The 57,671-nt window shown below is 45.9% G+C and carries 50 protein-coding genes, 1 tRNA gene and 3 pseudogenes (2 of these 54 only partly in view); 39 read left to right on the forward strand and 15 right to left on the reverse strand.

The window, feature by feature from the left end:
• Nucleotides 1-68: the end of an immunoglobulin-like domain-containing protein gene (locus tag MKZ13_RS09965; protein ID WP_339183690.1), read on the forward strand. 8,218 nt of this gene lie to the left of the window's left edge; the window shows 68 of its 8,286 coding nt (coding positions 8,219-8,286); its start codon lies beyond the left edge, outside the window; the stop codon is at nt 66-68.
• 144 nt (nt 69-212) lie between these two features.
• Here MKZ13_RS09965 and MKZ13_RS09970 read toward each other — a convergent pair whose 3' ends face one another.
• From MKZ13_RS09970 to MKZ13_RS09980, 3 genes and pseudogenes are all read right to left on the reverse strand, one after another.
• Nucleotides 213-1,121, reverse strand: a complete 909-nt coding sequence (locus tag MKZ13_RS09970; protein ID WP_339183692.1) for an FAD:protein FMN transferase — start codon at nt 1,119-1,121, stop codon at nt 213-215.
• Nucleotides 1,122-1,160: 39 nt separating this feature from the next.
• Entirely contained in the window at nt 1,161-1,817 is a 657-nt protein-coding gene (locus MKZ13_RS09975; protein WP_339185375.1) for a LysR family transcriptional regulator substrate-binding protein, read from the reverse strand.
• Nucleotides 1,818-1,904: 87 nt separating this feature from the next.
• Nucleotides 1,905-2,090 (reverse strand): annotated as a pseudogene (locus MKZ13_RS09980) (LysR family transcriptional regulator); the annotation flags it as partial.
• 180 nt (nt 2,091-2,270) lie between these two features.
• On the opposite strand from MKZ13_RS09980, the gene MKZ13_RS09985 reads away from it, so the two are divergent.
• Together MKZ13_RS09985 and MKZ13_RS09990 are read left to right on the forward strand one after the other, a co-directional pair.
• Nucleotides 2,271-2,885, forward strand: coding sequence for an NADPH-dependent FMN reductase (locus MKZ13_RS09985; RefSeq protein ID WP_339183694.1), 615 nt, complete (start codon nt 2,271-2,273; stop codon nt 2,883-2,885).
• A 13-nt stretch (nt 2,886-2,898) separates the two neighbouring features.
• The gene (locus MKZ13_RS09990; protein WP_339183696.1) at nt 2,899-5,349 is read left to right on the forward strand and encodes a flavocytochrome c; all 2,451 of its coding nucleotides are present in this window, start codon (nt 2,899-2,901) and stop codon (nt 5,347-5,349) included.
• A 116-nt stretch (nt 5,350-5,465) separates the two neighbouring features.
• Here the strand turns inward: MKZ13_RS09990 and MKZ13_RS09995 are convergent, their stop codons facing one another.
• Nucleotides 5,466-6,881 carry a PLP-dependent aminotransferase family protein gene (locus MKZ13_RS09995; protein WP_339183698.1) on the reverse strand — a complete coding sequence of 472 codons (1,416 nt, stop codon included), beginning with the start codon at nt 6,879-6,881 and terminating at the stop codon, nt 5,466-5,468.
• A 152-nt stretch (nt 6,882-7,033) separates the two neighbouring features.
• Here MKZ13_RS09995 and MKZ13_RS10000 point away from each other — a divergent pair, with 152 nt between their 5' ends.
• The 6 genes from MKZ13_RS10000 (at nt 7,034) to MKZ13_RS10025 (ending at nt 15,259) form a co-directional block, all read left to right on the forward strand.
• Nucleotides 7,034-8,083 (forward strand): LLM class oxidoreductase, encoded by a 1,050-nt coding sequence (locus MKZ13_RS10000; RefSeq protein ID WP_339183700.1) that lies wholly within the window; start codon nt 7,034-7,036, stop codon nt 8,081-8,083.
• Between the two features lie 449 nt (nt 8,084-8,532).
• Nucleotides 8,533-9,342: a lysophospholipase gene (locus tag MKZ13_RS10005; RefSeq protein WP_339183702.1), complete on the forward strand. Its 810-nt coding sequence runs from the start codon at nt 8,533-8,535 to the stop codon at nt 9,340-9,342.
• A gap of 44 nt (nt 9,343-9,386) precedes the next feature.
• Nucleotides 9,387-9,908 carry a MarR family winged helix-turn-helix transcriptional regulator gene (locus MKZ13_RS10010; protein WP_339183704.1) on the forward strand — a complete coding sequence of 174 codons (522 nt, stop codon included), beginning with the start codon at nt 9,387-9,389 and terminating at the stop codon, nt 9,906-9,908.
• Nucleotides 9,909-10,021: 113 nt separating this feature from the next.
• Nucleotides 10,022-11,371 (forward strand): FAD-binding oxidoreductase, encoded by a 1,350-nt coding sequence (locus MKZ13_RS10015; RefSeq protein WP_237176111.1) that lies wholly within the window; start codon nt 10,022-10,024, stop codon nt 11,369-11,371.
• A 183-nt stretch (nt 11,372-11,554) separates the two neighbouring features.
• Nucleotides 11,555-14,245, forward strand: coding sequence for a LuxR C-terminal-related transcriptional regulator (locus MKZ13_RS10020; protein ID WP_339183708.1), 2,691 nt, complete (start codon nt 11,555-11,557; stop codon nt 14,243-14,245).
• A gap of 93 nt (nt 14,246-14,338) precedes the next feature.
• A complete protein-coding gene (locus tag MKZ13_RS10025; RefSeq protein ID WP_339183710.1) occupies nt 14,339-15,259 on the forward strand; it encodes an NAD(P)-dependent alcohol dehydrogenase in 921 nt (306 codons plus the stop codon).
• A gap of 109 nt (nt 15,260-15,368) precedes the next feature.
• On the opposite strand, the gene MKZ13_RS10030 is transcribed toward MKZ13_RS10025, so the two are convergent.
• From MKZ13_RS10030 to MKZ13_RS10040, 3 genes are all read right to left on the reverse strand, one after another.
• The gene (locus MKZ13_RS10030) at nt 15,369-15,665 is read right to left on the reverse strand and encodes a putative quinol monooxygenase (protein WP_221823222.1); all 297 of its coding nucleotides are present in this window, start codon (nt 15,663-15,665) and stop codon (nt 15,369-15,371) included.
• 97 nt (nt 15,666-15,762) lie between these two features.
• Nucleotides 15,763-16,413: a nitroreductase family protein gene (locus tag MKZ13_RS10035; protein ID WP_076209073.1), complete on the reverse strand. Its 651-nt coding sequence runs from the start codon at nt 16,411-16,413 to the stop codon at nt 15,763-15,765.
• A 27-nt stretch (nt 16,414-16,440) separates the two neighbouring features.
• A complete protein-coding gene (locus tag MKZ13_RS10040; protein ID WP_076209072.1) occupies nt 16,441-16,860 on the reverse strand; it encodes a MarR family transcriptional regulator in 420 nt (139 codons plus the stop codon).
• 442 nt (nt 16,861-17,302) lie between these two features.
• Here MKZ13_RS10040 and MKZ13_RS10045 point away from each other — a divergent pair, with 442 nt between their 5' ends.
• The 15 genes and pseudogenes from MKZ13_RS10045 (at nt 17,303) to MKZ13_RS10115 (ending at nt 37,785) form a co-directional block, all read left to right on the forward strand.
• Nucleotides 17,303-19,300 carry an AraC family transcriptional regulator gene (locus tag MKZ13_RS10045; protein ID WP_339183713.1) on the forward strand — a complete coding sequence of 666 codons (1,998 nt, stop codon included), beginning with the start codon at nt 17,303-17,305 and terminating at the stop codon, nt 19,298-19,300.
• 51 nt (nt 19,301-19,351) lie between these two features.
• Nucleotides 19,352-20,953: a helix-turn-helix domain-containing protein gene (locus MKZ13_RS10050; protein WP_339183715.1), complete on the forward strand. Its 1,602-nt coding sequence runs from the start codon at nt 19,352-19,354 to the stop codon at nt 20,951-20,953.
• Nucleotides 20,954-21,061: 108 nt separating this feature from the next.
• Nucleotides 21,062-22,033, forward strand: coding sequence for an ABC transporter substrate-binding protein (locus MKZ13_RS10055; protein WP_339183717.1), 972 nt, complete (start codon nt 21,062-21,064; stop codon nt 22,031-22,033).
• Entirely contained in the window at nt 22,034-22,846 is an 813-nt protein-coding gene (locus tag MKZ13_RS10060; RefSeq protein ID WP_339183719.1) for a hypothetical protein, read from the forward strand.
• A 239-nt stretch (nt 22,847-23,085) separates the two neighbouring features.
• Complete coding sequence (locus MKZ13_RS10065; protein ID WP_339183721.1) at nt 23,086-23,607, forward strand: TetR/AcrR family transcriptional regulator; 522 nt, start codon at nt 23,086-23,088, stop codon at nt 23,605-23,607.
• A 119-nt stretch (nt 23,608-23,726) separates the two neighbouring features.
• Nucleotides 23,727-24,686, forward strand: a complete 960-nt coding sequence (locus MKZ13_RS10070) for an NAD-dependent epimerase/dehydratase family protein (RefSeq protein ID WP_221823245.1) — start codon at nt 23,727-23,729, stop codon at nt 24,684-24,686.
• A 350-nt stretch (nt 24,687-25,036) separates the two neighbouring features.
• Nucleotides 25,037-26,890: pseudogene (locus MKZ13_RS10075) on the forward strand (hypothetical protein); the annotation flags it as partial.
• Nucleotides 26,891-27,020: 130 nt separating this feature from the next.
• Nucleotides 27,021-29,984: a collagen-like protein gene (locus MKZ13_RS10080; protein WP_339183724.1), complete on the forward strand. Its 2,964-nt coding sequence runs from the start codon at nt 27,021-27,023 to the stop codon at nt 29,982-29,984.
• A gap of 113 nt (nt 29,985-30,097) precedes the next feature.
• Nucleotides 30,098-30,337: a DUF896 domain-containing protein gene (locus MKZ13_RS10085; RefSeq protein ID WP_036670038.1), complete on the forward strand. Its 240-nt coding sequence runs from the start codon at nt 30,098-30,100 to the stop codon at nt 30,335-30,337.
• 335 nt (nt 30,338-30,672) lie between these two features.
• A complete protein-coding gene (locus MKZ13_RS10090) occupies nt 30,673-32,103 on the forward strand; it encodes an NAD(P)-binding domain-containing protein (RefSeq protein WP_339183727.1) in 1,431 nt (476 codons plus the stop codon).
• 134 nt (nt 32,104-32,237) lie between these two features.
• Nucleotides 32,238-32,723, forward strand: coding sequence for a hypothetical protein (locus MKZ13_RS10095; RefSeq protein WP_237176101.1), 486 nt, complete (start codon nt 32,238-32,240; stop codon nt 32,721-32,723).
• A gap of 355 nt (nt 32,724-33,078) precedes the next feature.
• Nucleotides 33,079-33,825 carry a DeoR/GlpR family DNA-binding transcription regulator gene (locus MKZ13_RS10100; RefSeq protein WP_017689448.1) on the forward strand — a complete coding sequence of 249 codons (747 nt, stop codon included), beginning with the start codon at nt 33,079-33,081 and terminating at the stop codon, nt 33,823-33,825.
• Between the two features lie 2 nt (nt 33,826-33,827).
• Nucleotides 33,828-34,739, forward strand: a complete 912-nt coding sequence (gene pfkB, locus MKZ13_RS10105; protein ID WP_339183730.1) for a 1-phosphofructokinase — start codon at nt 33,828-33,830, stop codon at nt 34,737-34,739.
• Nucleotides 34,740-34,829: 90 nt separating this feature from the next.
• Nucleotides 34,830-36,797 (forward strand): PTS fructose transporter subunit IIABC, encoded by a 1,968-nt coding sequence (locus MKZ13_RS10110; RefSeq protein WP_221823272.1) that lies wholly within the window; start codon nt 34,830-34,832, stop codon nt 36,795-36,797.
• Between the two features lie 199 nt (nt 36,798-36,996).
• Nucleotides 36,997-37,785 carry a class I SAM-dependent methyltransferase gene (locus MKZ13_RS10115; protein ID WP_221823274.1) on the forward strand — a complete coding sequence of 263 codons (789 nt, stop codon included), beginning with the start codon at nt 36,997-36,999 and terminating at the stop codon, nt 37,783-37,785.
• Between the two features lie 142 nt (nt 37,786-37,927).
• On the opposite strand, the gene MKZ13_RS10120 is transcribed toward MKZ13_RS10115, so the two are convergent.
• From MKZ13_RS10120 to MKZ13_RS10130, 3 genes are all read right to left on the reverse strand, one after another.
• Nucleotides 37,928-39,067, reverse strand: a complete 1,140-nt coding sequence (locus MKZ13_RS10120; RefSeq protein WP_074094414.1) for a zinc-dependent alcohol dehydrogenase — start codon at nt 39,065-39,067, stop codon at nt 37,928-37,930.
• A gap of 79 nt (nt 39,068-39,146) precedes the next feature.
• Complete coding sequence (locus tag MKZ13_RS10125) at nt 39,147-40,310, reverse strand: oxalate decarboxylase family bicupin (RefSeq protein WP_339183733.1); 1,164 nt, start codon at nt 40,308-40,310, stop codon at nt 39,147-39,149.
• A gap of 137 nt (nt 40,311-40,447) precedes the next feature.
• Entirely contained in the window at nt 40,448-41,296 is an 849-nt protein-coding gene (locus tag MKZ13_RS10130; protein ID WP_221823278.1) for an SDR family NAD(P)-dependent oxidoreductase, read from the reverse strand.
• Between the two features lie 168 nt (nt 41,297-41,464).
• Here MKZ13_RS10130 and MKZ13_RS10135 point away from each other — a divergent pair, with 168 nt between their 5' ends.
• On the forward strand, nt 41,465-41,902 hold the full coding sequence (locus MKZ13_RS10135; protein WP_339185376.1) for a MerR family transcriptional regulator: 438 nt from the start codon (nt 41,465-41,467) through the stop codon (nt 41,900-41,902).
• A 64-nt stretch (nt 41,903-41,966) separates the two neighbouring features.
• Here MKZ13_RS10135 and MKZ13_RS10140 read toward each other — a convergent pair whose 3' ends face one another.
• Complete coding sequence (locus tag MKZ13_RS10140; protein ID WP_339183736.1) at nt 41,967-42,902, reverse strand: AraC family transcriptional regulator; 936 nt, start codon at nt 42,900-42,902, stop codon at nt 41,967-41,969.
• 159 nt (nt 42,903-43,061) lie between these two features.
• On the opposite strand from MKZ13_RS10140, the gene MKZ13_RS10145 reads away from it, so the two are divergent.
• The 5 genes from MKZ13_RS10145 to MKZ13_RS10165 all read left to right on the forward strand — a co-directional run bounded on the left by MKZ13_RS10145 (nt 43,062) and on the right by MKZ13_RS10165 (nt 47,740).
• The gene (locus MKZ13_RS10145) at nt 43,062-43,337 is read left to right on the forward strand and encodes an Atu4866 domain-containing protein (protein ID WP_221823284.1); all 276 of its coding nucleotides are present in this window, start codon (nt 43,062-43,064) and stop codon (nt 43,335-43,337) included.
• A 24-nt stretch (nt 43,338-43,361) separates the two neighbouring features.
• Nucleotides 43,362-44,099 (forward strand): SDR family oxidoreductase, encoded by a 738-nt coding sequence (locus MKZ13_RS10150; protein WP_221823286.1) that lies wholly within the window; start codon nt 43,362-43,364, stop codon nt 44,097-44,099.
• A 59-nt stretch (nt 44,100-44,158) separates the two neighbouring features.
• Nucleotides 44,159-45,061 (forward strand): LysR family transcriptional regulator, encoded by a 903-nt coding sequence (locus MKZ13_RS10155; protein ID WP_076209057.1) that lies wholly within the window; start codon nt 44,159-44,161, stop codon nt 45,059-45,061.
• A gap of 160 nt (nt 45,062-45,221) precedes the next feature.
• On the forward strand, nt 45,222-45,959 hold the full coding sequence (locus tag MKZ13_RS10160; protein ID WP_221823288.1) for a fused MFS/spermidine synthase: 738 nt from the start codon (nt 45,222-45,224) through the stop codon (nt 45,957-45,959).
• A 269-nt stretch (nt 45,960-46,228) separates the two neighbouring features.
• Entirely contained in the window at nt 46,229-47,740 is a 1,512-nt protein-coding gene (locus MKZ13_RS10165; protein WP_313771486.1) for a sensor domain-containing diguanylate cyclase, read from the forward strand.
• Nucleotides 47,741-47,790: 50 nt separating this feature from the next.
• Here the strand turns inward: MKZ13_RS10165 and MKZ13_RS10170 are convergent, their stop codons facing one another.
• Both MKZ13_RS10170 and MKZ13_RS10175 read right to left on the reverse strand, forming a co-directional pair.
• On the reverse strand, nt 47,791-48,153 hold the full coding sequence (locus MKZ13_RS10170; RefSeq protein WP_017689435.1) for a helix-turn-helix domain-containing protein: 363 nt from the start codon (nt 48,151-48,153) through the stop codon (nt 47,791-47,793).
• A 223-nt stretch (nt 48,154-48,376) separates the two neighbouring features.
• Nucleotides 48,377-49,369 (reverse strand): Gfo/Idh/MocA family oxidoreductase, encoded by a 993-nt coding sequence (locus MKZ13_RS10175; protein ID WP_339183743.1) that lies wholly within the window; start codon nt 49,367-49,369, stop codon nt 48,377-48,379.
• 223 nt (nt 49,370-49,592) lie between these two features.
• Here MKZ13_RS10175 and MKZ13_RS10180 point away from each other — a divergent pair.
• Nucleotides 49,593-49,677: transfer RNA gene (locus MKZ13_RS10180), tRNA-Leu, on the forward strand.
• A 105-nt stretch (nt 49,678-49,782) separates the two neighbouring features.
• Here the strand turns inward: MKZ13_RS10180 and MKZ13_RS10185 are convergent.
• Nucleotides 49,783-49,968 (reverse strand): hypothetical protein, encoded by a 186-nt coding sequence (locus tag MKZ13_RS10185; protein ID WP_036609735.1) that lies wholly within the window; start codon nt 49,966-49,968, stop codon nt 49,783-49,785.
• Nucleotides 49,969-50,126: 158 nt separating this feature from the next.
• Here MKZ13_RS10185 and MKZ13_RS10190 point away from each other — a divergent pair, with 158 nt between their 5' ends.
• On the forward strand, nt 50,127-51,281 hold the full coding sequence (locus tag MKZ13_RS10190; RefSeq protein WP_221823296.1) for a sn-glycerol-1-phosphate dehydrogenase: 1,155 nt from the start codon (nt 50,127-50,129) through the stop codon (nt 51,279-51,281).
• 222 nt (nt 51,282-51,503) lie between these two features.
• On the opposite strand, the gene MKZ13_RS10195 is transcribed toward MKZ13_RS10190, so the two are convergent.
• Nucleotides 51,504-52,100, reverse strand: a complete 597-nt coding sequence (locus MKZ13_RS10195) for a helix-turn-helix transcriptional regulator (protein ID WP_017689431.1) — start codon at nt 52,098-52,100, stop codon at nt 51,504-51,506.
• Nucleotides 52,101-52,515: 415 nt separating this feature from the next.
• Between MKZ13_RS10195 and MKZ13_RS10200 the strand changes: the two are divergent.
• From MKZ13_RS10200 to MKZ13_RS10230, 7 genes and pseudogenes are all read left to right on the forward strand, one after another.
• Nucleotides 52,516-52,932: pseudogene (locus MKZ13_RS10200) on the forward strand (phage holin family protein); the annotation flags it as partial.
• Nucleotides 52,933-53,217: 285 nt separating this feature from the next.
• Nucleotides 53,218-53,505 (forward strand): Dabb family protein, encoded by a 288-nt coding sequence (locus tag MKZ13_RS10205; protein WP_017689429.1) that lies wholly within the window; start codon nt 53,218-53,220, stop codon nt 53,503-53,505.
• A 173-nt stretch (nt 53,506-53,678) separates the two neighbouring features.
• Nucleotides 53,679-54,140 (forward strand): HepT-like ribonuclease domain-containing protein, encoded by a 462-nt coding sequence (locus MKZ13_RS10210; RefSeq protein WP_076318399.1) that lies wholly within the window; start codon nt 53,679-53,681, stop codon nt 54,138-54,140.
• A 10-nt stretch (nt 54,141-54,150) separates the two neighbouring features.
• Nucleotides 54,151-55,065, forward strand: a complete 915-nt coding sequence (locus tag MKZ13_RS10215) for a DUF4261 domain-containing protein (RefSeq protein ID WP_221823300.1) — start codon at nt 54,151-54,153, stop codon at nt 55,063-55,065.
• 185 nt (nt 55,066-55,250) lie between these two features.
• A complete protein-coding gene (locus MKZ13_RS10220) occupies nt 55,251-55,628 on the forward strand; it encodes a YtxH domain-containing protein (protein ID WP_211081786.1) in 378 nt (125 codons plus the stop codon).
• 219 nt (nt 55,629-55,847) lie between these two features.
• Entirely contained in the window at nt 55,848-56,657 is an 810-nt protein-coding gene (racE, locus tag MKZ13_RS10225; protein WP_313771487.1) for a glutamate racemase, read from the forward strand.
• 235 nt (nt 56,658-56,892) lie between these two features.
• Nucleotides 56,893-57,671, forward strand: the 5' portion of a protein-coding gene (locus tag MKZ13_RS10230) for a M14 family metallopeptidase (protein WP_339185377.1). Its footprint extends 427 nt past the window's final position; only the first 779 of its 1,206 coding nucleotides appear in the window; it begins with the start codon at nt 56,893-56,895; its stop codon lies beyond the right edge, outside the window.

Consider the following 57,671-nt stretch of genomic DNA (forward strand, 5'->3'; position numbering starts at 1 on the left):
CACCGAAGAAGAATGCTAGCCGTGCAGAAGCAGCAGTGATGATCTATAATTTGTTGGGTTTGATGTAGACACGTTAAGTATAAGGCAGTTGCTATTGATTCACTCAGATAATAAAGTTGGGCGGAAGAACTTGTTCCGTCCACTTTATTGTCTGTTTAATCAGTGAGCAGGAAAAGCCGTTAGATCCTGGCTTAAAGAAGTAGTTGTTAACTTTACCTTAATACGGGCTCAATTCTTCCTCTAAGATTATCGGTATAGGCCAGATTTCCATCCGTCGTGATTACGGCAGCCTCGATATCCTTCATTTTATTAACTTTATGAATAATGGAGACCGCATCTAACCCAAACAATTCTGTTGTATATATATCGCAGTCGAGCGATCGATCCGCAATAATCGTTAAAGAAGCGATATTACTTTCTATTGGATAGCCTGTTCTGCTGTTAAATATATGATGGTAATGACTCCCTTCCTTCTCTAAAACTCTCTCGTATATTCCTGATGTAACGACGGATTGCTCCCTTATGCTAACGAGTGCTGCTGCATTTCCTCTAGGTAAAAAGGGATTTTGGATTCCAACTTTCCAGTGACTGGACCCGGTGGGAGAATCGCCATGAACCAGAACATTGCCGCCCATATCGACCATAGCTGATGCGGCTCCGTTTTTCTTGAAAAATGACATAACTTGATCAGCAAAATAACCTTTAGCAATCGCTCCAAGGTCGATTTCCATGCCCTTTTTGGATAAATGAACCGTTTGCTGCTCATCGTCAAGCTGTATATGCTCCGGATTCAAGAGCTCAAGCACCGCTTTAATCTCGGTATCCTCCGGCACATGTGCCTCGCGGAAACCAATTCTCCACAATTTGATCAAAGGCCCTATCGCAATATTTAAAAATGAATCTTTATTCAGGCTGTGTTCTTTGCCTATCTTAATAAGATCATACAGTTCCTTGTCTACTCTAAGCGGATGTGATGCGGCTTCTTTTTTTAACATGGCAAGCTGCGATTGCTCACTGTTGGCACTAAACACTTGTTCATAATGGACAAGCATATTCACGGCTTCCTCGGTAAGCTTTTCAGCATCTGTCCCCTCGATATAGAGGGATATGTTCGTTCCCATAAGCGGTACCGTTGTCGTAAAAGGTTTCATGATAGCCTCCTATATTGCACATTGTTGTCCGTGATTGAGAAAAGTATGGATGAGGTCATGATCCACGCTATTCAGCTTTTTTGCTCCATGATGGGCTATAAAATAATCCAGACTCATCTTCTCTAGAGGGATTGGATAGATGTTGTATTCCGAAGGGCACTCCTTGATATGGATGCTCTCAGGCACAAAGGTCAGACCTAAATTATGCTTTGCAAGCTTGAGTACAGTGTAGATTTCATTGCTTTCCATAACGATATTAGGCTGTACCTTGTAGACACTGAGCAATTGATCAATCTGTTTTCGGATTGCCGAACCCTTGGACGTTAGAATAAGCTTTTGATTCAAAATGGTGCTGATCTCAATCGTGCCCTCCGGGATGACTGCAACATTCTCTTGATATAATTCGCAGCAACGCGGAATGATGGCCTGGTAACTGTGTCTGCCCCAGTTAAACGAGTTCAGGTTAGGGGAGATACTGCTTGAATTTTGCCCGATCCAGAAGTCCAACTCATTATTTTGGAGACGTTTCTCATTTTTTTCAGGTAAGTCCTCGACAAGATTAATTTTATAAGCAGGATGAAGATCCAGAAAATCTGGTAGAAAAAGGGGCGTTAAGTACACACCGAGGCTTGGAAGAATGCCGATCCGTAACACTTTATTGTCCATATCCGATACATATGAGATTTCCCTAATAAGCTTGGCGTAGCTGTTTTCGAGTGAAGTTAAGTATTGATAATATATTTTCCCCTGCTCGGTTAATCTGTACGGAAGTTTGTTGCGAGTGATTAGCTCACAGCCCAACTTAATTTCGATTTTTTTGATAATCTTTGTGAGGTAGGGCTGAGATATGTAAAGGGATTGTGCGGCCCTGCTATAGTTGCTGTATTTTAATAGGCTGTCAATGTAACACAAGATATCTTGAGATTCTAACTTAGACATGTCCCTCACCCTTTGTGAAAAAAGTAACAAACTTTGAATTTGAGGTGATTATAACAAATTAGTTATCAAACTGCAATGAATAACTATTAGATCATTTGAGCTTTGATATGTTAGAGTTAGGCCGAAAGATCGAGCCTGACAGTTACGAACATCATCTCGAATGACAGAGAGGGGATTACGATGAACTATTTAGCTATCGTGGGCACGAATTCGGATGTGTCAACGAACCGGACGCTACTTCAATTTATGCAAAAGCATTTTGCTAGTGAAGCCCAGATTGACTTGTTTGAAATTAAGGATATGCCTGCCTTTATTGAAAAAGATGAATTAGAGGATGCTGAAGTTGATATTCCTGTGAGAGTACAAGACTTATTAGATCAAATCTCTAAAGCGAAAGGTGTCATAATCGCTACTCCCGAGTATGACCATGCGATCCCTGCCGTCCTGAAAAGTGCGCTGGAATGGATCAGTTATACCACTCAAACCTTGAAAGACAAACCTGTTCTGATTGTGGGTGCTTCACATGGTGCGCTCGGTTCTTCCAGGGCACAAGCGCATCTTAGACAAATCCTGGACTCACCTGAGCTTGGTGCGAGAATGATGCCTAGCAGCGAGTTTCTTTTGGGAAAATCACAGAGTGCATTTGATAGCAGTGGTAATCTCATTAACGCTGACAAAGTAGCGGAGCTTGTCGAAATCTTCAATGAGTTTGTTTTGTTTACGGAGATCACTACGGAACTGTTATCCAAAAGGACGTTGAAGAAAAAAACGAAAAAATTTTCCTGGCAAGAGTAGGGGGCTAATCACAATGAAAATCATAGCGATCGTTGGCACAAATGCAAAGAAATCGTATAATCGCAAGCTGCTTCAATTCATACAAAAGCATTTTGAGTCCAGAGCAGCCATTGAAATCCTCGATATTACAGATGTTCCGATGTTTAATCAGTCCGATAACCAAACAAACAGTGCAATTATACAATCGTTTAATGAAAAAATTATGGCAAGTGATGGTGTCATTATTGCGACTCCAGAATATAACCATTCCATCCCTTCATCCCTTAAAAGCCTGTTGGAATGGTTGAGCTTTGAAATCCATCCGCTGGCTGGCAAACCCGTGATGATCATAGGTGCGTCACAGGGAACACAAGGTTCCTCGCGTGCACAACTGCATCTTCGTCAAATCCTGGATGCACCAGGTGTCGAAGCTAACGTGATGCCAGGGTATGAATTTTTGCTTGGCAGCGCACATAAAGCATTTGACGAATCAGGCAACCTGTACAATGAAGGAACGATCGATTTCCTGGAAACATGTTTCCTGCGGTTCCTTCGGTTTGCCAAAATTTCAAATCAGCTGAACGAAGAAGAAGAATTTACTTATAATCCCGGTGTGTATGAGATCAATGCCATAGGTCACAGTGGCAATCTGCCGATGAAGGTATCCTTTAGTGAAAATAGAATTGAAAGCATCGATATCGATTCGAAGGGTGAAACCGAAGGCATCGCCGATGTTGTTTTTGTAAGAATTCCGAATAAAATCATTGAGGGACAGACGCTGAATGTAGATGCTCTCTCAGGTGCTTCTGAAACCAGTAATGCTGTCATCAATGGTGTAGCCAAAGCGGTTAAGCTTGCCGGAGTGAACCCTGACATTCTGAAAAGACGTCCAAAACCTGCTAGCAGCCAGATGAAAGATGACGAAGAATACACTTGCGATGTGGTCGTAGTAGGTGGAGGTGGCGCCGGATTAAGTGCGGCTGCTACAGTTTTACAGTATGGGGCAAGTGCGATTGTGCTTGAGAAATATCCGGCTGTTGGGGGAAACACGATTCGTTCAGGTGGACCTGTCAATGCTGCAGATCCTGTATGGCAACAACAGTTCACTGAGAATCCAGGGGAAAGACAGACAATTGAGAATTTATTGAGTACGGATGAGAGCCTGGTCCACCCGGAATATATCGATGATTTCCATGCACTCAAAGAAGAGTTTACTGCGTATCAGGAAAAGTTCGGCACAGAAAAGGCTTATTTATTCGACTCCCCACTTCTTCACAGAATGCAAACGTATTTTGGGGGCAAACGAACGGATCTGAATGGAAACACGATCTATGGACAATACGATCTGGTCAAAGTACTTACAGACCGTGCCTTGGAAAGTGTAACGTGGCTTGAGGATATCGGGGTTGAATATGATAAGAGTATCGTATTTGCTCCAGTGGGTGCTCTTTGGCGCCGCGGCCATAAACCTGTCAAAAGTTATGGCTCTGCCTTTATCATTGCACTTAGCAAATATGTAGAAGAGCATTCAGGAAAAATGATTACAGATAGCCCGGTCAAACAATTGATCATCGAAGATGGAAAAATAACAGGTGTTATCGCAACAGGTGTCAATGGTCAGAAAATAACCATTCATGCCAAAGCCGTTGTGCTTGCCAGCGGCGGTTTTGGTGCAAATACACAGATGCTCAAGGAATATAACACGTACTGGAGCCATATTGACGATGATATCAAAACAACAAATTCCTATGCGATGACTGGTGATGGAATATCGCTTGGTAAGAGTGCAGGAGCAGCGCTGACAGGCATGGGCTTCACTCAAATGATGCCTGTAGCTGACCCGGATACGGGCGAGCTGTTCAGTGGACTGCAAGTACCACCTGAAAACTTTGTCATTGTTAATAAAAAGGGAGAACGTTTTGTTAATGAATTCTCTGGACGAGATGTCTTAACAAAAGCGGCTATCGAGCAGGGAAGTTTATTTTACCTGATTGCGGATGATGAGATCAAGAAAACCGCAGCGAACACAAGCCAGGAAAAGATAGACCTTCAAGTCGAAGCAGGTACCTTGTTCAGAGCCGATACGTTAGAAGAGCTGGCCGTGAAAATCAATATGGAACCTGAAGTTCTTAGAAATACGATTGATAAGTATAACTCATATGTGGATGCGGGGTTTGATCCGGAGTTCCATAAGGATACGTTTAGCTTAAAAGTTGAGAAGTCTCCATTCTATGCTACGCCTAGAAAACCGGCGGTTCACCATACAATGGGTGGTATCAAGATCGATACCCACACTCGCGTATTGGATGAAAACGGTCAGCCGATTGCACATCTGTATGCCGCTGGGGAAGTTGCAGGAGGTATACATGCAGGCAACCGTTTAGGCGGTAATGCCTTGACGGATATCTTTACTTTTGGACGAATCGCTGGTAAGACTGCTGTTGATGAAATGAATGATGTAGAGAACATCAAAAAAGAAATGTAGATCACTCCAGATTCCATATGAAAAGACCCGCTTAACACAAGGATTTCCAAGTGTTTTGCGGGTTTTTTTCGATGTGAAAATGGTTTGGTTGTGTGGTCGTAGTCACACGAATGTTCTCAGACCCCAAACCAAGCCCGGTGAAGGGCATATACGCCTTCTGTAATATCCTCAATACTCAATCCACCAAAACCAATCTGAACCATGGATTGCTCCGCTTGAGCTGGTTGCGCCCAAAAGGGGGATACCGGGTAGACCTGAACACCTTCTTTCTCAGCAGTAGCAATCAGCTTGTGTTCATCCATTCCGTTATGTACTCGCAACAAAATATGAAGTCCTGCATCCTCACCAATGATGGTAACTTGAGCACCCATCATCTTTTGAAGCATTGAGATGAGTGTGAATTGCTTCTGTCGATATACCTTCCTCATCTTGCGAATGTGGGCTTCCCAATGTCCATTACTCATAAACAGTTCTAAGGTGTTCTGCTGAAAATGAGAGACCGTTTGATCATATAATCGGTAGTCTTGTTTACGGTGTAGCTCTAACATGGTCTGTGGTAGAACCATATACGCAATACGTAATGAAGGCAGAAGGCACTTTGAAAATGTCCCCAGGTAAACGGTTCGCTGTTGAGTATCCAGGCTTTGCAGGGAAGGTATCGGTTTGCCGACATATCTGAACTCACTATCATAATCGTCCTCAATAATGATCCCATTCTGGTCTGTTGCCCATTTCAGTAATTGCATTCTCTTGGCGAGCGGCATGACCATTCCATAGGGGAACTGATGTGACGGTGTAATGTAGACGATGCGGGAATTGCTTTCGTATAACTTGCGGATATGAAGCCCATCGACTTCCAGCGGAATAGGGTGAATGTTTAGACCTTTATGTTGAAAAACCGTCCGAACACCGTCATATCCCGGGTCTTCCATCGCGATCCCATGACTAACGTCACCTATTAATCCAGATAACACACCGAGCAAGTACTGAACACCAGCTCCAATTATAATTTGATCAGGTGAACAATTTACTCCCCTAGAGCTGTGCAGGTAATTTGCAATTTCCGATCGCAGCCCCGGTTCTCCGAGCGGATCACCATAAGAAAACAACTTCATTTGGTTCTGGAGCAAGCTCTGATTGGATAACTTGCGCCAAGTGGCAAATGGAAAATGCTCAGCATCTACGTCACCATAACGAAAATTGTATCGAATCTCGGGGCTATCCTGAATACTGTTTTCCAACCAATTTGTACTCACTACGTGGGATAGGGGCAATGCTTCCAGCTTCAAATCCATGATGTATAAGCCACTCCTTGGCCTGCTCTGGACATAACCCTCAGCCAATAATTGTTGATACGCCATATCCACTGTATTACGGCTAATGTGGAGGTGGCTGGACAGTGAGCGAATAGAGGGAAGTCGAGTATGGGCTGGTAACTTTCCGTTCAAAATATCTTTCTTAATATAGTGATAAAGCTGAGCGTATAACGGATCTCCAGACTCTCTGTTCAACAATAATGTCAAATCAATCATGCTAATCCTCCTCGTTGCCAGAACTGACCCTGTTATTTTGTTGAGAGTTGTCACTACTTATGGGGTCAATCGATTGTTACAATTATATCAGTTCCAGTCGAATTAAAAAGATATCAGTCTACTGGATTACTATTGTTGTAGGAGGAGAAGGAATGAACAAACCTATAGATGTTATGGAACGAATAGAAAATCCGTCAACACAAGCGTTGCACAACTTCAATCAACACCCTGGTTTCCGCCGCATGTTTGCCCCGGACCAGTTGACAATCGGGCTGTTTTTACCACTTAAATTTTATAAAGGTCATATGGATGTTCTAAAAGGTCAAGCTGACCTCGTGGAAAGCATTGATCAACGAAATTTTGCAGCCGTATGGGTGCGAGATGTTCCTTTATTTGATCCTGCCTTTGGAGATGCTGGACAAGTATTTGATCCATTTATCTATCTTGCCTATCTTGCTGCAAGAACCCAAAACGTCTCCCTGGTAACAGGAAGCGCGATCTTCACACTTCGCCATCCGATTGATTTAGCCAAGGCAGCTGCATCCATTGATGTACTTTCGGGCGGACGACTTGTGCTAGGGATTGCTTCCGGCGACCGACCTGCTGAGTTTCCGGCTTATGGGGTAGATGGGGAGCATCGTGATGTGCGATTCCGGGAGACTGTGGAGTTTTTTCGTGAGCTTATACAGGATAGAACTGGCGCAATTCAATCTTCTCTTGGTCAATTGAAAGGGCTTGAATTGCTCCCGAAGCCCGTAGCTGATGGCATTCCGCTCGTTGTGACGGGCTCAAGCAGGCAGTCTTTAGATTGGATTGCAGAGCACAGTGATGGTTGGCTCACTTATCCCGAAGCAACGGCAAACGAATCCGGTCCTCAAATGCTTGGTCATAAGATTAATGCTTGGCGTGAAAAAATACCTGGTGGCATGTTCAAGCCGCATATGACGAACGAATGGATTGATCTTGTCGAAGATCCCAATTATCCTCGAACACCGCTTCGTGGCGGGTACATATTGCGGACAGGACGAGCAGGTCTGATTCAGCTATTGGAGGAATGGAGAGCAGTTGGCGTCAATCATGCTGCACTCGGTATTCATTTTTCGAGTCGACCTTCTGCTGAGGTGATTCAGGAGTTGGCAGAGGAAGTATTGCCACTCTTTCCCACGCATGTGGGTCCGAAGCCGTTGTTTACAGGGTGGTAGAACATGAAATTGGTGCCTGATGACACAGATAGCTTTTCTCCGCATTTCTGTTAACGATCTGGAGAGTATCGATCCGCTGACAGCGATGAGGTCAGGGGTTCGATACTCTAGATACCATAAAGGAAAAAGACGTCATCATGTAACATATGATGGCGTTTTTTTGCCTCTATGTAAACGCTTTAATTAAATATAGACAAGGGATGCCGTCGGTGATAATATTGTTTCTATAAGAAACAATATTATTCTTATGGAATACAATATGTTTCTTTATCTATTCCCGATTTGAAGCTTTTGATCTTGCAAGTAACAAGAGAAAAGGACCAAAAAAGTCGTCCTCCACATTCTATTGGGTATTATGAGCACCTCATTCTTAAGTATACGAATAACGCCCTGTGCTAAAGAATTTAATTGTTTGGTGCTTGAGCGTAACGAGAGGATTGGGAAATATTATGAGTATAATTGAAACAACAATTGAATCTTTTGACGGTACTCGGCTATATTCTAGTAAAAATTTAGTTAGTGATGCAAAAGCCTCTGTCGTTATTGTTCACGGACTAGCTGAGCATGCAGGGCGCTACGATTATTTGACAGAGAAGCTGAATCAGCGTGGGTTTAGCGTGTATCGGTTTGACCATCGTGGTCATGCCAGATCCGATGGACAGCGTACGTTCTATAAAGAATTTGATCATCTTATTGAAGATGTTCATGTCATTGTGGAGGTGGCATTGCAAGAGAGTGGCGATCTTCCGCTGTTTGTGATCGGGCATAGTATGGGCGGTTTTGCAACCTCGTCCTTTGGAACGAAATATCCAGGCAAGGTCAGAGGCATCGTACTATCCGGAGCTCTCACTCGTTACAATACAAAAGTTGCCGGAGAATTGCCAATGGATCTTCCTGCAGGCACGTATTTCCCAAATGAGCTGGGCAGCGGGGTATGCAGTGATCCCGCAGTTGTATCCGCTTACGCGAATGACCCACTGGTTGAAAAGCAGATCTCTGTAGATTTATTTAATAGTCTGGGAAATGGCGTAGCATGGCTGAAGGAGAATCCCAAGCAGTTTACAGATCCCGTGCTTGTACTGCATGGGGCCAATGATGGACTGGTCAGCGAAAAGGATTCCCGTGACTTTTACGGCGATATTGCTTCCACGGATAAAACACTCAAAATTTATGCTCATCTGATGCATGAGATATTTAATGAACCGACTCGTGATGATGTTATTGAAGAAGCAATTACATGGATTGAAAAACGAATCTGATTTCAGTAGAGTAAGAGAGAATCTGAATATGAAAGGGATTACTCATGAAATTAGATTGGATGGGCGACCATCGGGAACTGATTGAGAAAATTATCAAATACGGTAATGCGTACTCGAACACGTACAAGTTGCAACGAAGTTATGGAACAGACATGATGTTCTCGGCTTCACAGATTCAGACGCTGGAATACATTCTGGAAGCCGAGGACAAGGAAGAGAAGATGTCGGAAATGGCCGCACGCCTGGGCGTAAGCCGCAGTACATTTTCCAAAAACGTGAAGAATCTGACGGAAAAAGGCCTGCTCGAAAAATTTCATTTAAGCGGTAACCGCAAAGACATATACGTCAAACCTTCGCCGAAAGGTCGCGAGGTATATGCGAAGTATACCGAATTTGTAAGGGAGCTTTGCTTTGATGAGATTTTCAAGTATGCAGATCAGATTTCAGAAGCGGATAAGCAAAACTTTGTTCGCATCATGGATCTGTTTGCCGACGTGCTCGTCTGGTATGGTGAAAAAGAACAGGAAGCGCGCAAGTTAATCAGAATTGATCCCTCTGAAACATGAACCTTGAAAATTAAGGGCACCAGCCCATTCCCTCCGCGAATGTCCGTCATACAGTATAAAGTGCTTGATGCAGCAGAGGCTGTAGGACAATTATTCAGCAGGGAGTGGGATGTGTGAAATCATCAACAAAGCTTACCGGACGGGTTATTTATAAAGGAGATCCGGGATACGAAGCGGCGCGCAAGAACTGGGACCCGCATACCGATAAATATCCTAAAGTTTTTGTTTTTGCCCAACGGACGAAAGATGTATCCAACGCTATCCGATGGGCTCGTGAAAATAATGTACCGATCAGGCCGCGGAGCGGCAGACATGCGCTTGAAGTAAACCTTTCACAAGTTAATGGTGGAATTGTCATTGATGTAAGTGATCTGAATTCCATCAAACTTGATAAAAAAAATGGAACCGTTGTTGTGGGTACGGGTAACCGAGTAGGGAGAATTGCGAATACCCTTGCCAAGCAAGGTTTCATAGCTCCTTTTGGTGACAGCCCTACTGTAGGGATCGGTGGAATTACGTTAGGTGGGGGAATTGGGCCACTCCAGCGTACCATCGGTCTCATCAGTGATAACCTGCTTGAGGTAGAGATGGTGGACGCCAAAGGAAAAGTCATTCGGGCCAATAAAAATCGTAATGCGGATCTCTTTTGGGCCTCGCGGGGAGGGGGCGGTGGTAACTTCGGAGTATACACCCGTTACAAATTCAAAGTGCGCCGGGCTCCAGCGAAGGCGACTGTATTTAAAATCACCTGGCCATGGGCTCAATTCGAAAAGGTGCTCAAAGTATGGCAGAGGTGGGCTCCCTCTGTGGATACAAGACTGGGCAGCGAGTTGTCCATCGGACCGAAAAAGGGTGGCAATGTCGTCATGGAGGGGCTGTTCCTAGGGTCAAAAACAGAGGCACTCCGTCTATTGCAGCCGATTACGAGTGTTGGCACACCGACAAGTTCCATTGTTCGTTTGTTACCTTACACGGAAGTTGTGAAGTTCTTATTACAACCTGATCCGACCGAGACTCAACGGTATAGCAACCAGTTCTCGTCCGGTTTTGGACGAAAACCATTCCCCGACAAAGCCATCAAATCTATGCGCGCATTTTTGGAAAACTTGGAAGAGGGGCCAGGCGGGTTCTATTTCCTCAACTGGGGCGGAGCAGTAAGTCGCAAATCACCTAGATCAACCGCCTTCTTCTGGCGCAAAGAGAAGTTCTATGTGGAATGGACCAGTACGTGGCTCAAACCATCCCATGCCGCTAAAAATATTGCACTCGCTCGTAATACTCGCAAGAAATTGCAACCATACATTGTGGGTTCCTATATCAACGTTCCAGACCAAGGGATCAAAAATTCCGGTCCAGTGTACTATGGAGCCAACTATGCCAGACTGCGGAGAGTCAAAGCCAAGTATGACCCGAAAAATGTGTTTAACAATCCGCAAAGCATTACTCCTGCTCGGATAGTGTAAGGTAGAGCCATTCATTTTTACTAGCAGCTAGTGTTAATCAGAAGTTAAATTCATCTATGTATTACTAATAATAAAGACACGTCTTTTATGGCGTGTCTTATTGATATTTATGGTAGTATAGATGCCAAAACGATATATGAAACGATACAGTTGCTGTTCGACCCTTGAATGGAGGTATGGCTCATGTATGCACCGATCTTATCTACGAAATTAACCATTCCAGTTCAGCGCTCCCATGTAGTGGATCGTCCCCGCCTGTATGTCCGTTTCGGCGAGGGGATGCACGCTAAACTCATACTGGTCTCTGCTCCTGCAGGATCAGGAAAAACACTACTAGTCAATCAATGGGTTAAGTTTTCTTCAATAGATACAGCTTGGCTTTCGCTGGAAGAAGCGGATAACGATCCTTCACGTTTTTTGACATATCTATGTGCTTCGTTACAGACGATTGTCCCCAAGCTTGCTGAAGGAATCATGGGATTAGTTCAATCTTCCGAACCGCCACCTATTGAGACCATTATTACATACCTTCTTAATGAAGTTTCTGAAATAACCGATCATTTTGTACTTGTTCTGGATGATTATCATCTCATGACTTCAGAAGTGATCCATCAAGCGCTTGTCTACTTACTGAGGCACATGCCCCCGCATATGCATATCGTCATGACTACGCGTCAGCAACCCAAGTTACCTTTGGCTCGACTGCGGGCAAAGGGGGAATTGATTGAAATACGTGGTAGTGATCTGCGGTTTACTTCTGCCGAATGTAGTGAGTTTTTGGATCGGGTCATGGGATTGAAACTTTCAGAGGAACATGCTGCTCTCCTTGAAAAACGAACAGAAGGCTGGGTTGCCGGGTTGCAGTTAGCGGCCTTATCCATGCAGGGTTCTTCTGATCCAAATCACTTTATGGAAACGTTCAGTGGCAGAGACCCATTTGTACTGGACTATCTAATGGAAGAAATATTACAAGGGCTAACCGAACAAGTACAGAACTTTTTGTTGAAAACGTGCATGTTGGATCGATTATGCGGTTCATTGTGTGATGCGATCTTGGATATAGATGAACCCAAGGAACATGAATCCGTTGATTTTACTGGACAGGACATGTTGGAGTGGCTGGAGCAAGCCAATCTATTCATCGTTCCCTTGGACAATGAGAGGCGATGGTATCGTTACCATCATCTGTTTGCAGATTTATTGCGTAAAAGAGTACACCAGAATTCAAATTATGCCGGCACAGCGGAGACCGATCTGTCTATTACTGAGATACATAAGCGAGCGAGTATCTGGTATGAGAAGCATCAAATGGAGCTGGAGGCTTTCAATCATGCTGTAGCTGCGGCAGATACTCATCGGGCATCGGATCTGTTGGAAGGTAAAGGTATGCCACTTCTTTTTCGCGGGGGTGCTGTTCCTGCCTTGCAATGGTTGAGGTCTCTATCCTCAGCAGAAATGGATTCAATACCTTCCCTATGGGTGATGCATGCGGCTGCGTTATTAGTGTCAGGACATATGATAGACGTCGAACCCAAATTGCAGTCTGCTGAACAAGTGTTACAAAATACCGAACCTGAAAAGGCCAATTCTGATCTCATCGGACATATCGCTTCAATCCGAGCCACGCTGGCTGTCAGCCGGCACGATGCGGATGCGATTATTACGGAGTCACTTCGAGCACTCAAATATTTGCATCCTCATAATCTCCCTATTCGTGCAGCAACAGCCTGGACATTAGGATATGCATACCAGCTTCAGGGAAGACGTGTGGAAGCCGAATTGTCCTACGAGGAATCATTAGCGAATAGTACCAGGATCGGACATCATATTATCACGATGATGGCGACACTGGGCGTGGGGAATATGCAGGAATCCAACAATCAGCTACACCTGGCGGCTGAAGCCTATCAGCAGGTGGTACATATGGCAGGTAAGCCCCCGCTACCCATTGCATGTGAAGCCTATTTGGGTCTGGCGCGAGTTCATTATGAATGGAATAACCTTGATGTGTCGATGTTGCACGCTCAACAGAGTGTGCAGTTGGCACATCAATTTGTCCAAACGGACAGGGTTGTTGCAAGTGAGTTATGGCTCGCCCGAGTGACGCTTGCGAAGGCGGATCTTCATCAAGCCGCTATCATGTTAGATAGAATCAACGAAAAGGCCCAACGGTTAAATTTTACAAAGGCGATCCCTGATATTACTGCTGCATACGTTCTTGTGTTCCTTCGTCAGGGCGATCTGAAAAAGGCAATACGATTATCATGGGACAGAAATCATGCGCTTAGTCAGACCAGAGTATTGCTGAAGCAGGGGAACACCTTGGGAGCACTTGGTATGATGGAATCCTGTCTTCACTTGGCCATAACCAAAGGCTTCAAGGATGAACAGCTCAAGGCAACAATCCTTCTGGCGGTTATCCATGAGGAACATGGAAATAGAACACAAGCTATCGAGCTCCTGACTGAGGCCATGATGATGGCAGAGCCGGCAGGCTTCATTCGTGTATTTGTAGACGAAGGTGTTGTCGTGCACAGTCTTTTGAAGAGTATGAGAGCACGCGGTGACTCACATTTATATCTGCTTCAATTACTGGCTGCATTTGATAAAGCTGAGGATAACAGAATAGAAATGATTTCGGAAGAGACAGAGGTATATCCGTACGTTTCTGAACTGCGAATTGATCCGTTAAGTGTGAGAGAGCTCGAAGTATTACATCTGATTGCGCAGGGAAGATCCAATCGGGAGATTAGTGAGATACTTCATATTGCACTGCCTACCGTGAAAGGACATAACCGGATTATTTTTGACAAAATGCAGGTGAAGCGACGAACCGAAGCCGTGGCAAAAGCACGTGAATGGAAACTCCTGTAACGGATGTATCTTTGAAACAATACTTTAGTATCTAGGGACCGAACCCACTTCCCGATATACTCATGGCAAACAGGAACATGTGGGGGGAAAGATATGAGAGCTATCATATGTACGAAGTATGGGTCACCAGATGTGTTGCAGCTTAAAGACATAGCGAAGCCATCACCCAAAGATCATGAGATTCAGATTAAAATACACGCAACAACTGTAACATCCGGGGACTGCAGAGTTCGTGGTTCCAATGTTCCGTTTCTGTACTGGGTACCGATGCGTCTTTTTTTGGGATTCCGAAAACCTCGAAATTCGGTCCTGGGCGTAGAGTTGGCAGGAGAAGTTACGGCGATTGGTAAGGAAGTAAAGCAATTTAAGTTAGGTGATCAGGTGTATGCCATCAATGGATTGTCTTTTGGTGCCCATGCTCAGTATATATGCCTCTCTGAAGAGGATCCAGTCGCTCTGAAACCGCTCAACGCAACGTATGAGGAAGCAGCAGCAATTCCGTTTGGTGGAACTACGGCCTTATATTTTCTGCGCAAAGGAAACATTAAACGGGGAATGAAGGTGCTCATCTATGGAGCTTCGGGAGCCGTAGGAACTGCTGCTGTACAGCTTGCGAAATATTTTGGAGCAGAAGTGACGGGGGTATGCAGTACAACGAATGTGGAATTCGCGAAGTCACTTGGTGCCGAGCATGTTATCGATTATATGAAGGAAGACTTTACAAAAACAAGTCAGCGGTATGATCTGATATTGGATGCAGTTGGCAAAATCTCGAAAGGTCAGTGTCGGCATCTATTGGCACCCAACGGCACATATGTCACTGTTGATGGGCAAGGCATCGCAAGGGTTACTGCGAAGGATCTGATGCTTCTTAAAGAGTTGATGGAGGCTGGTAAGATACAAGCGGTGATTGACAGACGTTATGCCTTGGAGCAAATTCAGGAAGCTTATCGTTATGTGGAAACAGGGCGAAAGAGGGGAAATGTCGTGATTGCGGTCAAACATGAGAACTAATTGGCAGTGTGTCGAACTTACTTTTCAAAGGAATGAAAAAGCCACCCTCGGTCATATGACCAAGAGCGGCTTTTTCACATGTTAGATACGCATGGCAGTTAATGAGCTATTATGCTTTAACTTGTTCTCCAGCAAATACTTCAACGTTCATTGGAGCGGCCATGAATGCTGCTGCTTGTTGAACAAAAGCTTGGAAATGCGCGCTTGTGTTGTGGGAAGCAGTAGCAGCTTCATCTTTCCACAGCTCGATCATCGTGTATTGTTGTTCGCGTTCTGTGCTTTTTGCCAAATCGTAGCTGATGTTACCTTCTTCTTGACGTGTTGCAGCAATCAGTTCTTTTGCAGATGCGAGGAATGCTTGCTCTTGGTCCGGTTTAATTTGCAGATGAGCGTGAATGATAATCATAATGTATAACCTCCATATGGTGTTTGTTTGGAATGTGTTAAGAATATATGCTTATTGACCCATTTAATCGAGACTTACAGGGAAACCGTCCCTGATATTATGCCCAAGTTGTGATGGTTTCTACAGGCAGACGGTAGGAAGGGTGACCTTCTTTGGCCGATTTACCGATCGAGATCAGCATAACGGGTTGATAACGCTCTTTGTCCATGCCAAATGCTTCTGCAATTTGATCTTTCTCATAACCACCAATTGGGTTGGTGTCATAACCATGAGCACGAGCAGCAAGCATCAATTGCATGGAAGCAAGGCCAGCATCGATCAGGTTAACGTCGCGAAGATCGGAAGCAGCCATCTTTTCGTAATAAGGCATTACAGTTTTGAGCTGCATATCCTTAATGTCTTGTGGCATATAACCAAGTTCTACAGCTTTACCAAAAATCTCATCCATGTATTCAACGTTGTTCATATCAATAAATACGCCAATAACAGCGGCAGAAGTCAACACTTGATTTTGATTAAATCTCGCAAGTGGAGCAAGCTTTTCTTTACCTTCAGCCGTATCAACAACCAGAAAACGCCAAGGCTGCAAATTGATCGAAGATGGTGCACGGGAAGCTTCGGACAGAATTTCTGTCATCTCTTCACGGCTGATTTTCACTTCAGGATCGTAAAGTTTAACAGAACGGCGACCGTAGGTAATTTCGTTAAAATCATTGGTTTTTTGGAATTTGCTTTGAATTGTACTCATGCATGGATCTCTCCTCTATATATGGGTTTAGAAATTGTTGTGCATACGTTCCAGAAGATCGGCGAGTGACTGAACTTCGTCTTCACTGAAATCCTGTAAAATCTGGTTGATAAAATTGGTCTTCTCTGCTTTGTAACCTTCAATCTGTTTCCGACCGTGGTCCGTCAAACGAACAAAAGTGACCCGATTATCTTCGGGGTTCTTGCGTCTTGTAACCATCAGGTCCGCCTCAAGCTGTTTCAAGTGGCGTGTAATCGCAGCACTATCAATGTTAATGATTTTCTGCAGCATGGATTGGTTAATCTCATCTACCTGATCCAGCTCATGCAGAATTTCGAAGCGAGAGGAACTGATACCTGTACAGCGTTCAAACTTGGGACTGATTTTGTTACCCAACACGTTCAACAGATTGATGATTTGTTCTTCTTTGGAAACAATACGTGTCATGACTAGACCTCCCGGGTGAATCTGAATCATGAACAACGGCGTATGTTAACCAATGATTAATGTTGCAGTATACAATGCCATTGCCTAATGATTATTTGTATGCTCTCGATCATTGATGTATCAATATTTGATGCGTCAATCATTGATGGCTCAATTAATATATCATGCCTTTTATGATTTTGCAACAGGTTAGAAAATGTTGCTGATTCTAGTGTTATTATCCCGCTATGTTACATTACAGTCCGTATATGTTGTCCAAATGGATAAGTTAATATTGATTGTTTATGTCATTGAGAATTGTTATCAATTAATTTATAATAAAATGAAATGTGCATCATGAGCGAAATTAACAGGCATTTCCTAACAGCAACAAGAAGGTATGTCGATGTAATATGGCGGGAGGGAAAGTACAGCGGATATGAATTTGAATGATCACATCAGGTTGTGGAATCATGTTTTTGTCAAAATACTGGATGTACGCCAGAACGCTTTGCATCCCGGGGAGAAGCTGAAGAACTATCAACTACCAGCGAGTACCTATCTATATATCACCGACGGGAGTGCACGGATACGAATGGATCAACACAGATACATCGTGGAGGGATTCCACATCATTCATGGAGGCAAACAGGCGAATTTAAACATGGAGACGGATTCGGGCGTGACGTATTATATGATTTTGTACAAAGCCATTCTGGCCTTGCCCTGTGGGATGGAAATTCAGCATCTGATGGACCATGAACGTCCGTTCCAGGACCAATACGCACTTGTACCAACCCGTCCGCTGCACCTGTATCAGTGTATGGAGGAATTAAAACAGGAGTGGGAACAGTCCACTAAGCTTGCAAAGTTACATGCCAAAACCTTATTTCATCAATGGGTATATTCTTTGTTGGCAGACATATACGAACAATCCATTCAGCCACATAAACCGGATACGGTCACACAGGCTATTGAATACATGAATGCTCATCTCCATGAGCCCATAGCTCTTGACGTAATGGCAGAAGCAATGGAATGCAGTGTGGGGCACTTGTCCAGGTTGTTCAAACAAAAGTTAAACATCAGTCCCATCCAGTATCTTGGACAGATCCGAATGGAGAGGGCAGCACATCTTCTGGTGCATACCCGTGCTACGCTGCAACAGATTGCAGAACAGGTCGGCTATCCGGATGCACATTCACTGAGCCGCAGCTTCAAAAAAATAAAAGGTCTTTCTCCAATTCGTTATAAAAAAGGAGTAAGCCAACGGTTTAACAAGTCGAACCAGACTTTGGTATTGAACAACAAGCAAGATTTGCCCAGTATAATGCAAGAAAATGCCCTTCATTCGTTACATTCCCATCTATATAATGATATTGATTATCAATATCAAAAGAATGTTGGAGGGGAATTAATAATGCAAGGAAAATTCAAAATGACAGCACTAAGCATGATGCTGTGTCTAACGCTATTGCTCACGGCCTGTTCCAGTCCGGCACCGTCTGCAAGTGGTACGCAAACAGAGACCAATGCGGCTACTACACAATCGGGTAACCAGACAACGGAGACAGGGAAATCGACTGCACAACCGGAGACGCGAACGGTCTCCACAATGAGGGGAGATGTGGTAATTCCGGCCAATCCCCAGCGTGTCGCTTCAGATCAATATATGGGGTACCTGCTGAAACTGGGCATTGTACCGGTTGGTGTAAGAACATTTATGTTGAACGAAGGATGGATTGAAAAGTCTGACATAGCTGCTGATGTTATAGCGGGTATTGAGGATTTGGGAGGAGAGTTCCCAATGAATCTGGAGAAATTAGTGTCACTTGAGCCGGATCTCATCATCGGTTCCATTGATAAAAATATTGAGGATTACGAAAAAATTGCAACGACCGTCTTTTTACCTTATTGGGAAGGCGATAAAACTTCTGGTCCACTGGAAAAGCTGCGCCGGATTGCTGGTGTTTTTGGTAAAGAGAAGGAAGCAGAGCAATGGATCACGACATATGAAGAGAATATCGAAGAGACTAAGAAGCAGATTGATGGTGTAATTAAAGAAGGCGAGACCGTATCCATCATTCAAATAGGATACAAAGCGTTGTATGTACTTGGTGCAGAAGGTGGGAACTATGGTAGTTCCACGATCTATGAGATGCTGAAACTGCCTCCTACTCAGCAAGCACTCGATATGAAGGATGGATTCGAGACGATCTCCCTTGAAGTACTGCCTGAGTATATGGGAGATCATATCTTCTTATATGGTTCGGGTAGCGAAGACGCCAAAGAGATCCTGAACAGCGAGGTGTGGAAACGTCTGCCTGCTGTGCAGAAAGGACAAGTTTACGCCTATGGTTCCTTGGATGGTACAGAGGATGAGTTCGTCATGGAAGATCCCTATTCACTGGAGTTGCAGTTAGATAGTATAAAGAATTTACTATTGGGAGCTAAAAAATAGAATTAATTTAGTTCACACAGAATCGGATCAGAACGGGGAGGGGACGTGAGCATGGAGGAAAATGATTGGATCAAACAACTGGAGCAACTACATTTCTCTGCTGTCCACGTCTGCCATTACTCTAGCAATCCGGGGGCTGTTCAGCGTCGGATCTGGAAAAGGTTCGCCATTTGCAGGGTCATCGCTGGCAAGGGATCTTTGTCTATGGATAACATTGTACATACGGTGTCTCAAGACGATTGTTTTTTGTTGAAGCCAGGAATGCATGTGGAGTTTCAGACGGATATGGAAGCACCTGTCCGATATCAGATCATTTTATTTTCCTGTGTTACACTTATCCGGCGTCGGAATGCTTGGCATACCGAGGCATTTGATCTCCCTGTGACGGGCAAGCTTAATGTTCCTTCCAATACACGTGATATTCAGGAGATGATGGATACCCTGGTGAGTGGAAAGTACTCCATCACGAGTCTGGAAAAGACGCGCAGGAAACATCTTTTGCATCAGTTGTTGATTCAATTAATAATGCACCTGAAAGAAGCAACTCCAGCTGTAGCAGGCATGGATCTGGCACTTGAATATATGACGCATCAGTATATGGAAAACATCCGAATGGATCAGATGGCCTGCATGGCAGGGCTTAGTGTGAATCATTTTATAAGAACATTCAAACGGCAACTCAATATGACCCCGATTGAATATATACTGAAACTACGTATGGCAAAGGCCAAGCAACTGTTATTTTCTTCAGATAAAATCAAGGAAATTGCGGAGCAAGTGGGTTATAAGGACGAGCACTATTTCAGCAGAGTCTTCAAGAAAAACGAAGGAATCGCCCCAACGTTGTATATGAAAAATAAAGTGAATCGCATTGCCACCTTGTATTACGGGTTGGACGATTATGTGATAACGCTCGGTTTGAGGCCAGTATCCGCTTTATCCTATGGTCAGAGGGTAGCTCGTCATGTTGCCGTACCTGCGCTTCAAGCACACAGTCATCAGGGACTTATTCTGGATAGCTTCAATCAGAACTATGATGATTTGAGGCGAGTCCAACCGGACCTGATCATTACAAGTGATCGTTTGGAGCCAAATGACTCCCTGCATCGGATCGCGCCTACCACCATGCTGGAGCACACCAACCATTTTGGGGAGAGGCTTCTGTATATGGCGGACATTATGGGCCGCACCGAACAGGCTGTACAGTGGATAGAACAACATGCTGAACTGAGCCGGGTTCTTCGAGGACGCATTCAATCGAGGTGGGGGAAACAGAGTGCCATGTTCATCCGGGTGACTTCTCATTTCTACCGAATGTATGGATTGAACAACCAGACAGGGGCGCTATTGTATGATGATCTGGGATTTTATTTGCCTCGTGATTTTCCGGAACAACAGTGGGCTGTAGAGAGTAAAGTTCGCGATTTGCAGTTATACGACGCGGATCATGTGTTTGTAATGGTCGATCCCACAGAAGAGGCACGTGCTCAACTGAGGCAATTACAGCAATGCAGTGCATGGTTGGCATTAAAGGCTGTTCAAGAAGGCCATGTATATAATGCAGGAGATATTTTTTTCAAAACGCTGGGTCCCACCGGACGCATGTGGGCCATGCGATATGTGGCAGAGCAACTTGGGGTTACCTTACGGTGATATTGTGCAAGAGAAGAGAGTGGAATAATCCATGGTAAGCCTGTACGCTTTTCCCTACTATAGTGATAATGATTATTATTATTAAATAGTAGAGGGGATTTACTACAAATGGTAAGACAGAGAGCAACAACGATGATACTGTTGACCCTGCTTGTGCTCGTTCTGACGGCATGTAGCAAGGCAACAGAAGCAACGCCTCCGCAACAGGATACGCCTGTGGAAGAGAGTGGTACACAAACGATTGAGCATCTTAAAGGAACAACGGTTGTACCGCAAAAAATAGAGCGTATGGTGGTATTATCTGCTGCTTACATCGATCACATGTTGACGATTGGTGAGAAACCAGCAGGCGTTAATGTAGAAGTTCGTTACGGAGGAGATTATTTGCCTTACTTTGCAGATGAGCTTGCCGGCATTCCAACGGTAGGGTCTGCAGACAGTCCTAACCTGGAGGCTATCCTTCAGATTGATCCGGATGTCATCGTTATTGAGAGTCGAACTGCGGAGAGTACGTATGATCAGTTGGAGAAAATCGCTCCGACGATTGTACTTGGTACTGAATGGCTGGATTTTGTTGATGATACAACATATTGGACACAGGATCTGTTGACCATTGCCGGGATGTACAACAAAGTGGATCTGGCAAAAGAAAAGATAGCCGAGGTAGAGCAGCAGGCGAAGCAACTAAAAGCGAAGATCGAACAACTGGATCAAAAAAAGTTGGCTTATCTGCGTGTAAGAGAGAAGACCTTACAAATTTACGCGGCAAAGGGACATCCAACCAACACACTTTTGTATCATGATCTTGGATTTGTGCCAACGACTGTGACACCTGCCGAACAACGTGAGGATTTGTCCATGGAGAAAATTGCAGATGTGGATGCTGATTTCGTAGTTCTGGAGATTGACCCGAATGCCGATGAGTATTTAAACAACATCAATGCAAGCTCACTCTGGAAGAGAGTACCTGCTGTTGGTACAGATCAGGTCTATACGACAGATTCCTTCTGGTTGTTTAAGGGCTGGGGAGCAATTGGGCGAAGCGAGATTATCAACGAAGTTGAAGATATGATTCAGTAGATGAAACGTTATCCAAGACATGATTATTCAGAGATGTTGGAAGCGTTACAGCAATTTTTTGTGACGACGATCCAAGCCACTTGTGATGATTCCAAGTATCCTTTCCGTGTGAAGGATCTGTTGAATGAAGAGAAACGAAACTTGATATTGCGTGAACAGGCTATGCAGCAAGGGCTTCAACTGGGCGGCAGAGGAAGTGCGGCTGTTGGTACACTTTTTGCCAAACGTTACTCCGTATTTGTTATGTCCATAATCTCAGCATTCAGTCTATACGATACAATACTTAGCATTGCAGACGATGATGTGCGGTTTGAATTGAATGGAGCAGGTGGCATGCGATATGCGACTCGGCTGGAGAGAACCTCTCTGGAGGCTGAAGATCCTGTTCAGCGCAGGTCAGAGAGTGGTTTGCTCAAGAAAAGAGTGCTGTTACATCTGGAACCTGTCCTGCGAGCGGTAGCCGTCGGAACAGGAGCGAGCGATAAGGTCATGTGGTCTCTGGTTGCGCATAATGTGCAACAATTGTATGCACGAATGATTAATGATCAGAGCATATGGAAGACAGATGAACGGCTTGCAAAGATTCAAGCAGATCAAAGCCTCTGGCTGGATCGGCAAAACGATAATGCATGTACATTTGCCAATGAGCTGCAGTGCTTCGAACATTCCAGTTGGCAGGGACCGCCGTTCCTGATACGCCGATATTGTTGTTTGGCATATCAGGTTGGGAGCGGCAGTCACGCACATGCATATTGTAACAGTTGTCCGAAACTGGATTCGGAATCCCGATTGCGCAAACTTCTCCAGCAGTGAACTAACAGACACTTTTGTATTGCATGGTACGAATCTGTTTCAGACAATCCGTGTTCTCTTCGGTTTCCAGTGGATAGAATCTATGATCGACAAGCTACACAACCTGCAGCGGCTTGAGCCAGCGTCTGCGGGTTTGTTGGCTTTGTACAAGTTCACGATACCTTTGCATTGAGGGATAGTATTCGTTATACTACAAGCTATTGATCAATTAATCACTAACTATGGGAGGACGAATTATCATGGCTAAAGATACAGCAGCGTCGGTTAACCGGCGAAATGATATTATCTCTGCAGCAATTGACGTCTTCGCGGAAATTGGCTATTATCGTGCGACCACAGCCCAGGTGGCTGAACGGGCACAGATCTCACAGCCGTATATATTTCGTTTTTTCAAAACAAAAGAAGCTTTATTATTAACTGCACTTGAGGTCTCATGGACACGGGTGATTGATTCGTTTCGAATTGTGGTGGAGACGGCGACGCCAGATCAGCTAGAGAATGATCTCATTGAAGCCTACGATAGGATTCTGGAATCTCACAAGAGCGAAATACTGCTTCAGATGCAGGCGCAAACGATCCAGGAAGAAGTTATTCGTCAGGCCATGCAAAAAGGCATGAGTGATGTAAGAGCCATGGTACTGGAAGCTTTCACAGTTGCAGGAATTGCCGAACCGCTAAAAAGAACCATGATTTTTCTGGCAATCGGGATGTTGTGTAATGTATCTAATGCACTGGATATGCCGGAGCTGAAGGAACGATAGAGAGGGAGGTAAAGTCCCTTTTTAAATTTTAGTTATTGATCAATCACTAATTATGGTTTATATTGTTTTCAGGTAAGTAATTGATCAATAACTAAATGGATGAAAGAGGTCGATCCACGATGAATAGAGCTATTGTGATTGGAGCCACAGGTGGAACAGGTGCAGCAATTACGGAGGAATTGATTAGACGAGGGATTTCTACGATCGCATTTGGGCGCTCCCGTCAAAAGTTGGAGCAACTTGCGGTAAAATTGGGATATCCGGATCACCTGTTAGACGCAGTTGGAGATGCATTTCGGTCGGAGGATATTATTGTTGCTTCCCAGGGTGCCGATGTCATATTTCATTGTGCGAATGTCCCTTATAACGAGATGGAGAGCAGGCTGATTCCGCTCGGTGAATCTGTGATGGCGGCGGCAGAACACTTGGGTCTGAAGGTGGTTGTTATAGACGGAATCTACCCTTATGGCAGAAGACAAATGAGCGAGGTAACGGAAGAACATCCGAAGCAGCCGCATACCCGCAAAGGCAAGACACGACTTGCCTATGAACAGATGTTATTCAGCACCAGATGGAGTAGAGCTCAGGTGATGATCGTTCGTTTGCCAGATTATTATGGCCCATCGGCTAATCAAGCTTCCTATCTGGGTTCAACCCTTGAAGCGATAGCAAAAGGAAAGATGGCTTTTTTTATCGGAAATATGAAGACACCAAGAGAGTATATTTATTTGCCGGATGCTGCGGTAATGGTGGTGGAGCTGGCAAGCAGAGAGACGACGTATGGACAGAACTGGAACATTCCTGGATCGGGGATCATCTCGGGTCATGACATCGTGCGATTGGCACAAAAGGCTGCAGGAAGAAGTAAACCTGTGATGGAGTTAGGAAAAATAGGGTTGTCGGTGATCGGACTAGGTGTACCCGTTATGAAAGAAATTGTAGAAATGTTATATCTGACCGAGGAACCCCTGATCTTGAGTAGACAGAAGTATGAGGAACGGATTGGCCCAGTTGTGGCAACATCTTTTGAAGAAGGAATTGCGTTGACGATTAAGGAGTTGGAGTTGCAGGGGGAGTAGAGGGGAATATATTTTTAGAAGAAAGTAATTGATTGATCACTAATTATAAAGGTTTCATAGGTATATTGAATAGGGGGCGCACAAAGCTAGTCCCGGGCATAGAGTGTACTATTGTAAAATGCGGAGAATCGACGTGGTGTACGAGGAGGGGGGATTTTCTTGTGAGCGGTATATCCAAAAGGAAACGCAAAATTTCCTCAAGTAGTACAGGCAAACGGAAAGCAAAAAAATCAAAAAAACACTCTATCCCAAAGAAGAAGAGTAAGTCTTGTAAGAAAAGCAAACGTAAATGCAAAAAAAAGAAAAATCACAGGATTCCTTTCCTTCGCGGCCCACGGGGGTATCAGGGAATGAGAGGATTCACTGGAGCAACAGGTGCTACTGGGTTAACCGGAGACCCTGGGTATCCCGGCATATGGGGAGCAACCATTTTAACAGGACGGACTGGAGTAACCGGAACCACGGGAAGTACCGGAATAACTGGAGTCACAGGTGCAACAGGTGCAACAGGTGCAACAGGAGCTACCGGACTGATGGGCACCACAGGTGTGACTGGTACTACAGGATTTACAGGTCCAACTGGAGTTGCAGGATTAGCTGGGGCTACCGGGTTCACTGGAGCAACTGGCCCAACTGGAGCGACGGGTCTAATAGGTATTATGGGTGCGACTGGATTAACGGGAAGTACTGGCGAAACTGGAACCACAGGCCCGTCCGGAGTAACAGGAACAACTGGTATAACTGGAACGACAGGTACTACGGGCGCGACCGGCCCAACCGGTGAGACAGGTATCACCGGAGTTACAGGCGCTACAGGATTTACTGGGGCGATAGGAGCAACGGGAAGTGCGGGTCCAACTGGAAATACAGGCATAACCGGCACGAAAGGGATAACAGGTGCGATCGGCGCAACTGGTGCCACTGGGGGGATTGGGTCTTCGGGAGTTACTGGAATTACGGGTGTAACCGGATCTACTGGAAGTACTGGTGAGACGGGGCTAACAGGAGTCACAGGTCCAACTGGTGTCACTGGCGTAACTGGCGTTACGGGTACAGCAGGTACGACTGGACTAACTGGCGTTACTGGAATTGCGGGCACAACAGGAACGACTGGAGTAACGGGTGCAACAGGTATTACTGGATTTATAGGTAGTACAGGTCCAACAGGGGTCACAGGAACGACAGGTGTGACGGGATCAACTGGCGCAACTGGAGAAATGGGGATTTCAGGTGCAACCGGAGTTAGTGGCACAACAGGAATTACCGGAGCTACCGGAATTACGGGTGCTACAGGAAACACCGGGACGACAGGTGTAACTGGAGAAACAGGGTTCACAGGACTAACGGGAGTTACCGGTCCAACAGGAACGACAGGGTTAACAGGGGTAACCGGAATCACCGGTGAGACTGGAACCTCAGGGATTACAGGTACAACTGGACTAACTGGCATTACTGGAACCACGGGTCTCACAGGCGTGACTGGAGCCACTGGTGCGACTGGGACCACAGGAAGCACGGGTACAGCTGGTGTAACTGGCCCAACAGGTGCGACTGGAGAAACAGGAAGTACAGGTTCCACGGGAGTAATCGGCGCAACCGGAACCACTGGTGCAACTGGAGAGACAGGACTAACAGGTATAACTGGAGCTACTGGAAGTACGGGTGCGACGGGAACAACTGGTGTTACAGGTGCAACCGGAGTTAGTGGCACAACAGGAATTGCTGGTGTAACTGGCGCGACAGGACTCACCGGGGTTACTGGTTCAACTGGTAATACCGGAGCTACTGGCATAACCGGGGTCACCGGCGAAACAGGGCCAACCGGCACAACTGGCTTAACTGGCGGTACGGGTACAATTGGTGTGACCGGAGCAACAGGCGTCACCGGAGAGACGGGTCTAACTGGGAGCACAGGAGCCACAGGAATTACTGGTGCAACCGGAATTACTGGAGATATAGGTCCAACAGGGGTCACAGGTACGACTGGCGTGACGGGATCGACCGGTGCAACTGGAGAAACGGGAATTACCGGAACCACTGGCGTTACTGGGGAGACTGGTCTAACAGGAGGTACAGGTGCAACTGGACTAACTGGTATTACCGGAACCACGGGTACAGCTGGTGTAACGGGCCCTACCGGTTCGACTGGCCCAACTGGTGAAATAGGACCAAGCGGCACGACTGGCTTAACTGGCGTTACGGGTACAATTGGTGCGAGCAACAGGCGTCACTGGAGAGACGGGTCTAACTGGGAGCACAGGAGCCACAGGAATTACTGGTGCAACCGGAATTACTGGAGATATAGGTCCAACAGGGGTCACAGGTACGACTGGAGTGACGGGCTTAACTGGCGCAACTGGAGAGACGGGTCTAACTGGGAGCACAGGAGCCACAGGAATTACTGGTGCAACCGGAATTACCGGAGCTACCGGAACTACGGGGGCTACAGGAAACACCGGAACGACAGGTGTTACTGGAGAAACAGGGTTCACAGGAATAACGGGAATTACGGGTACCACCGGAGCTACTGGCGTCACTGGAGAGACGGGTCTAACAGGGGGTACAGGTGCCACGGGAGTAACCGGCGCAACCGGAACAACTGGTGCAACTGGGCTAACAGGAGTCACTGGTGTCACCGGGGCTACAGGTGTAACGGGATCTATAGGTTTGAATGGCCCAACAGGAGAGACAGGACTAACAGGTATAACTGGAAGTACGGGTACGACGGGAACAACTGGTGTTACAGGTGCAACCGGAGTTAGTGGCATAACAGGAATTGCTGGTGTAACTGGCACGACAGGACTCACCGGGGCTACTGGTTCAACTGGTAATACCGGAGCTACTGGCATAACCGGGGTCACCGGTGAAACAGGGCCAACTGGCACGACTGGCTTAACTGGCGTTACGGGTACAATTGGTGTGACAGGAGCAACAGGCGTCACTGGAGAGACGGGTCTAACTGGGAGCACAGGTACGACTGGAGTTACTGGTATAACTGGTCCGACAGGCACTACAGGACTAACAGGGAATGCTGGTGAAACAGGACCAACAGGTACGATTGGGGTAACGGGTATCACGGGAGTTACTGGTGCAACCGGAACTACTGGAGCTACAGGTCCAACAGGGGTGACAGGTCCAACTGGTGTGACGGGATCAACTGGAGAAACAGGGTTCACAGGACCAACCGGTGCGACTGGAGCCACTGGGGTCACCGGTGAAACGGGTACGACTGGAGCAACGGGAAGTACGGGTACTACGGGAGCTACTGGTGTAACAGGCACAACTGGTATCACAGGGGAAACAGGTCTAACAGGAATTACTGGTCCAACTGGTGTGACGGGATTAACTGGAGCCACGGGCACGACAGGCACGACAGGACCAACAGGACCAACCGGAGCCACTGGTGTGACTGGCATAACCGGAGTCACAGGTACGACTGGAGTTACAGGAGCAACGGGGAGTACGGGTTCCACAGGAATAACTGGCGTAACCGGGCCGACTGGTGCTACTGGAATTACTGGCCAAACTGGTGTGACAGGATCAACCGGAGTTACTGGATTAATTGGGGAGAGGGGTCTAACCGGGATTACAGGTGCTACTGGAATTACTGGGGCAACCGGTCCAACGGGTATTACTGGTGAAACAGGAATAACCGGCACGACCGGCGTAACTGGCATTACGGGTGTGACTGGAGCTACTGGAATTACAGGCGCCACCGGCACAACTGGCCAAACTGGTGAGACGGGAGTAACTGGACTTACTGGGGTTACAGGTAATACAGGATTTACTGGAACGACGGGAGCAACTGGAGCCACTGGAGAGACGGGTCTAACTGGGGTCACAGGTACGACTGGTGTGACGGGGCCCACCGGGGCTACTGGAGCAACAGGAACCACGGGCATTACAGGAGTGACGGGTGTAACAGGTGCTACCGGTACGACAGGTGTAACGGGACCAACCGGAGCCACTGGGGAAACAGGTATAACAGGGGTTCCAGGAACGACTGGGGCAACCGGAACCACGGGAGTTACTGGCGTAACCGGCTCGACTGGAGAGACAGGTGCAACAGGCGTTACCGGCACGACAGGTACAACAGGACCAACCGGAGCCACTGGTGCGACTGGCATAACCGGAGTTACAGGTACGACTGGTGCTACAGGTGCCACCGGTCCAACGGGTATTACTGGTGAAACAGGAGCAACCGGCACGACCGGCGTAACTGGCATTACGGGTGTGACTGGAGCTACTGGAATTACAGGTGCCACCGGCACAACTGGTCAAACTGGAGAGATGGGTCTAACAGGGGTCACAGGTATGACTGGTGTGACGGGACCCACCGGGGCTACTGGAGCAACGGGAACTACGGGTGCGACTGGTGCCACTGGGATCACAGGTGTGACTGGAGCAACCGGAACCACGGGTATTACAGGAGAGACAGGTGTAACAGGCGTTACCGGCCCGACAGGTGTATCAGGAGCCACAGGCACAACAGGAACTACAGGTGCAACGGGTGTAACAGGAGCCACCGGAAGTACTGGTTCAGCAGGAGTTACAGGTATAACTGGTGCGACCGGAGCAACTGGAGAAACAGGAATAACGGGAGCTACTGGTTTTACAGGTGCAACTGGGGTCACAGGCATCACAGGAACAACCGGCACAACAGGAATTACAGGCCCGACTGGACCAACTGGGGCTAACGGAATTACGGGGGCAACCGGTGTAACGAGTGCAACAGGAGCTACGGGAGCCACTGGAGCAACAGGAATCACAGGTGCCACGGGCTTGACAGGAGCCACTGGACCAACCGGCCCCAATTTTGCAACACAAGGGTTCTCTGCCTTCCTGGCTACACTTTCGACAGCAACCAGCACTCAGTTAACCAACTGGACGACAACGGCTCCTTATTACGGTAATGCCAACTTCAATGCAACTACGGGGAATTATACCGTCCCGGTAACTGGAAGATACTCGATTGTGGCCACGATCAATTATGCAACGACCGCAGCGATTGCTCTATCTCTGGGGGCTGGCGTTAACCCAGCCTTTTTTGTACAGAGAACATCCCCTACGGTAACGACACTTGTCAGTGGTTTGTTGCCCGTCCTAAATGTCGCGATTACGCTACTTACACTGCGGGCAGTGCTGGGAAGTGGTTCAGTGACTTTGGCAGTAGAAGTCGCATTGAATGCGGGGGATGTGATTGGACTGTTCTATGCTGCAAACGGGTTGACGATTACATTGAACCTGGGCAGTGGTGCTACAAATGGCATTGTGTGGTCTGTGCATGAGATCACCTAAAAATACTTCTCAACGGATTGTGCCTATGGACAAATTCGTAAAGTTGTAATAAGTTAGTTTGAAGATATTCGAAATATCTTTTGGAAATTGGACTAACAAGTGAGGTGGATTTCATGATTCCTATTTTGGGACGCATTAACGAATTAAGTCGAAAACAACGCAGCAGCGTCGGTTTGACAAAAGCAGAACAAAGCGAGCAGCACGAGCTTAGAAAACAATATTTGCAGGCTATTCGAGGTCAGGTACTGACAACCATGCTGGCAGTATCCGTTGTGGACCCGCTGGGGCATGATGTGACCCCTGAGAAATTAACCAATGAAAAATTGCAGCGCCGGGAACAGGCCGGCCAATAGCATTCCTTTAAAAGACAGACCAAGGTTACATCTTGGTCTGTCTTTTTTTGTTTTCTGCAAATCTTCCGTCTAAAAGGAAGCACATCAAAAGAGGAAGGTACCATCTAATTAGGTATTTCGTGAATATTAACAAGCATGTTAGATATTTTTAGTGTTGATGACAATAAAGCTGCCGCGAACTTCAAATAATCTCGGATAACTCATATAATAACGCTAATATATTTCAGAAATACAAGGTGAAAGCACAATTAACCTCAATATAACTAACAACAAACTTACATCAAATAATCAAAGAAAGACTAGTTCATATGTGTCCTTGAAAGGGTTGATGAATCATGAGCCTGGAAGATTTGAATGAACGTGTGAAGAAAGATCTAGCTTATTTGTCATTTGGTGGTTCGAACTGGGTACGCCCAAGAGAACATGCGGATGGTCATGTCTATGATGTTGTCATTGTAGGCGGAGGCCAGAGTGGATTAGGGGCAGCATTTGGACTTCTTCGTGAGCGGATATCCAATATTGTTGTTATTGACGAGAATGCATCGGGGCTTGAAGGACCATGGGAGACTTATGCACGTATGGTTACTTTACGCACACCCAAGCATCTGACTTCCATCGATCTGGGTATCCCCTCGTTAACTTTTCGCTCATGGTGGGAAGCACAGGTGGGGCCCGATGGTTGGGAAGAGATAGACAAGATCCCGCGTGGAGACTGGATGAATTATTTACGCTGGTATCGGAAAGTGCTGAATCTGCCTGTGTTTAATGAGGTGAAATTAACGCTGGTTGAGCCAATAGAGAACGGAATACATCGACTTCATGTGAACAAGGCAGGAGCTCAGATGGACGTTATCCTTGCTCGCAAAGTAGTGTTTGCTACGGGAATACAAGGTGGTGGAGAGTGGCATGTGCCATCCATGATTGCGGATAGATTACCTCCGGATCGGTATGCCCATACGTCGGAAGCGATTGATTTTGATCGATTAAAAGGTAAAAGGGTTGCTGTGCTTGGCGGCGGTGCCTCTGCATTCGATAATGCGAGTTATGCCCTTGCCACGGGTGTGGCGGAAGCTCATGTATTTGTACGGCGGGAACAACTACCTAGTGTTAATCCCATTCGTCAGCTGGAACAATCCGGTATGATTGAGCGATACCACGCTCTTCCGGTTGCTGATAAATATGAAGTGATCTCTCATTTCTTCAAATTCAATCAACCGCCAACCAACGATACGTTTAATCGTGCGGCAGCCTGGCCTGGATTCGAACTGCATTTGAATTCGCCTTGGCTGAGTGTGGAAGCGACGGAGCAAGGCGCGATAGTGCATACGGCACAGGGAACATTTACGTTTGATTTTCTGATTATTAGCACAGGTCTTCTCAGTGATCCGGCACTCCGTCCTGAACTGAAGCTTGTGGAGCCATACATCGCGCGTTGGGAGGATTGTTACCAGGCTCCACCAGAGCATCGCAATGCGTTGCTGGACGCACATCCATTCCTGAGTTCCGGGTTTGAAATGACAAGCAGGAGTGAACAGGGTGAGAAACCGTTGCACGGACTGTTTGTATTCAACTACTCTGCACTTGCCAGCTGTGGTCTGTCGGCATCGGCAATATCGGGAACAAAGAGTGCAGTACCGAAACTCGTCACTGCCATAGCGGATCAGTTGTTCCTCGATGATCGGGAGATTATTTTGCAGCAATTCTATGCGTATGAAGAACAGGAATTTACGGCTACATGGGTGAAAAGTGGTGCCCTCGCTGAGTAATTGCACTCTATAATATTGTGAACGTGTGGCATCTGATGCTGCACGTTTTTTTGTTTTTCATATGATGAAGGTTACACTTGCCTTTAATTTGTTGTAAAATGTCGGTTGGAACATGTTAAAGGCAGGGATAATAGATGAATGAAATGAACTATGAACAATTTAGAGCCCATTTGAAGAAAGCGTCGCGTAAACGAAATGTACCTTTGATTAAGATCGTAGCATTTCAAGAGAAATACATGAAGATTGAAGAAGTTCAATTTTACGATGTGGAACAAAATCATATGAGTGTTCAGGCCTGCAATACGTTGTGGATGCATCTGGAGAATAAATCTTTCCGTAATATGGTGTCCCAACATTTGCAGTTTTATAGAGATATGGAGAACCTGGGTCGGCATTCATTTGAGAATCTGATCAAAGAACTATATGATACATCTGTTCCTGTGCTGCTCGATTACAATCCCGCTCATTATTACACCTCGGGGCAATTGGCTGAGATTCTGGTCATGAATGAGGAGCGGTTGATAGAACAATTGGAAATGGGCCGCTTCAAGGGGGCTTTTATTAATGAAGAAGGTAAATGGCTTAAACCTAAACCGGATGCAATGGTTGTAGAGTCATAAACGCGCATGTAAATCCTATGAATAGTTAAATCCTGCAACGCCGCGCTTGAAGCGCCGGATGCTGCAGGATTTTTAGTGGATATGAAGCGCACAGAATGACATCTTTATGGACAGGGAAACTTCGTTCGATGAATACTCCAGTCTCTGACGAACTCTAAATCCATCTTTGCAAGGATTAGGAGTCCCAGCGATCAAAACGAGGCTCGCGGGCCGGAATAATATTGATTAGTGCGGAAGAGTATGAGTTACGTGAGTCGAAAGTTGCGGGTTTTTGAAGGTTTTTAAATTATTTTGAATGAAAGTGGTTGTTTTTTGAGGGATTTATGATACTATAGAAGCAGTTGGAGGAATGAAGATGCTGACTGAAGAACGATATGCTGCAATTATAGAGCGCTTACATTTACAGGGAATTGTGAAATTGCAAGAACTAGTTGATGTGTTGGGTGCTTCTGAATCAACGATTAGGCGTGACTTGATCGATCTGGAGAGTCGTCAGATGCTCAAACGCATCCACGGCGGTGCCGCACTGGTGAATGAAAAAACGCTAGAACCGGGCATGGAAGAAAAAACGTTCAAAAACATTCAACAAAAAACAACGATTGCCCGTTTGGCTGCACAGGAGATCGAAAATGGCGAATGCATTTATCTGGATGCAGGGACGACAACGTTAGCTATGATTCCTTTTATTGAAGCTAAAGACGTAACGGTTGTAACCAACGGACTTTCACATGTTGAAGCTTTGGTAAGCAAACGTATTCGCAGTTATTTGCTCGGAGGTATGATGAAAATTCATACAAAAGCAGTCATTGGCAGTATCGCATTACAGAACATGGATAATTTCCGTTTTGATAAATGTTTTCTTGGAAGCAACGGAGTTGATCCCGAAATGGGGTATACAACACCGGATCCGGAGGAAGCCTTGATTAAAAGGCGTGCACATCAATTGTCGGGAAAATCTTATGTGCTGGCTGATTCCAGCAAAATAGGGGAAATTACTTTTGCCAAATTGTTTGATTTGGAGGAGGCCGATTTGATTACTGAGCAGATGCCAGAACACTGGCGGCCTGGAATCGCCCAGAAAACTAAAATAATTGAGGGATAACGATGATATATACGATAACACTTAACCCGTCCATTGATTACATCGTGGAAGTGGATGAGCTGAAACTTGGCGGATTGAATCGAATGAATCGGAATTTGAAGCTCCCTGGTGGCAAAGGCATTAATGTGTCTCGCATACTGAATCAACTTGGAGCAGATAACACGGCCATTGGTTTCCTTGGTGGATTTACTGGACGTTTCATTAATGACAAATTGCAAGAAGATAACATTCGGACAGACTTTGTCACAATTGCAGACGATACTCGCATTAACATCAAGCTGAAGCATAGAGAAGAGACAGAGATTAATGGTCTTGGACCTGCAATTAGTGCCGAAGAGGCAGAGCAGCTGCTTCACAGATTGTCTTCATTGGAAAAAGGAGATATTGTCATCCTCTCCGGAAGTGTGCCGCCTTCACTTGGAACGGATTTTTATGATCGTCTCATTAAAGTATGCAAGCAAACGGGTGCCGAATTTGTGATTGATACAACTGGCCCTGCGTTAATGGAAGCTCTTGAACATGCACCATTGCTGGTGAAGCCAAATCATCATGAACTGGCTGAACTGTTCGGTGTAACGATTGATACACGTGAGGAACTGGTGTTATACGGGCGTAAGTTGCTGGAAGCCGGTGCTAAACATGTGTTGATTTCCATGGCAGGTGAGGGTGCACTATTCATTACCAAAGCGGAAGTTCATCATGCTAATGTGCCAAAAGGCACTGTGAAAAACTCGGTTGGTGCCGGTGACTCCATGATTGGCGGATTCGTAGGTACTTATGTACAGAGCGGAGATTTGCTGGAAGCTTTCCGCACAGGGGTTGCATCTGGAAGCGCGACTGCGTTCTCGGATGATCTGGCAACACGTGAATTGATTGATGAACTACGCAATCAAGTGACCATTACGACAATCTAGTTTAAAAGACATATAAAAGCTTTTCATTGTAATTGTAATGTAGTGAGGCCTGCCTACGCGGGCCGACTGAACTTAAGGGAGTGTACCAAGATGAGAATAACAGACTTGATGATCCAGGAAACCATGATCATGGACCTGCAAGCCACAACCAAAGATGAGGCTATTGATGAACTGATTGCAAGCCTGAACCGAAGCGGACGAATTAATGATCCGGTCCTGTTCAAGGAAATGATCTATAAAAGAGAAGCTGAATCCAGCACGGGGATCGGTGGCGGAATTGCGATGCCACATGCCAAGACAACAGCAGTGAATGAACCAACGGTTGTATTTGCCAAGAGTAGAAAAGGGCTTGATTTTGAAGCGTTGGATGATCAGCCAGCTCATGTGTTCTTCATGATTGCGGCTCCAGAGGGCGCAGGTAATACCCATCTGCGTACGCTTGCAGCTCTTTCCAGGTTGTTGATTGATAGCGATTTCATCTCACAATTGATGAGTACAGATACACCTGCGGAAGTTAGTGCACTGTTTGATGCCAAACAGGCAGAAGCAGCGGAGAAGGAAGCAGCAAAAGAAAAAGCAAAAGCTGAAAAAGCAGCAAATGCCGCATCGGGCTCCAATAGCAATCAGCAACAGAATACCTCTGGGGTCATTGTAGGTAATGCCAATTCGGAAGATTTTGTTGTTGCGGTTACAGCCTGTCCAACCGGTATAGCTCATACGTTTATGGCTGAAGATGCACTTAAAAAGAAAGCTCAGGAAATGGGCATTAATATTCGCGTAGAGACAAACGGCTCTGAAGGAGCGCAGAATGTTCTCACTGCTGATGAGATCGCTCGTGCTAAAGGGGTTATCGTTGCCGCAGACAAAAATGTGGAGATGGCACGTTTCGATGGCAAACCGGTATTGCAAAGACCGGTGAGTGATGGAATTCGTAAATCCGAAGAGCTGATTCGCAAAGCCGTTAACGGTGACGCGCCGATCTATCACAGCCAAGGCGGAAATGCCAAAGAAGATGGCGCAAACACTGGTAAGATCAGTGTAGGTAGCAAAATCTATAAAGATCTGATGAACGGGATTTCACATATGCTTCCGTTTGTCGTAGGTGGAGGAATCCTCCTGGCTATTTCGTTCCTTATTGAACAGCTTGCGGGCGAGGATAATCCCCTCTTCCAGCTGCTTCAAACGATCGGTGGCGGAACAGGTGCTTTCCACTTCCTCATTCCGGTACTTGCCGGATTTATCGCGATGAGTATTGGTGATCGCCCGGCCCTGATGCCTGGTATGGTCGGTGGATTGATGGCAGTTAACTCAAACGCCGGTTTCCTTGGTGGTCTGGCTGCCGGTTTCTTGGCGGGTTATGTAGTTATTGGTCTCCGTAAGTTGTTCAAAGGATTGCCAAAAGCGATTGATGGCTTGAAACCAATCTTGCTGTATCCGGTATTTGGTTTGCTGATCGTAGGTGCCATCAGTTTCTATGTCTTTGATCCAATCTTTGGTTCCCTGAACACCTGGCTGGTAGATGCACTTGGTAACCTGGGTACAGGTAATGCGGTATTGCTGGGCTTGCTGCTTGGCGGCATGATGTCCATCGATATGGGTGGACCATTCAACAAAGCGGCTTACACGTTCGCCATTGGTGTGTTCACATCCAGTGGTAACACAGACGGTGCATGGATGGCAGCGGTTATGGCAGGCGGTATGGTGCCTCCTCTGGCGATTGCACTTGCAACAACGTTCTTCAAATCCAAATTTACAGAGCAAGAACGCAAATCAGGCCTGACTAACTATGTACTTGGATTTTCTTTCATTACAGAAGGTGCAATTCCATTTGCTGCGGCTGATCCATTGCGTGTATTGACTTCTTGTATTCTGGGTTCCGCTGTTGCTGGCGGATTGACACAACTGTGGAGCATTAATGTGCCAGCTCCGCACGGCGGCATCTTTGTTGCAGCACTGGCGAACCACGCATTATTGTTCCTGCTCGCTGTTACAATTGGTTCTGTGATCTCCGGTTTGATTCTGGGACTGTGGAAGAAGTCACCAACGCTTGTGAAGTAACAGATATAAGAAACATCTCCTGGGTGAAATTCACTTGGGAGATGTTTTTTATTTCAGTTTTTTCGTCAGGTAGTGGAAAGTTGCTTCCGTATTTGTGTAAAATGCTTATTTAGCTTTTACATTCATGTGTGGTAAACTAAATATAATTATATTTTGAAACTATGTTTCATCTGATGAAACTTATGCAGGAGGAATTGGAATGTCTGATGTAATCAAAAGTCAGGTGCAGAAGCAGTTTGCGAAAAATGCAGGTAAATACGTGACGAGTTCGGGGCATGCCAAAGGTGAAGATCTCGCGTTGCTCGTGGCTTCATCTCAAGCTACTCCGGATATGAACGTGCTGGATATCGCCACAGGGGGAGGGCATGTCGCTAATGCATTGGCTCCACTTGTTCAGCGGGTGACAGCCCTCGATCTAACGGAAGAAATGCTTCAGGTAGCTGAACGATTTATCCAAGGGAATGGACACGGTAATGTAGATTTTGTGGCCGGGGATGCAGAGAAGTTGCCATTCGATGATGATGTCTTTGACCTAGTGACCTGCCGAATTGCTGCCCACCATTTTCCGGATGTTTCTTCGTTTGTTCATGAGGCATTACGAGTTATGAAGCCCGGTGGAAGGTTGTTATTCATTGACAACGTGGCACCTGAACGTGATGAGAATGACCAGTTTTACAATGAAGTGGAGAAGTGCCGGGATGCAAGCCATGTTCGAGCATGGCGCAAGACGGAATGGATTCATATGCTGGAGTATGCCGGCTTCCGAATGGTAACGATGGTTTCCTTCCAGAAACGCTTTAAGTTTGAAGAATGGTGTAACCGTGCAGCACTGCCGGAACGGGAGAGAGGGGAGCTTGAAGCAAGCATGTTGAGTGCTCCGTCTATCATTAGAAAATTTTTCGATTTTGAAGTGACCAAGAACGGGAAGCTTGACAGCTTCCAAGGAGAAAGTGTGTATATCCAAGCGATTAAACCGGCTCATATCTGATTAGGTAAAGGACCATTTAGCTGAGCAGTTTATGCAACGGTAACAGGATGAATGTGAATGTTGATAAAATAAAACAAGCAGAGTACCTTGAATAGGTAGTTCTGCTTGTTTTATTTTGCATATTGATAATCAAAGCGACGGTTTAGGGTTTAAGTATAACTTTGGTACATTCGTCTTCATGATCGTTGAAAATGCGATACGCATCGCTTGCATTCTCCAGTGAAATCCGATGGGAGATGATCTCGGTTGGATCAAATTCACCAGCAGTGATTTTGCGGAACAATTCAGGCATGTAATGTATAACAGGAGCTTGTCCCATTTTGAGATTGATATTGCGTTCAAACAAATTGCCTAAAGGAAACATGTTGTAGGAAGAGCCATATACACCCGTAAGTTGGAGTGTACCAAATTTGCGGATCGCTTTCATGCCGATTTCGATCGCACTCAGTGAACCGCCGTGAAGTTTCAGCTTCTGCCCGATTTCTTCCAGCATGTTCTTTTTACCATCCATACCTACACAATCGATAACAACGTCGGTTCCGCCTTGTGTAATCTCGCGAATGTGCTCACCCATATCATCGTAATCTTCGAAATTAAAGATTTCTGCATCGTTCAAACGTTTGGCTTTCTCCAGTCGATAGGGCAGGCGATCCACAGCAATAACGCGTTTGGCACCTTTCATCCAGGCGAACTTCTGTGTCATCAGCCCAATCGGACCGCTTCCGAGTACAGTGACTGTATCTCCCGGTTTAACTCCGGCATTCTCGACGCTCCAGTAAGCGGTTGGAAGAACATCGGACAGGAACAATAGGGCTTCATCTTCAAGTTCACAGGATTCAGGAATCACAAACGGAGTGAAGTTCCCGTAGGGAACACGCAATAATTCTGCCTGACCTCCGGGGTGATTTCCGTAGCGTTCGGTGAACCCAAAATAACCCCCTGTATGAATATCCGGATTGCCATTGGAATTATCGCACTGGCTCTCCATGTCATGATTGCAATAGAAGCACTCACCACAAGCGATGTTAAAAGGCAGGACCACACGGTCCCCCTTCTTCACACGTGTCACTTCCGGACCTACTTCTTCTACAATGCCCATCGGTTCATGACCGATAACATAATCTTTGGCAGCAGGCAAGGCTCCCTGATAAATATGCAAATCGGATCCACATATAGCTGTGGAAGTAATACGAACGATAATATCATCCTTCTGTTGCAGTTTGGGATCTTCAACCTCTTTGACTTGAATGTCCTTGATTCCCTGAAACGTAACGGCTCTCATCTTTCATATTCCTCCTTATATAGTGGGATTCTCTGACAATTACCCCATTTCAGCTTAAATGATAGATATACATACTAAATTAAACGACAGGCCATTTTACTTTACGCAAGGCATTGAGCAACTCAGGCGGCGCATTCAGATTGTCACGGACCAGATCCTGCGGGGTTAACGCCATCCACTGATTCAGCGATACACCCTCGAATCGATCACTTCGGAATATTTCCAAAAACCATAAAGTGTCTGTGCCGGTATTCTCTATATAGTGTCCCATTGCGACAGGAACATATCCGACATCTCCAGCCCGATAGTCAAATGTGCGAGCAATGCCATTGCCTCCAAAGACAGTCATTCTTCCTTGTCCTGTCAGATAGTATTGCCATTCATCTGCATTGGGATGCCAGTGCAGTTCACGCATAGCACCAGGTCTGATCTCAACAAGTGCGGCTGCAACGGTAGTTGAGATGGGGAAGTTGGTGGAGTCTACAATCCGGACGCTTCCGCCAGGTGTAATTAGCGGTTCCTGAGCCAGCAATCGGTGTTTGAATGTGAGAGGAACGGTACCGTATGGCGACTGAACTTCCTGGCTTTCGATGGAACCCGGAACGGTATCTTGGAAAATGTAGACCTGTTCCTTTGGCATCGACTGAAATGCAGATTCGGGCACACCGAAATTGACAGACAATACCTCTGGTGGTGTATGGGCAAACCAATCGGATATGGATAACGTATTCAGATCGGAGAAGGAGCCATCATCAAACACGAGCAGAAATTCACAACCATCCTCCAATCCCTGAATGGAATGGGGTAGACCTTTAGGGAAAAACCAGAGATCGCCAGGCCCGACATCCGCAATAAAATTACGTCCGTTCTGATCTACCGAAGTGATTCTTGCCGTTCCCCAGATCATATAGGCCCACTCCGATTGTTGATGCCAGTGCAATTCCCGTACACCTCCCGGTGTCAGGCTCATGTTCACACCAGCCAGTGTAGTGGCAATAGGGAGATCCCGTACGGTGATTTCACGTGACCAACCCCCATGGTTCAATTGCATATGGGTATCGGAAAAAGACATTTTCAGATTGGGCAATAACCCGTTATCGGTTGCCGGAGGTACCAGCATATCGGGGTTTTGTATATCTCTCATGACGTCTCTCGGTCCCAGATCAGGTCCTCCTGCGCCATCACTGCGAATGGGTTGCGGGATGATAAATGGTTTTTCGTTTGGTTGCTGTCCTTTGGTCATGAAGTTATCCCTCCAGATTCAGTCCCATGGCACACGCGACATGGTATCGTTATGTTTACACCTATGAATCAGGGCCTGGATAATATGAGGGACAACATCCATCATGATTAAGCTGGGTTGGTTGGGGGCTTTCCTGACTACAGTGTACGGAAACGCTGTTCATAAATCTCGTTTACCCGGTGGAGAACGGCAGGGCCCTGCTCTGTGAAACGAAGTGCTGTCGCCTTATTTTTCACCAGAAATGTACCGGATTCATGTCTGGTGGGTGATAAAGTCGCACTGTAGAGCAATGAAGCGCCATGACTTGGATGGGGAAAGAACCATTTCATAATGGGTTTGATATAGAAGGGCAGGCCGGATGTTTTGTTGCCCCTTAGCGTATTATTTCCACCGGGATCTACGCTTAGCAGTTGTATGCCACCCGCACTGGCAGACTTGGCAACCTCGCGTGTCCATAGGGATAAACCGAGCTTTGAAATGGCATAGGGACCAAACAGCTTTTTGAATTCAGCTGGTCGTTCCAGGATGTTCAGATCGAATTGTTTGACCATTTTGAAAGCAGTGGTAGAGGTATTAACGACGGTTTTCATCTGTCCTTTGAGCAATAGATCAACTAAATCCATGTAGATGATGTAAGGGACTACCGTCTGAAGTTCAAAGTGCATTTCATGCCCCTGATCAGAAAAACGAAGTTCAGCAGCGCTACCTCCTGCATTATTAAATAAAACATCGATCGAATCGGTATCGGATTTAATCTGATCCAGTGCCGTTCTCAGACTGTCGTAGTTGGTCAGGTTGGCCTGAACCAACCGGAGCTGGCCTGATCGTAATGCATTCTGAATATCGGTATCGTCAGTCGGGAAAGTGGAACGATTGAGACCGATGACCTGCCATTGTTCAGCCAGTAACTTGCGTGTCAGTTCAAGACCAATTCCTGACGTTGACCCTGTGATGAGAGCGGTGCGAAGCTGATTTTGTATATTCATATATACCTCCAGATAGAATGGGATTACAGAACGAATCTGTATGCTGCGCTCATTCTATAACTTGGAGTCGGCTCCAAGTCAAGGGGGGTGGGATGGAACGGATCATGCTTGACTTGGAGTCAGCTCCAAGTTGTAAAATGGATAGAAATGAATGTGGAGGAGGCCCATATGGTGAGCGAGAATGAAGTATTCTCCATTAAAGAAACGTCAGAACAGGCCGGATTATCAGAAGATACAATTCGTTATTATGAGAAGATTGGGCTGCTTCCCCGTGCTGAACGCAAGGCCAATCGCCATCGGGTATATCGCTCGGAGGATATTCATACGATGAAATTGATCACATGCCTGAAAAAAACAGGAATGTCTTTGGAGGAAATGAAGCCTTATTTACAAATGTCCATGGATTCCGATCTTGCCGATTTCCCGGATGAACGGGAGATGCTGGTGAATCACCGGAAGAAAGTTGAAGCACAGATTGCTTCGCTACAGCAAGTGGTTGATTTTATCGACGAGAAGTTGGAGAAACGAAGTATGTATCCTGATGAATGTCCTATTAGCGGGGAGAACCAGATGTCTGTTTTTGAAAAACAGAACATATTCTCTTGATGGCGCTGCTGCCTATATGAATCCGAAAACCCACGTCATGATGACGCGGGTCTTTTTGCTGTTTCTAGTATTTAATATCGAGTGTATGACGAAGTCGTTTGATATCGCTTTTGGGAGGGAGACCATACATGCGGGCATACTCCCGGCTGAATTGAGACGGACTTTCATAGCCAACCTGGAACGCAGCGTCGGCGGCATCAGTTGAACCTGCAAGCAGCATTCGCCGGGCTTCATGCAATCGAATTTGTTTCTGGAATTGCAAAGGGCTCATGGCGGTAATAGCTTTGAAATGATGATGTAATGAGGAAGAACTCATGTTGATCATGGCAGCAAGTTGTTCAATCCGAAGTGGCTTAGCATAATCAGATTGGATGACTTCGATCACCTTGGCGATGTGCTGTGCATGACTGTCCTGAATAGCAAACTGCTTGATGGAATGTCCATGTTCATCCTGAATAATACGATATAGAATTTCGCGGATAAACATAGGGGCAAGAACGGGAATGTCTTCAGGTGTGTCCAGCAGCCGAACCAATCGGATCACGGCTTCAAGAAGGGAAGGTTTGGTTGAGCTAACAAACAATCCTCTTCGTGTTGAATGGTCAGGTTTGGGTTGTGCAGAAGACGTATCCTGAATCAGATCGAAAATCTGCCCTGAATCAAAATCCAGTCGAATACATAGATAGGGATGTTTGGTTGTAGCCTTTACAACCTGCCCTGAAATAGGCAAGTTTACGGAAGCTACCAAATATTGTGACAGGTCGTAGGTGTAACTCTCGCGGCCGAGTATAACTAATTTGGAACCTTGAGCGACAATGCAGAGGGCAGGCTGATGAACGGAATATATGGGTTGTGAGATCTCGGAGGCACGGATTAAGGCAAGGGATGGAATTGCTGTTGGATGTATCCCGTCATTTGGGGTGAAATGCTCAATAAGTTGAGCCAATTGTTGCTGCTGCTCTGTGATGCCTGTATCTGCTTCATTGGTTTTGATAAACATGAATTGCAGCCCCCTTGTAAACCACTATTACTATTATTTTAAAACGCGCTGGAGGAATAGGCAAGAATACTGCGGGATTTTTCTATCGTACAACGACTGATCCTCTACATAATGGAGATAAGCAACGGAATCTTTTGAAGCAGAGAGGAGTGAGAAACAATGGAGCGCAATTCAATGGGCGACCAACAAGAACCCAAACACCCGTATGTGGGGATGTGGGTCACAAAGGATGGATATATCAGACACGAACTTCTTCCTTGCGGTAGATATGATGAAGCAAGAGGAGATCGGCAAAGTGCATATCAGGGTTGCTATGTTGTTCATGGGGAACATATAGAATACGTGGATGATACGGGATTTACAGCGGATGGAGACTTCAGGGACGGCGTTTTGTATCATGCAGGCATGGTTTTGTATAGAGAAAATGTACAATAACAACCAAATAAGGAGCGATATAATATGTCCAATGTAAAAGGGAAAGTTGTTGTGATTACCGGTGCGAGTAGTGGAATTGGTGAGTCAACAGCTCGATTGCTTGCACAGCATGGAGCGCATGTAGTTATTGGAGCTAGGCGTGTGGACCGTTTGGAGACATTGGCCTCCTCCATTCGTTTGGAGGGCGGATCAGTGGAGTATCATTCGCTGGATGTTACCAGATTGGAAGAGATGCAAACCATCGTTGACCTCGCTCTAACTCGCTATGGACGTGTCGATGTTATTTTAAATAACGCTGGAGTCATGCCGCTATCTCCCCTTGAAGCGTTAAAGGTAGATGAGTGGAATCGCATGATAGATGTTAACATTCGTGGTGTTCTGCATGGCATTGCGGCTGGACTACCCGTCATGAAAAAGCAGGGTTTCGGCCAGTTTATTAATATCGCCTCTATTGGAGCCTATGCCGTGTCACCAACGGCAGCGGTGTATTGTGCAACCAAATACGCAGTCCGCGCCATCTCGGAGGGGTTGCGACAGGAAGTAGGCGGAGATATCCGCGTAACCCTTATATCACCAGGCGTGACGGAATCGGAACTCGCGGATACGATTTCTGATGAAGAAGCACGTGATCTCATGAAAGAGTATCGGCGCATATCCATTCCCGCCTCGACGATTGCGCAAAGTATCTTGTTTGCCATTAGCCAGCCGGCAGAGGTGGACGTAAATGAGATTGTAGTCAGACCGACAGCAAGCATGGCTTAAGGTCTGATCCTCTTTTGGTATATAATAGATTCAATTGATACGAAAAGAGGAATAGTGCAGTGACATTACAACAACTAAAATATGTGATCGAAGTTGCCACGCGCGGTTCCATGAATGAAGCAGCCAAAAGGTTGTTTATCTCGCAACCCAGCCTTTCGAATGCCATTCGGGATCTGGAGCAGGAGTTGCGAATTACTATTTTTGAACGCACCAATAAGGGAATATCTCTGTCTAAAGAAGGCGTTGAGTTTCTGAGTTATGCACGTCAGGTGGTAGAACAAGCTGAATTGCTGGAGAACCGTTATCTGAACGCCAAGCCATCCCCGCAGCACTTCTCCGTATCGACGCAGCATTATGCGTTTGCAGTGAATGCCTTTGTTCGTCTGGTACAGCAGTATGGTCAGGATGAATACGAGTTGGCGCTTCGGGAGACAAAGACCTACGAGATTATTCAGGACGTGAAAAGCCTGCGTAGTGAAATTGGCATCCTGTATTTGAATGAGTTCAATGCTAAGGTGATTAACAAATTGTTAAAAGATGCGGGTCTGGTCTTCACGAGCTTGTTTACAGCGAAGCCCCATATCTTTATCAGTGTGAAGAACCCGCTGGCGAAGCAGGAGTCGGTTGCCATCGAGCAATTGCAGGATTATCCGTACTTGTCATTTGACCAGGGAGAGTACAATTCCTTTCATTTTTCCGAAGAGATCCTGAGTACGTTATCTCACCCCAAAAGCATACAGGTTAATGACCGCGCAACATTGTTTAACCTGTTGATTGGTCTGAATGGTTATACGATCTCTACGGGTGTACTTAGCGCTGATCTGAACGGAAACGAGATTATTCCTGTACCGCTGGAATGTGAGGAATCCATTAATGTAGGGTGGATAAGCCACAAGAGTACTTCTCTCTCTAATCTGGGCGTAGCATATGTCCAGGCTCTGCATGAGGCCATAGGGTCTTAGAAGTGTTAAATGGTTCATCAAAAGGCCGTTTCCGGTTGAGTCGGAACGGTTTTTTTGTTGTACTATGATCTTTCAAGTATAGGGTGGAATGTTGTCATCCCGTGTAATAGAATGAAGGTATATGTCGAATAGGCGTAAGAGATCGAAGGGAGAACGGTTAGTGAGAGTTCTGTATCGGAATAAAAGTGAACAGCATGAGCTGACGGTATATGATACCAAAAAGCTTTATGGAGAGAAGGGTCAGTTTCGTGTATTAGAATTCTCGAACGCAGCTGTGCAGGGAGCCATGGATCTGGATGAGCCTAAGCGGATGGTGTTGGAGTATCCGAGAGCGATGGTGCATCTAATGGAACGGAATGATCCTGAGTTTGATACCGTATTTGTGGTGGGACATGGTATTGGCACATTGCCAACCTACTTGTCTGATCGTCAGGTAAAAGTGGCTGAGCTTGACGCAGAGGTCGTGGAGTTGAGCCAAACCTTTTTTGGATATGAGGGAAGTCCTGTGCTCATTGGGGATGGTCGTGAATTATTAGGCCAGGAAGCCGCTGCGACATATGATTATATTATTATTGATGCCTTTACGGCAACGGGTACACCGGAGCAGTTTATATCCAGTGATTTTTTTGCCATGGTCAAGGACAAGCTGGACTCGGACGGAGCTGTGATCATTAATGTGTTCGGGCGTGCGGGCAACGATCGGCTTGTCAATGCGATCTATACGACACTTCAGGCGCAGTTTGTCTATACACGTGCATTTGCATTACCTACAGAAACAGCGGATGAAGTTCAAAATCGCATTTTAATGGGTAGTCATCACCCGATCGAATTTCAGGTTCGTCAGATGGCAGGGTTTGTTGAACAAGAGCCAGAAGAAGGTTATATCATTGTCGATTAGGGCGATCCTGAACAGTGATTCTTCCAGGGAAAGTAAAATGTCATTAAATCGTCAATCTTACGATGTAATTGTTAAGATTTCTCAAACTCTTTATTTGATCTTAACAACTTTCGTATAAGATAGAAGGAATATGCCTTTTCATGAAAATCCGGGGGAAGTAAACGATGATTGCACAGATCAAGAGATCTAGATTACGAAAAAAAATAAAAAACATCAAGAAGATCAGCCTCACGGCTTTACTCGGCGGGTTGGTCACTATTTCAGTTATAATGACATTGACCCTCATGGTCATCTCATCTTATACATCTCAGAAACAGTCACTCATTGATAACACCCTGTCCCTAAACTATGCAAGCGCTGTGCAAATGAGCCAAACTCTGGATTCGCTTTTTGATTCCATGCAGGAGAGCTTAAAATATGCAACCCAGTATTTTCCTGATGTGGATCGCTCCAATACAAAAGAGTTGAATTCCACATTGGATTTGGTTCGCAATAGCAGTAATTTTTTTAATTCCGTTTCTTTGGTAGATAAAGCGGGAGTAGTCAGGTCTACTTCACCTTACTCACAGGCTAGCGTAGGTCACCATGTTAGTTCCAATGCAGCAAAAGAAGCGGTTAGTTTGAGGGCTTCGTATATCTCCGAAGCGTACCAGACACCCAGAACCAAACGCAGAATTGTATTTGTCAGTGAACCGATCTTTGATTTGGCAGGGGAGTACCAAGGAACGATTGGTGGAAATATCTTTTTACAGGAAAATAATATATTGAGTCTGTCTTTTGGCAGTCAGCTCAAGACAAGTAATGGTTCCTACTTTTTTATTGTGGATAAGAAGGGCACTTTGTTATTTCATCCAAACACCAACCGAATTGGTGAAAATGTCAGTGAAAATGAAGTGGTGCAAAAGCTGTTAGCAAACGAGAACGGTAAGGAACAATACAAAAACCTGGCAGGTGTGGATTCACTTGCAGGTTATTACAAAGTTCCATCAACAGGTTGGGGCGTCGTAATCGTGTCTCCAACCCAAACGGTGTACGATCAGTTGAATCATCATATCCGTATGTTGTTGCTGTACACTTCAGTGCCTTTCCTGATCCTGACCCTTATTGTGGTTCGGGTTGCACGCAAGCTGGCCAGTCCTTTTGCTATGCTTGCTGATTTGGTGAATCAGGTCGATAAGGGACAAGTGGATCTACCGGTGATAAAACCTCACTGGAATAGAGAGGCAGACCTTCTAACGAGAGCAGTTGTTGGCGCATTGGCGAACTTTAGAAAACAGACAAACCAGCTTGTCTATGATGCCAGAACCGATGTTTTAACAGGCATGAACAATCGCAGAACCTTCGAAGAAGTCATTCAGGAATGGATTCAGGATGAGGTGCCGTTCTCCATTATTGTTCTGGATATCGACCGCTTCAAGTCCATTAATGATACATTCGGGCATCATGCTGGGGATGAAGTATTGAAACACATTGCCAATATCATTCAATTGTCTGTTCGACCAGAAGATGTCTGTGCCCGGTTTGGTGGAGAGGAATTTGTAGTCTTGTTAAGAAATTCCGAGTCTAACGTGGCTTTTGAGATTGCTGAACGTATCCGAATAACGGTCGAAGAAAGCGTATTGCCTATAGATCGTTCCGTCACCATCTCGGCTGGAATTGCTGAATATCCGAAGCACTCCACAACATCCACAGAACTGTTTCACTTGGCGGATAATGCATTGTATCAAGCCAAGGAAGAAGGGCGTAACCGAACAGTTACGATTCAGACGGTTATTAAATAAGCAAGCAAAGAAGCTGTCCCCTAAGAATAAGGGACAGCTTCTTTTGTGTATTATACCTCTTGTGAGGATCTGGCCAGAACCTCATTTGTATACGTTTCTCCCCAATCTCGCATGCTGAAGATAATCGGCCGTAACGTCTCACCAAATGGTGTGAGGGAATACTCCACTTTAGGTGGGATCTGGGGATATATTTCACGATGAACAATTCCGCTGCCTTCCAACTCTCGAAGTTGCAGGGTGAGCATACGCTGGGTGATGTCAGGAAACAATTTTCGGATCTCGTTAAATCTCAAAGGACCGGAGAATAAATGATACAAAATGGCACCTTTCCACTTGCCTCCGATCACACTAAGGGTAACTTCTACGGAACAGCCGTATGGCGCGGGACATAGCTTGGTTGCGTCCTTTTTCATTATAAGTACACCTCCACTTTACGGTGATTTTCTATAGTATCTATTTGGGTGGTTACATTATATAAAGTACGTATGGTACATGAAAGAGCATATCACTTATAATTCAGATTATAAACCCTAATTCTAGGCGAAGGCAGGTGCGATGATGTCTATAAGATAAAAAAGAGCCCCGGTTTCAGGCTCCTCTCTGGATGTATAAAATATGATGATGAGCGTATATCCGCTACTTCAGTGACGCTAGAATGGTGTCACATAGAGCCATCGTTGCAATATTATCCTTGGCGCTGGAATGTGGGACAGTCTGATTCTGGCAACACGCGATAAAGTGCACCATTTCACCAACAAACCCGCGTAGATAAAGGTCGCGATAAGCTCCTGACATGGGAGATCCGGAAGGTGTATATACGGTATCTTGCTCTTCGAGAGATTTCCAGGGAAGGTTGGTCGAGCTTCGGGATTGATGAACAGTAAGTGTGTTGATCTCTTCAACTGACGCAAATCCGTTGTCGAAGGTGACGAGTACACTTTCACTCTCCCGTGACCAAGCACTCATGCCGGTAAAATAAGCGCTGCCTACGACGTTATTCTCAAATACAAGGGAAATGCTTTGATTAATGTGTTCCCCATCCTTCACAGTTGTGCCTGTAACCCGTATTACTTCCCCGAATAAGTAACGCATCAGATCGACCATATGAATGGCAGCGAGCTTCATGAACTGTTCCTCATCCTTGCAAAATGGAGTACTGTCTACAGCGAATTTCATCTGGAATGAACGTACCTTACCTAGCGAACCACTATCAATGAGCTCCTTCAGCTTTATGTATACGGGGGCATAACGTTTCATAAAACCGACCATGACAACGACTTCAGCCTGCTGAGCAGCTTCTGCTACAGTGGCGGCTTCTGCTGCTTTCCATCCGAGCGGCTTATCCACATATACATTCTTGCCTGCCCGAATGCATTCAAGGACAAGAGCGGTCTGATCTACAGGCTGGGCGACCACAACGACTCCGTCACAGATTTCCTGCTGCAACATAAGCTGAGCATTGTCATACGCTTTTCCGTTGCTGCCAAATCGCAGCAGAGCTGCTTCAGAGCGTTGCATACTCCGTGTGGCAATGGCCTGGATCCGCGCTCCGGCTTCAACAACAGAAGGGTAAATATTCGTGGATGCATGAAACCCGGCACCGATAAAGCACAGATGGGTTGTTTTCAAGGTGGATCTCTCCTTCATTTTTGCATTCGTATGGTTGGAATATTTGTTTTATTGCTACGATAGGGTATTTGAAGTTGAGAAAAAAGGACATATGTCCTTTTTTTGAATGTATAAAAAAGAAGTTGCATTTTTATTTTGGAGCATGTATACTCTGAATTACGGTAAAACAAGGAATTGCTTCACCGGAACGCTTTTCATCGATGGATGAGGAGATACATATTATGCGGTCGTGGCGGAATTGGCAGACGCGCACGGTTCAGGTCCGTGTGGGCTAACCCCCCGTGGAGGTTCGAGTCCTCTCGACCGCATCTAACAAAAAAGGTTCGTGAGTTGCTCTAGGGCAATTCACGAACCTTTTTTTATTTTGTGGATCATTCGTGTGAAGCCTACATTTTGCTACCAGCATGCCAATGCTAATGTTGCCGCTGGCGCAGAATGACTGCCGTGATGATCCCGGCAATGGCTCCTGCAATACCAAATAGCGTAACACTGGCAACCACTTCAACCGACTGGAGACGAAACAAAAAAGCGATACCGCTGCCAAAAGTGGTTCCGGCGAGAAATCCGAGCGAAATTCCTAATTCTTTCGTTAATTTCATTGCTTCACCTACTTGGAAATGTGAGATATGGATTTGCAAATATTGGGTACAGGCAGTAAAGTGTGATCAGGAAAATCATCACATTTTATTTCCTTTTTTATCTTGTGGTTTTAACCCGTTAATTATGCATGATATCTCATATGGGAGGGTAAGAGCGAATGAATATGAACGAACGAATTGCAGCATGGAATGAGGAAGCACAGCAGTGTGCTTGCGGTCATCAACACCGGATGGTGGATATGCTGATTCATCTGGAACCTGGGGCCATTCAGAGGTTACCGGGTTATTTGTCTGAGCAAGGATATCGTCAGGTGACAGTTGTTTATGATCGACATACGTTTCGGGCCGCTGGATCTGATGTGCTGAGTAGTATTCGCGAAGCTGGAATGCATGTGGATGAGATCTCTATACCGGAGAATCGTACGGGTGATATCATTGCGGATGAAGCAGCTATTGTACAGGTCATGTTGGGTGTGAGACTCGAAAGTCAGGCTGTAATTGCGGTGGGTTCAGGTACCATTCATGATCTGGTGAGATTTGTTTGTTCCAAAATGAACAAGCCCTTTCTGTCGATACCGACAGCGGCTTCAGTGGATGGGTTTACCTCTGCGGGTGCACCCTTAATTGTAAGCGGCATCAAACAAACATTTCAGGCTGTTCCGCCTGAGGCTATCTTTGCCGATCTGGATATTCTGGAGCAAGCCCCCCAAGTGATGACAGCTGCCGGATTCGGAGATATGCTTGGTAAATATACTTCACTTGCAGACTGGATTGTTTCTCGTGAACTGGGCGGAGAACCGTTCTGTCCAGTTGCTTATCGGATGACAGAAGAAGCGCTGAAGACCTGCGTAGATCATGTACAAGCTATTTCGGAGGGGCGAGCAGAGGGAGTAGCTGTATTAATGGACGCATTAATTATTTCCGGTATCTCCATGCTGATCATTGACCATTCCCGTCCGGCATCCGGAGGTGAGCATCATCTGTCCCACATCTTGGAGATGGATCTGATGCAAGCGGGAGAAAGACCGGTTCTGCATGGTGCCAAAGTTGGCGTAGCTTGTGCGTTGCTTACGGTGAAATATAAAGAGCTTGCACAGACATCGGGTGAACCGGTGTTTGGGATATATGACCAATTGCCGGAGGCTTCTCAGCTCATCGCATGGTTGGAACAAGTAGGTGGACCTGTGACTACTGAGCAACTCGGTGTAACTCCGGAGATGGTGGAACATGCGTTCAACACAGCGCATACGCTTCGTCCTCGATATACCGGATTGAGATATATCAATGAAGTATTAAACACGAGGTTAGGATAACCTTTTAGCGAGAACGGTCATGATGAAATGTATAAACTTAGCTTGTAGCTGGCTGTGATGGCTCTCCTTGGGATCAAAAGGCGAATTAGGGTAGGTTATCTGACATTTCTCAGGGAATAGCCAGAACAGTGCTTCAAGTCCGAGAGAGAAGGCATGTATTTCATTTTAAAAAGGCTCTGGCCTCCCTATGGGGAGATCAGAGCCTTTTGGCTGTTCGCTTATTTAGTTGTTGCGACGATCTTTCAAGATGACATCTGCGAACAAAATAGTTTTCGGGATACGGAAAAATTGCTCCGCTTGTTCCTGAAACGCAGCAGAAGGCAGTGTTCCCTGATGCAGCCATTTGCGGAAAGTGCCGGGATGAACCCCGATCCAGTGGCTGACATCTGTCACCGACAGATCATGGACCATACACAAGCCTGTCAAAATACGGTTACTAACCGGAGAACGGGTCACCGTACGCTTCATGAAGCGAGATGACTCGGGTTGACATATGACAGGGCTATTACGCACAACTTCTTCATTGAAGAGAATATGACGCGGGTAGCCGAGTAATTGGCAAGTCTTGTCCAAATTGGTACTGCCGGGTATCCGTCCTTCATATACCCACGCACTGACACTGCGTGAAGAGATGGAGAGGTCTTCAGCTAGCTGGGACAACTTGATATCATTGGCCATCAGCACGGCAAGAAGAACACGATTGCGGATTTGACAGCGTGTCGGTTTTCGGAATCGTTTAACACGGACGCCTTTTCCCAAGTATTTACGGTTGATCAGAGACCACGCCTGGATGGAATGTTGTTCTGGTTGATTAGGCATATTTCCTCCGATTTTTTTTAACCAAATACTACAATAAACAACGGGGTACTTTCAAGTGCCGGGTTTACCGGTTACAAATGCATCAATGCGTCAATTCATGATAAAGAGGGAACTACGAACTAGACCATGCGCAATTCACATCCTAGTATATTCCTAGATTACAATGTTTCACTAAAAATGAGGGGAGAAATTCGGCAGGAATAAAAATAATATAGTTCTAATTACTTATTATTAGGTCTAAAGAACTTTTATCTGTTTTTTGTTGATATGATGCGGTTTATTTCCCTGAATTCCCCAAAAGCATGTGATTTTCGCTCCCCTGCTGCGAAGAGGATGTGCACAAATCTGAAATGATAAATCCGCATGTTCAGCATGACATGTGACCTGTCAAATCTCTTACTTTTACATATATTGTATGATACTCAAGTGTAAGGGAGAGGTGAGGAACGTGCATCTATCTGTGAATACCTTTGCTGCCATCTCGGGAGCATTTGTTACGTTTGCTTTTGGCGGATGGGATCAATTGCTGAGCCTGCTCGCGGTCGCGATGGCTGTGGATTATATAACAGGTTTGGCAGCGGCGGTAAGAACAGGTACCGGGTTAAATAGCAACATTGGATTCTGGGGGATTGCTCGCAAAGGGCTCATGCTGACTGTTGTTTTGCTTGCTCATCGAATTGATCTGATCATGGGAACCGATTTTATCAAAGGCGGAGCTATTTATTTCTATCTGGTGAATGAACTCATTTCGATTACCGAGAACTATGCCAAAATCGGTCTTCCATTGCCTGCAAAGCTCAGACAGGCCATTGCAGTGTTGAAAAAACAGGAGGATCAGGAGTATCTGACGAATCGTGAGTGGTCCAAACCGCAGCAAACTCCAGACAACATCAAGCAGCAGGCTGAAACAGGACAAACTTTGCAGGATGAATCCGCGAAACAGACGGAGGATAGTTCTCAAAAGAAATCCGAATCGAAAGGAAACGGTTTGGATTAGTTTTTCTTATCAAGAGAACGTTTCCAAGTATCCTTTCGTAATAGAGAGCGTTATGATATATTTTGGATACATGAAAATTCATTCATTTCTACTATTATATTAAATGAGGTGCTTGCCCAGATGATAAAACATATTGTCCTGTTTAAAATGAAAGATCGTTCAGCAGAAAGTATTGAAGCTGCAGCCCAGGTGCTTCGCAATCTGGAAGGTAAAATTGATGTCCTAGTTTCACTTGAAATCGGGATTGATGTGCTTCGCTCGGAGAGATCGTTCGACATTTCACTCACGGCGGAGTTTGCGTCACTGGAGGATCTCCAGGCGTATCAGGTACACCCGCTTCATCAGGAAGTTATCAAGTACATGAACGAAGTCAGAGAACAGTCAATTGCAGTGGACTACGAAATCTGATCTGTCATTCAAACTACGTTGAGATAAAGGGGACTCTGCATGAGCGATTTAAGAGACGTTATGGAATTTCTATATATTTTTGTTGTGTTTCTAATCGCTTGTCCTGTGATGATATTCTGGCTTAAGCGAAGAGGGAAACGGAACCGATAACTCACTGAACGGGAAGTGAACGAATGTATTATGTAAACAGAGAACAGATTGCCCGCCGGCTTGCTGCTGTACCGGAAGTAGCTGAAGGGCTTCGCGGGGCAGCAGAAGCTTGGGATGGCAGTCTCATGCTGGGTATGGTACAGGAACGTTGTCTTCACCTGGCGATCGAGATTGTTACCGATGTGGGAAGTTATCTGATCGACGGCTTCATCATGAGAGATGCAAGCAGCTATGATGATATTATTCAGATTAATTATGAAGAAAAGGTTTTTGATAATCCGACCTATGAGATATTGCGTCAGCTTGTCACGTTACGCAAGCCACTGGTGCAGGATTATTACACCTGGGAGCGGTCTGAGCTCCATCCACTTAGCGTAGAGTTGCCGAGTATACTTGAACATTTTACTACTCAGGTTAGCGCCTACGTGGAAAAAGAACTTGGTCCTTTCAATACGGCACAGGCCGAGGGACAGCGTAAGGAATGAGGGAAATCGAATGACAAATGAATCAAAAGAATTCAATGAAGCTAATACTGAAAGTAACGAAACAAATGAAACACCTTCCGGATTCCATCCGGTGTATATGGTTGAACTTTTGTTCCGGGAACGTCCAGAGGTGGATCGCCTGCGTTTGCAGGAAGCTATGATCCGTCATACAGGACAAGTCCGACTGGATGTGAAACAAGAGAGCGGAGGGCAAAAGCATGAGATGCTTGTCTTCTATCATCTGGACCACAAGGTATCCTTCCAGGAAGGGGATATCCCTGCTCAGACTTGCATGCTTCCTGTGAATGAAATCGCAGATCGTGCTCGCTTTGGCGGTGCTCTGCAACAAGCATGGCATTGGCCGGATGCAGGACAAGCTGTGGAAGCTGCGCGTTACTCCATTCGGATACATGATATGTTCACGGCTGCCATGCCTCGTAAACAGCGTCTGGAGCTGTTTCAGAAGACTGTACTGGCAATCATGGAGAGTTTGACCTGTGACGCGCTGTATTGGTATGGCAGTGACAAGCTGGTTGAACCGGAAGCATATACGCAAGCTCAGGAACGTGAGGAACATCTGTATGCAGCCATGAACGTTCGAATGTATCAAGCTGGAGGTACAGAGGAACAGCGCGGGTTGGTCATGGATACCGTGGGATTATCTGCGCTGGGTGTACCTGATGTCCAGTGTCACTTCGTCGGTCTTGATCCGGATACGGTGGCTCAGACCTTACTGGGTGCAGCGTATTACATATTTGATCAGGGGGATGTTCTGCAAGATGGACAGACGCTGGGTTCTTCAGGTGGACGTCGCTGGCGTTGTGAACATCAGGCAGCATTGATTGCACCTGGACGATATGTGATTGATTTGGACCCGGGGGATGAGCATGCCGCGTCTAATCTCGAGCCGGCTCGTCAGAACTGAGTTTAAGCCAAGTCATTTGCATCCATTCAAAAAGGGCGTTCAGATTATTTTTAACATCTGGAGTGTCAAGTCAAGCCTGTGCTGCTTATAATGCATCAACAGAGTAGGCATTCGCCCGGATGGCTGAGCGACAGACCGTTGCTTCTAGTCCGGTACTTAAACAATAGTAAAGGGAGAGATGTGACGTGAAGGATTCTAACAAAAGTTTGTTGTGGGGAGCTCTTATTGGCTCCGTGGTTGGTTCAGTAACAGCATTGTTGCTGGCACCGAAATCGGGACGTGAACTTCGTCAGGATATTACAGAAGGTGCTCGTCAGGTATCGGAGAAAGGTCAGGAACTGGCTGGTATCGTGGGAGAACAAAGTTCGCAGATCGTATCCAAAGTTAAAGAGACCGCAGATGTCGTGATTCAGGATATTCAATCCTGGCGCAATTGCGCTGAAGGGAAAGAAATTCGCATATCGGCAGCCATTGTTGATAACGATATCGATAAAACAGTGGATGAACCCGGAATTGACATCGTAGCGAAGCTTCCTTCGGATGAGTCCAAGGACGACAACTAAGCAAAGCTTGATAAGCAGGCTTTCCTCTATTTAGAGGAGAGCCTGCTTTGTTGCGTGTCCACACATAGATGACGTAGCCCGTGGATTTAATTTGAACCCTGCGATGAAATCGGGTAAGATGTAGGTACCTTTTTGCCGGAATGTTCATACGGTAGGAAGAAAGCTCTGAGAAACAATCGTTTTGAGAACCAATTCAATGAAGAAGGAAGCGGTGTGTTCGTGCAGCAAGCAATCGCTATATTAGACTCCGGTGTGGGGGGACTGACCGTCGCCAAGGAAGTGATGCGTCAGCTCCCGCGGGAAAAGATCATTTATTTTGGGGATACTGCCCGGACACCGTACGGACCCCGTTCGTCCGAACAAGTAAAACAATTTACGGAACAAATCGTTGATTTCTTGATCCAATTCGATCCGAAGGTTATCGTTATCGCCTGTAACACAGCAACAGCAGCCGCGTTGGAGTATATCCGTGGCAAGGTGAATATGCCTGTCATTGGTGTTATACATCCGGGTGCGCGGGCCGCAATCACAGCGACACGTACAGGACGTATTGGTGTGATTGGTACCACGGGTACCATAGGTAGTGGGGCTTATACATCAGCACTCAAGCAGTTGTCCCCCTATATTGATGTGGTCAGTCAGGCTTGTCCGGCGCTGGTGCCGTTGGTGGAACAAGGTGAATTTCGTTCCGAGCACACGACACATACGGTGGAACAATCATTGGGCGGGATTAAACAACAACCAATAGATTGTCTTATTCTGGGCTGTACGCATTATCCCTTTCTCATGGACACGATTCAGGAAGTTATGGGACAGGAAGTGAAGTTAATCAGTTCAGCAGATGAAACGGCACGTGAAATCAGTACGATTTTATATGATAAACGAAAGCTGGCCAGTGGGGATGAGACTCCGGTGCATCAATTTTTCTGCACGGGTGACCCGCGAATGTTCCAGAATATCACCCGTCGATGGTTGGGGGAGCAGATCTCCAAGACCCCTGTTGTCTGGCAAGTTACGCAATTATCATAGTTATATTCAAATTATGCATGAATAAGACTTTTAATTAATGTAATTTGGTTTGTGGACTATCCCGGAACTGTGAAGTTCCGGGATTTTTTGTCGTCATTATGCATTAACCGAAGATAAACATGATTCTTGTCACATGACGGACAACCTGACCTGCATACATATGTTACAGACACGAAATCGGTCAGAACTGGACAGGAGACCTGTCTTTTCCTGTGGAAAGGAGAACAACATGGATCTGCAGTGGATTATCGTTCAGCGGGGAGATACGTTGCCGCGAATTGCGTCAGCACACCATATGACCAAAGAGTTCCTTGCTGCACTGAACCCGGAGGTGGCTTCCCAGCCATACTTGCTGGCAGGTCAGATGCTGCGTATTGTCCCCGGGACAGGTCGCAGATACGCTGTACCGCCTGGAGAAAGTGTAGGAGAGATTGCAGGGAGATTTGGTCTGGACGAAGAGGTGTTGCGCCAGGCCAATCCCGAAATCACCAATGTAACTGACTGGGTTGGTCGCTGCATTCATATTCCGGCTTCGAATGGAAAAACTATCGTGAAGATTCAGGGAGAGTATGGTTATCGAGAATTAATCAGGGATATAGACAAGCTGGAGAATCAATACCCGTTTATCGAGACGGGGTCCATTGGAACAAGTGTTATGGGGAAGTTGCTGCCTTATTTGCGTATTGGGCAAGGGTCGAGACATATCCATGTTAACGCTTCGGTTCATGCTAATGAGTGGTTAACAACAGCAGTTCTGATGAAGTTTATCGAGGAATATGCCGAGGCGTATAGTGCGGATAGGACATGGCATCAATACCAGACAGAACGCTGGATGCAAGAGACGACACTCTGGGCCGTGCCGATGGTTAATCCGGACGGGGTCGAACTGGTTCAGGAAGGTGTGGTCAATCAGCATCCACATGCGCAGCAGTTGTTAGCCTGGAATGCCGGCAGATCACATTTCACCCATTGGAAGGCCAACATCAGAGGGGTGGATCTGAATGATCAATTTCC

The organism is Paenibacillus sp. FSL R5-0701 (genome assembly GCF_037973995.1).
Classification (GTDB): domain Bacteria; phylum Bacillota; class Bacilli; order Paenibacillales; family Paenibacillaceae; genus Paenibacillus.

Coding starts and splice junctions, on each gene's coding strand:
- MKZ13_RS09970 (WP_339183692.1), bottom strand. CDS start 1,121: ATGGGAACGAACATATCCCTCTATATCGAGGGGACAGATGCTGAAAAG.
- MKZ13_RS09975 (WP_339185375.1), bottom strand. CDS start 1,817: ATGGACAATAAAGTGTTACGGATCGGCATTCTTCCAAGCCTCGGTGTG.
- MKZ13_RS09985 (WP_339183694.1), top strand. CDS start 2,271: ATGAACTATTTAGCTATCGTGGGCACGAATTCGGATGTGTCAACGAAC.
- MKZ13_RS09990 (WP_339183696.1), top strand. CDS start 2,899: ATGAAAATCATAGCGATCGTTGGCACAAATGCAAAGAAATCGTATAAT.
- MKZ13_RS09995 (WP_339183698.1), bottom strand. CDS start 6,881: ATGATTGATTTGACATTATTGTTGAACAGAGAGTCTGGAGATCCGTTA.
- MKZ13_RS10000 (WP_339183700.1), top strand. CDS start 7,034: ATGAACAAACCTATAGATGTTATGGAACGAATAGAAAATCCGTCAACA.
- MKZ13_RS10005 (WP_339183702.1), top strand. CDS start 8,533: ATGAGTATAATTGAAACAACAATTGAATCTTTTGACGGTACTCGGCTA.
- MKZ13_RS10010 (WP_339183704.1), top strand. CDS start 9,387: ATGAAATTAGATTGGATGGGCGACCATCGGGAACTGATTGAGAAAATT.
- MKZ13_RS10020 (WP_339183708.1), top strand. CDS start 11,555: ATGTATGCACCGATCTTATCTACGAAATTAACCATTCCAGTTCAGCGC.
- MKZ13_RS10025 (WP_339183710.1), top strand. CDS start 14,339: ATGAGAGCTATCATATGTACGAAGTATGGGTCACCAGATGTGTTGCAG.
- MKZ13_RS10030 (WP_221823222.1), bottom strand. CDS start 15,665: ATGATTATCATTCACGCTCATCTGCAAATTAAACCGGACCAAGAGCAA.
- MKZ13_RS10035 (WP_076209073.1), bottom strand. CDS start 16,413: ATGAGTACAATTCAAAGCAAATTCCAAAAAACCAATGATTTTAACGAA.
- MKZ13_RS10040 (WP_076209072.1), bottom strand. CDS start 16,860: ATGACACGTATTGTTTCCAAAGAAGAACAAATCATCAATCTGTTGAAC.
- MKZ13_RS10050 (WP_339183715.1), top strand. CDS start 19,352: ATGGAGGAAAATGATTGGATCAAACAACTGGAGCAACTACATTTCTCT.
- MKZ13_RS10055 (WP_339183717.1), top strand. CDS start 21,062: ATGGTAAGACAGAGAGCAACAACGATGATACTGTTGACCCTGCTTGTG.
- MKZ13_RS10060 (WP_339183719.1), top strand. CDS start 22,034: ATGAAACGTTATCCAAGACATGATTATTCAGAGATGTTGGAAGCGTTA.
- MKZ13_RS10065 (WP_339183721.1), top strand. CDS start 23,086: ATGGCTAAAGATACAGCAGCGTCGGTTAACCGGCGAAATGATATTATC.
- MKZ13_RS10070 (WP_221823245.1), top strand. CDS start 23,727: ATGAATAGAGCTATTGTGATTGGAGCCACAGGTGGAACAGGTGCAGCA.
- MKZ13_RS10085 (WP_036670038.1), top strand. CDS start 30,098: ATGATTCCTATTTTGGGACGCATTAACGAATTAAGTCGAAAACAACGC.
- MKZ13_RS10090 (WP_339183727.1), top strand. CDS start 30,673: ATGAGCCTGGAAGATTTGAATGAACGTGTGAAGAAAGATCTAGCTTAT.
- MKZ13_RS10095 (WP_237176101.1), top strand. CDS start 32,238: ATGAATGAAATGAACTATGAACAATTTAGAGCCCATTTGAAGAAAGCG.
- MKZ13_RS10100 (WP_017689448.1), top strand. CDS start 33,079: ATGCTGACTGAAGAACGATATGCTGCAATTATAGAGCGCTTACATTTA.
- pfkB (WP_339183730.1), top strand. CDS start 33,828: ATGATATATACGATAACACTTAACCCGTCCATTGATTACATCGTGGAA.
- MKZ13_RS10110 (WP_221823272.1), top strand. CDS start 34,830: ATGAGAATAACAGACTTGATGATCCAGGAAACCATGATCATGGACCTG.
- MKZ13_RS10115 (WP_221823274.1), top strand. CDS start 36,997: ATGTCTGATGTAATCAAAAGTCAGGTGCAGAAGCAGTTTGCGAAAAAT.
- MKZ13_RS10120 (WP_074094414.1), bottom strand. CDS start 39,067: ATGAGAGCCGTTACGTTTCAGGGAATCAAGGACATTCAAGTCAAAGAG.
- MKZ13_RS10125 (WP_339183733.1), bottom strand. CDS start 40,310: ATGACCAAAGGACAGCAACCAAACGAAAAACCATTTATCATCCCGCAA.
- MKZ13_RS10130 (WP_221823278.1), bottom strand. CDS start 41,296: ATGAATATACAAAATCAGCTTCGCACCGCTCTCATCACAGGGTCAACG.
- MKZ13_RS10135 (WP_339185376.1), top strand. CDS start 41,465: ATGGTGAGCGAGAATGAAGTATTCTCCATTAAAGAAACGTCAGAACAG.
- MKZ13_RS10140 (WP_339183736.1), bottom strand. CDS start 42,902: ATGTTTATCAAAACCAATGAAGCAGATACAGGCATCACAGAGCAGCAG.
- MKZ13_RS10145 (WP_221823284.1), top strand. CDS start 43,062: ATGGAGCGCAATTCAATGGGCGACCAACAAGAACCCAAACACCCGTAT.
- MKZ13_RS10150 (WP_221823286.1), top strand. CDS start 43,362: ATGTCCAATGTAAAAGGGAAAGTTGTTGTGATTACCGGTGCGAGTAGT.
- MKZ13_RS10165 (WP_313771486.1), top strand. CDS start 46,229: ATGACATTGACCCTCATGGTCATCTCATCTTATACATCTCAGAAACAG.
- MKZ13_RS10170 (WP_017689435.1), bottom strand. CDS start 48,153: ATGAAAAAGGACGCAACCAAGCTATGTCCCGCGCCATACGGCTGTTCC.
- MKZ13_RS10185 (WP_036609735.1), bottom strand. CDS start 49,968: ATGAAATTAACGAAAGAATTAGGAATTTCGCTCGGATTTCTCGCCGGA.
- MKZ13_RS10190 (WP_221823296.1), top strand. CDS start 50,127: ATGAATATGAACGAACGAATTGCAGCATGGAATGAGGAAGCACAGCAG.
- MKZ13_RS10195 (WP_017689431.1), bottom strand. CDS start 52,100: ATGCCTAATCAACCAGAACAACATTCCATCCAGGCGTGGTCTCTGATC.
- MKZ13_RS10205 (WP_017689429.1), top strand. CDS start 53,218: ATGATAAAACATATTGTCCTGTTTAAAATGAAAGATCGTTCAGCAGAA.
- MKZ13_RS10210 (WP_076318399.1), top strand. CDS start 53,679: ATGTATTATGTAAACAGAGAACAGATTGCCCGCCGGCTTGCTGCTGTA.
- MKZ13_RS10215 (WP_221823300.1), top strand. CDS start 54,151: ATGACAAATGAATCAAAAGAATTCAATGAAGCTAATACTGAAAGTAAC.